The sequence below is a fragment of the Jiangella asiatica genome, from assembly GCF_004349065.1.
GTDB lineage: Bacteria > Actinomycetota > Actinomycetes > Jiangellales > Jiangellaceae > Jiangella > Jiangella asiatica.
Genome location: NZ_SMKZ01000030.1, coordinates 1 through 56678, shown reverse-complemented (window position 1 = coordinate 56678; position 56678 = coordinate 1). Strand labels below are relative to the sequence as shown.

General features: G+C 72.3%; 52 protein-coding genes, 1 tRNA gene and 1 pseudogene (1 of these 54 running past the window's edge). 34 read left to right on the top strand and 20 right to left on the bottom strand.

The features are described from left to right. The 5 genes from E1269_RS19775 to soxR form a co-directional block, all read right to left on the bottom strand. A protein-coding gene (locus E1269_RS19775; RefSeq protein WP_131897688.1) for a PqqD family protein crosses the window boundary here: on the bottom strand, nt 1-21 show its beginning. Its footprint begins 240 nt before the window's first position; the window shows 21 of its 261 coding nt (coding positions 1-21); the start codon lies at nt 19-21; the stop codon falls past the left edge of the window. 75 nt (nt 22-96) lie between these two features. Further along, complete coding sequence (cysN, locus tag E1269_RS19770) at nt 97-1347, bottom strand: sulfate adenylyltransferase subunit CysN (protein WP_131897686.1); 1251 nt, start codon at nt 1345-1347, stop codon at nt 97-99. 1 nt (nt 1348) lies between these two features. Next, the gene (cysD, locus tag E1269_RS19765) at nt 1349-2257 is read right to left on the bottom strand and encodes a sulfate adenylyltransferase subunit CysD (protein ID WP_131897684.1); all 909 of its coding nucleotides are present in this window, start codon (nt 2255-2257) and stop codon (nt 1349-1351) included. Continuing rightward, the gene (locus tag E1269_RS19760) at nt 2254-3024 is read right to left on the bottom strand and encodes a 3'(2'),5'-bisphosphate nucleotidase CysQ (RefSeq protein ID WP_131897682.1); all 771 of its coding nucleotides are present in this window, start codon (nt 3022-3024) and stop codon (nt 2254-2256) included. The genes cysD and E1269_RS19760 overlap by 4 nt, the downstream gene beginning before the upstream one ends. Nucleotides 3025-3300: 276 nt before the next feature. Beyond that, the gene (gene soxR, locus E1269_RS19755) at nt 3301-3693 is read right to left on the bottom strand and encodes a redox-sensitive transcriptional activator SoxR (RefSeq protein ID WP_131897680.1); all 393 of its coding nucleotides are present in this window, start codon (nt 3691-3693) and stop codon (nt 3301-3303) included. Nucleotides 3694-3746: 53 nt separating this feature from the next. Between soxR and E1269_RS19750 the strand changes: the two are divergent. Both E1269_RS19750 and E1269_RS34340 read left to right on the top strand, forming a co-directional pair. Then, nucleotides 3747-4592: pseudogene (locus E1269_RS19750) on the top strand (NmrA family NAD(P)-binding protein); the annotation flags it as partial. 42 nt (nt 4593-4634) lie between these two features. Continuing rightward, nucleotides 4635-5003, top strand: a complete 369-nt coding sequence (locus E1269_RS34340) for a nuclear transport factor 2 family protein (RefSeq protein WP_420810653.1) — start codon at nt 4635-4637, stop codon at nt 5001-5003. 23 nt (nt 5004-5026) lie between these two features. On the opposite strand, the gene rfbD is transcribed toward E1269_RS34340, so the two are convergent. The 7 genes from rfbD to E1269_RS19715 form a co-directional block, all read right to left on the bottom strand. Beyond that, nucleotides 5027-5911: a dTDP-4-dehydrorhamnose reductase gene (gene rfbD, locus E1269_RS19745; RefSeq protein WP_131897676.1), complete on the bottom strand. Its 885-nt coding sequence runs from the start codon at nt 5909-5911 to the stop codon at nt 5027-5029. 31 nt (nt 5912-5942) lie between these two features. Then, nucleotides 5943-7478 (bottom strand): exopolysaccharide biosynthesis polyprenyl glycosylphosphotransferase, encoded by a 1536-nt coding sequence (locus tag E1269_RS19740; protein WP_131897674.1) that lies wholly within the window; start codon nt 7476-7478, stop codon nt 5943-5945. 148 nt (nt 7479-7626) lie between these two features. After that, a complete protein-coding gene (pth, locus tag E1269_RS19735) occupies nt 7627-8211 on the bottom strand; it encodes an aminoacyl-tRNA hydrolase (protein WP_131897672.1) in 585 nt (194 codons plus the stop codon). 26 nt (nt 8212-8237) lie between these two features. Further along, complete coding sequence (locus E1269_RS19730; protein ID WP_131897670.1) at nt 8238-8891, bottom strand: 50S ribosomal protein L25/general stress protein Ctc; 654 nt, start codon at nt 8889-8891, stop codon at nt 8238-8240. 278 nt (nt 8892-9169) lie between these two features. Beyond that, nucleotides 9170-10150 carry a ribose-phosphate diphosphokinase gene (locus E1269_RS19725; RefSeq protein WP_131897668.1) on the bottom strand — a complete coding sequence of 327 codons (981 nt, stop codon included), beginning with the start codon at nt 10148-10150 and terminating at the stop codon, nt 9170-9172. Then, nucleotides 10147-11601 carry a bifunctional UDP-N-acetylglucosamine diphosphorylase/glucosamine-1-phosphate N-acetyltransferase GlmU gene (gene glmU, locus E1269_RS19720; protein ID WP_131897666.1) on the bottom strand — a complete coding sequence of 485 codons (1455 nt, stop codon included), beginning with the start codon at nt 11599-11601 and terminating at the stop codon, nt 10147-10149. The genes E1269_RS19725 and glmU overlap by 4 nt, the downstream gene beginning before the upstream one ends. An 83-nt stretch (nt 11602-11684) precedes the next feature. Further along, a tRNA-Gln gene (locus tag E1269_RS19715) sits at nt 11685-11755 on the bottom strand. 335 nt (nt 11756-12090) lie between these two features. Between E1269_RS19715 and E1269_RS19710 the strand changes: the two genes are divergently transcribed. Beyond that, on the top strand, nt 12091-13089 hold the full coding sequence (locus tag E1269_RS19710) for an acyl-CoA desaturase (RefSeq protein WP_131897664.1): 999 nt from the start codon (nt 12091-12093) through the stop codon (nt 13087-13089). A gap of 84 nt (nt 13090-13173) precedes the next feature. Next, a complete protein-coding gene (locus tag E1269_RS19705) occupies nt 13174-13770 on the top strand; it encodes a TetR family transcriptional regulator (RefSeq protein ID WP_420810652.1) in 597 nt (198 codons plus the stop codon). 183 nt (nt 13771-13953) lie between these two features. Here E1269_RS19705 and E1269_RS19700 read toward each other — a convergent pair whose 3' ends face one another. After that, complete coding sequence (locus tag E1269_RS19700) at nt 13954-14454, bottom strand: hypothetical protein (RefSeq protein ID WP_131897660.1); 501 nt, start codon at nt 14452-14454, stop codon at nt 13954-13956. Between the two features lie 109 nt (nt 14455-14563). Between E1269_RS19700 and E1269_RS19695 the strand changes: the two genes are divergently transcribed. The 5 genes from E1269_RS19695 (at nt 14564) to E1269_RS19675 (ending at nt 20468) form a co-directional block, all read left to right on the top strand. After that, a complete protein-coding gene (locus E1269_RS19695; protein WP_131897658.1) occupies nt 14564-15955 on the top strand; it encodes an MmgE/PrpD family protein in 1392 nt (463 codons plus the stop codon). Between the two features lie 13 nt (nt 15956-15968). Further along, nucleotides 15969-17159, top strand: a complete 1191-nt coding sequence (locus E1269_RS19690; RefSeq protein ID WP_131897656.1) for an MFS transporter — start codon at nt 15969-15971, stop codon at nt 17157-17159. Nucleotides 17160-17273: 114 nt separating this feature from the next. Further along, a complete protein-coding gene (locus E1269_RS19685) occupies nt 17274-18425 on the top strand; it encodes a type 2 periplasmic-binding domain-containing protein (RefSeq protein WP_131897654.1) in 1152 nt (383 codons plus the stop codon). A gap of 59 nt (nt 18426-18484) precedes the next feature. After that, nucleotides 18485-20059 (top strand): tripartite tricarboxylate transporter permease, encoded by a 1575-nt coding sequence (locus E1269_RS19680; RefSeq protein ID WP_131897652.1) that lies wholly within the window; start codon nt 18485-18487, stop codon nt 20057-20059. Continuing rightward, nucleotides 20037-20468, top strand: a complete 432-nt coding sequence (locus E1269_RS19675; RefSeq protein ID WP_131897650.1) for a cupin domain-containing protein — start codon at nt 20037-20039, stop codon at nt 20466-20468. The genes E1269_RS19680 and E1269_RS19675 overlap by 23 nt, the downstream gene beginning before the upstream one ends. 8 nt (nt 20469-20476) lie before the next feature. Here the strand turns inward: E1269_RS19675 and E1269_RS19670 are convergent, their stop codons facing one another. Next, a complete protein-coding gene (locus tag E1269_RS19670) occupies nt 20477-20806 on the bottom strand; it encodes a DUF4387 domain-containing protein (protein WP_203433908.1) in 330 nt (109 codons plus the stop codon). Between the two features lie 8 nt (nt 20807-20814). Continuing rightward, complete coding sequence (locus E1269_RS19665; RefSeq protein WP_162606520.1) at nt 20815-22194, bottom strand: acyclic terpene utilization AtuA family protein; 1380 nt, start codon at nt 22192-22194, stop codon at nt 20815-20817. Nucleotides 22195-22340: 146 nt separating this feature from the next. Between E1269_RS19665 and E1269_RS19660 the strand changes: the two genes are divergently transcribed. From E1269_RS19660 to E1269_RS19640, 5 genes are read left to right on the top strand one after another with little or no spacing between them, the layout of a single operon-like run. Then, a complete protein-coding gene (locus tag E1269_RS19660) occupies nt 22341-23366 on the top strand; it encodes a D-2-hydroxyacid dehydrogenase family protein (RefSeq protein ID WP_131897646.1) in 1026 nt (341 codons plus the stop codon). Between the two features lie 50 nt (nt 23367-23416). Beyond that, nucleotides 23417-23851: a universal stress protein gene (locus tag E1269_RS19655; RefSeq protein ID WP_131897644.1), complete on the top strand. Its 435-nt coding sequence runs from the start codon at nt 23417-23419 to the stop codon at nt 23849-23851. After that, nucleotides 23848-25215 carry an MmgE/PrpD family protein gene (locus tag E1269_RS19650; protein ID WP_131897642.1) on the top strand — a complete coding sequence of 456 codons (1368 nt, stop codon included), beginning with the start codon at nt 23848-23850 and terminating at the stop codon, nt 25213-25215. The genes E1269_RS19655 and E1269_RS19650 overlap by 4 nt, the downstream gene beginning before the upstream one ends. Beyond that, entirely contained in the window at nt 25212-26282 is a 1071-nt protein-coding gene (locus E1269_RS19645) for an isocitrate/isopropylmalate dehydrogenase family protein (protein ID WP_131897640.1), read from the top strand. Before E1269_RS19650 ends, E1269_RS19645 begins: the two co-directional genes overlap by 4 nt. A gap of 25 nt (nt 26283-26307) precedes the next feature. Next, nucleotides 26308-27693, top strand: a complete 1386-nt coding sequence (locus tag E1269_RS19640; RefSeq protein WP_131897638.1) for an MmgE/PrpD family protein — start codon at nt 26308-26310, stop codon at nt 27691-27693. Nucleotides 27694-27728: 35 nt separating this feature from the next. Here the strand turns inward: E1269_RS19640 and E1269_RS19635 are convergent, their stop codons facing one another. Beyond that, nucleotides 27729-28445 (bottom strand): GntR family transcriptional regulator, encoded by a 717-nt coding sequence (locus E1269_RS19635; RefSeq protein WP_131897636.1) that lies wholly within the window; start codon nt 28443-28445, stop codon nt 27729-27731. Nucleotides 28446-28592: 147 nt separating this feature from the next. Between E1269_RS19635 and E1269_RS19630 the strand changes: the two genes are divergently transcribed. The 4 genes from E1269_RS19630 to E1269_RS19615 are packed head-to-tail and all read left to right on the top strand — an operon-like array spanning nt 28593 to nt 34083. Beyond that, nucleotides 28593-29747, top strand: coding sequence for an acyl-CoA dehydrogenase family protein (locus E1269_RS19630; protein WP_131897634.1), 1155 nt, complete (start codon nt 28593-28595; stop codon nt 29745-29747). Nucleotides 29748-29751: 4 nt separating this feature from the next. Beyond that, nucleotides 29752-31902, top strand: a complete 2151-nt coding sequence (locus E1269_RS19625; protein WP_131897632.1) for an acetate--CoA ligase family protein — start codon at nt 29752-29754, stop codon at nt 31900-31902. Further along, on the top strand, nt 31899-33317 hold the full coding sequence (locus tag E1269_RS19620; RefSeq protein ID WP_131897630.1) for an MmgE/PrpD family protein: 1419 nt from the start codon (nt 31899-31901) through the stop codon (nt 33315-33317). Before E1269_RS19625 ends, E1269_RS19620 begins: the two co-directional genes overlap by 4 nt. A 13-nt stretch (nt 33318-33330) precedes the next feature. Continuing rightward, the gene (locus tag E1269_RS19615) at nt 33331-34083 is read left to right on the top strand and encodes an SDR family NAD(P)-dependent oxidoreductase (protein ID WP_131897628.1); all 753 of its coding nucleotides are present in this window, start codon (nt 33331-33333) and stop codon (nt 34081-34083) included. 11 nt (nt 34084-34094) lie between these two features. On the opposite strand, the gene E1269_RS19610 is transcribed toward E1269_RS19615, so the two are convergent. After that, nucleotides 34095-34964, bottom strand: coding sequence for an isocitrate lyase/PEP mutase family protein (locus E1269_RS19610; protein WP_162606519.1), 870 nt, complete (start codon nt 34962-34964; stop codon nt 34095-34097). A gap of 85 nt (nt 34965-35049) precedes the next feature. Here E1269_RS19610 and E1269_RS19605 point away from each other — a divergent pair, with 85 nt between their 5' ends. From E1269_RS19605 to E1269_RS19590, 4 genes are read left to right on the top strand one after another with little or no spacing between them, the layout of a single operon-like run. After that, entirely contained in the window at nt 35050-36663 is a 1614-nt protein-coding gene (locus E1269_RS19605; protein WP_131897624.1) for a thiamine pyrophosphate-binding protein, read from the top strand. Between the two features lies 1 nt (nt 36664). Next, nucleotides 36665-38035, top strand: coding sequence for an MmgE/PrpD family protein (locus E1269_RS19600; protein ID WP_131897622.1), 1371 nt, complete (start codon nt 36665-36667; stop codon nt 38033-38035). Further along, on the top strand, nt 38032-38952 hold the full coding sequence (locus E1269_RS19595) for an NAD(P)-dependent oxidoreductase (protein WP_131897620.1): 921 nt from the start codon (nt 38032-38034) through the stop codon (nt 38950-38952). Before E1269_RS19600 ends, E1269_RS19595 begins: the two co-directional genes overlap by 4 nt. Before the next feature lie 20 nt (nt 38953-38972). After that, nucleotides 38973-40121 (top strand): isocitrate/isopropylmalate dehydrogenase family protein, encoded by a 1149-nt coding sequence (locus tag E1269_RS19590; protein WP_131897618.1) that lies wholly within the window; start codon nt 38973-38975, stop codon nt 40119-40121. Here the strand turns inward: E1269_RS19590 and E1269_RS19585 are convergent. After that, the gene (locus tag E1269_RS19585) at nt 40039-41193 is read right to left on the bottom strand and encodes a molybdate transporter family protein (protein WP_131897616.1); all 1155 of its coding nucleotides are present in this window, start codon (nt 41191-41193) and stop codon (nt 40039-40041) included. The two genes, E1269_RS19590 and E1269_RS19585, sit on opposite strands and share 83 nt — an antisense overlap. A 116-nt stretch (nt 41194-41309) precedes the next feature. Between E1269_RS19585 and E1269_RS19580 the strand changes: the two genes are divergently transcribed. From E1269_RS19580 to tcuA (E1269_RS19535), 10 genes are read left to right on the top strand one after another with little or no spacing between them, the layout of a single operon-like run. Next, nucleotides 41310-42338 carry a YncE family protein gene (locus E1269_RS19580; protein WP_131897614.1) on the top strand — a complete coding sequence of 343 codons (1029 nt, stop codon included), beginning with the start codon at nt 41310-41312 and terminating at the stop codon, nt 42336-42338. Nucleotides 42339-42352: 14 nt separating this feature from the next. Then, nucleotides 42353-43846 carry an FAD-dependent tricarballylate dehydrogenase TcuA gene (gene tcuA, locus E1269_RS19575; RefSeq protein ID WP_162606518.1) on the top strand — a complete coding sequence of 498 codons (1494 nt, stop codon included), beginning with the start codon at nt 42353-42355 and terminating at the stop codon, nt 43844-43846. Further along, nucleotides 43843-45240, top strand: coding sequence for an MmgE/PrpD family protein (locus E1269_RS19570; RefSeq protein WP_162606517.1), 1398 nt, complete (start codon nt 43843-43845; stop codon nt 45238-45240). Before tcuA (E1269_RS19575) ends, E1269_RS19570 begins: the two co-directional genes overlap by 4 nt. Beyond that, complete coding sequence (locus E1269_RS19565) at nt 45237-46085, top strand: cyclase family protein (RefSeq protein WP_131897610.1); 849 nt, start codon at nt 45237-45239, stop codon at nt 46083-46085. The genes E1269_RS19570 and E1269_RS19565 overlap by 4 nt, the downstream gene beginning before the upstream one ends. Then, nucleotides 46082-47290, top strand: coding sequence for a CaiB/BaiF CoA transferase family protein (locus tag E1269_RS19560; protein ID WP_131897608.1), 1209 nt, complete (start codon nt 46082-46084; stop codon nt 47288-47290). Before E1269_RS19565 ends, E1269_RS19560 begins: the two co-directional genes overlap by 4 nt. Beyond that, nucleotides 47283-48164, top strand: coding sequence for an HpcH/HpaI aldolase/citrate lyase family protein (locus tag E1269_RS19555; protein WP_162606516.1), 882 nt, complete (start codon nt 47283-47285; stop codon nt 48162-48164). Before E1269_RS19560 ends, E1269_RS19555 begins: the two co-directional genes overlap by 8 nt. Further along, nucleotides 48161-49591: an MmgE/PrpD family protein gene (locus E1269_RS19550; RefSeq protein ID WP_203433906.1), complete on the top strand. Its 1431-nt coding sequence runs from the start codon at nt 48161-48163 to the stop codon at nt 49589-49591. Before E1269_RS19555 ends, E1269_RS19550 begins: the two co-directional genes overlap by 4 nt. Before the next feature lie 25 nt (nt 49592-49616). Beyond that, nucleotides 49617-50642, top strand: a complete 1026-nt coding sequence (locus E1269_RS19545) for an Ldh family oxidoreductase (RefSeq protein WP_131897604.1) — start codon at nt 49617-49619, stop codon at nt 50640-50642. A gap of 11 nt (nt 50643-50653) precedes the next feature. Beyond that, nucleotides 50654-51337 (top strand): RraA family protein, encoded by a 684-nt coding sequence (locus E1269_RS19540; protein ID WP_131897602.1) that lies wholly within the window; start codon nt 50654-50656, stop codon nt 51335-51337. A gap of 12 nt (nt 51338-51349) precedes the next feature. Then, complete coding sequence (gene tcuA / locus E1269_RS19535) at nt 51350-52816, top strand: FAD-dependent tricarballylate dehydrogenase TcuA (protein ID WP_131897600.1); 1467 nt, start codon at nt 51350-51352, stop codon at nt 52814-52816. Nucleotides 52817-52825: 9 nt separating this feature from the next. On the opposite strand, the gene E1269_RS19530 is transcribed toward tcuA (E1269_RS19535), so the two are convergent. Both E1269_RS19530 and E1269_RS19525 read right to left on the bottom strand, forming a co-directional pair. Beyond that, nucleotides 52826-53857 (bottom strand): fatty acid desaturase family protein, encoded by a 1032-nt coding sequence (locus E1269_RS19530; protein WP_131897598.1) that lies wholly within the window; start codon nt 53855-53857, stop codon nt 52826-52828. Between the two features lie 178 nt (nt 53858-54035). Further along, nucleotides 54036-54800, bottom strand: coding sequence for a trans-aconitate 2-methyltransferase (locus tag E1269_RS19525; protein WP_131897596.1), 765 nt, complete (start codon nt 54798-54800; stop codon nt 54036-54038). 100 nt (nt 54801-54900) lie between these two features. Between E1269_RS19525 and E1269_RS19520 the strand changes: the two genes are divergently transcribed. Both E1269_RS19520 and E1269_RS19515 read left to right on the top strand, forming a co-directional pair. After that, on the top strand, nt 54901-55401 hold the full coding sequence (locus E1269_RS19520; RefSeq protein WP_131897594.1) for a MarR family winged helix-turn-helix transcriptional regulator: 501 nt from the start codon (nt 54901-54903) through the stop codon (nt 55399-55401). 37 nt (nt 55402-55438) lie between these two features. After that, on the top strand, nt 55439-56671 hold the full coding sequence (locus tag E1269_RS19515) for a D-alanyl-D-alanine carboxypeptidase family protein (RefSeq protein ID WP_131897592.1): 1233 nt from the start codon (nt 55439-55441) through the stop codon (nt 56669-56671). Nucleotides 56672-56678 lie beyond the last annotated feature (7 nt).

Below are 56678 nucleotides of genomic sequence, written 5' to 3'. Positions count from 1 at the left end.
ACCGTCGCTACGCAGTTTCATCGGCCCCCCACAGAATCTGCTGCGGCGACTGTATCGCACAACCCGGACAGTCGCCCTTCGACGGCGCGCCGCCGCTCAGCTGGCCGAGGTGATCATCCCAGCGCCGACCGTACGGTTGGTCGACTCGTCGATGAGGATGAACCCGCCGGTCGACCGGTTGCGACGGTACTCGTCGGCCAGCAGCGGCACCGTGGTGCGCAGCCGTACCCGCCCGACGTCGTTGAGGCCGAGCTGGGTGGCGGTGTCGTCACGGTGCAGGGAGTTGACGTCGAGCCGGTACTGCAGCTCCTTGACCAACACGCGAGCGGACCGGGTGGTGTGCTTGATCGCCAGCTTCTGCCCCGGCACCAGCGGCGTCTCGGCCATCCAGCAGACCATGGCGTCGATGTTCTGCGCCACCGACGGCTGGTTGTGCGGCCGGCAGATCAGGTCGCCGCGGGAGATGTCGATCTCGTCCTCGAGCCGGATGGTCACCGACATCGGCGCGAACGCCTCCGCGACCGGCCCCTCGGCGGTGTCGATCGAGGTGATGCGGGTGGTGAAGCCGCTGGGCAGCACCATCACCTCGTCGCCGGGCTTGAGCACCCCGCCGGCCACCTGACCGGCGTAGGCGCGGTAGTCGGCGTGCTGCAGCGACTGCGGCCGGATCACGTACTGCACCGGGAACCGGACGTCGACGAGGTTGCGGTCGCTGGCGATGTGCACGTGCTCGAGGTGGTGCAGCAGCGACGGCCCTTCGTACCAGGGCATGTTCGGCGAACGGCTGACGATGTTGTCGCCGTGCAGCGCCGAGATGGGCACCACGGTGAGGTCGGGGACGTCGAGCTTGGTGGCGAACGCGGAGAACTCGTGCTCGATCTCGTCGAACACCTCCTGCGACCAGTCGACGAGGTCCATCTTGTTGACCGCGAGCACGAGGTGCGGCACCCGCAGCAGCGACACGATGAACGCGTGCCGGCGGCTCTGCTCCACCATGCCCTTGCGCGCGTCGACGAGCACGATCGCCAGGTCCGCGGTGGACGCGCCGGTGACCATGTTGCGGGTGTACTGGATGTGTCCCGGGGTGTCGGCGATGATGAACTTGCGCCGCGGGGTGGCGAAGTAGCGGTAGGCGACGTCGATGGTGATGCCCTGCTCGCGCTCCGCGCGCAGGCCGTCGGTGAGCAGCGCGAGGTTGGTGTACTCGTCGCCGCGCTGCTGGCTGGTGCGCTCCACGCTCTCCAGCTGGTCGGTGAAGATCGCCTTGGAGTCGTAGAGCAGTCGGCCGATCAGCGTGCTCTTGCCGTCGTCGACCGACCCGGCGGTGGCGAACCTGAGGAGATCCATCTCAGAAGTAGCCTTCCTTCTTCCGGTCCTCCATCGCCGCCTCGCTCACGCGGTCGTCGCCGCGGGTGGCGCCGCGCTCGGTGAGCCGGGTGGACGCGACCTCGTCGATGACCTTCTCGACGGTGTCGGCATCGGACTTCACCGCCGCGGTCAGGGACGCGTCGCCGACCGTGCGGTAGCGGACCCTGGCGACGAACGTCGTCTCACCCTCGCGCGGCCGGCAGAACTCGTTGGCGGCGAAGAGCATGCCGTCGCGCTCGAACACCTCGCGGTCGTGTGCGTAGTAGATGGACGGCACCTCGATGCCCTCACGCTGGATGTAGTGCCAGACGTCGAGCTCGGTCCAATTGGACAGCGGAAAGACCCGGATGCTCTCGCCCAGGTGGATGCGGCCGTTGTACAGGCTCCACAGCTCCGGACGCTGGTTCTTCGGGTCCCACTGGCCGAAGTCGTCGCGGAAGGAGAACACCCGCTCCTTGGCCCGGGCCTTCTCCTCGTCGCGCCGGGCGCCGCCGAACAACGCGGTGAAGCGGTGCTTCTCGACCGCCTCCAGGAGCACCGGCGTCTGGATGCGGTTGCGCGAGCCGTTCGGCTCCTCGGCGACCAGGCCGCGGTCGATGGCTTCGGGCACCGAGGCGACGACGAGGTTGACGCCCAGCTCGGCGACCCGCCGGTCGCGGAACTCCAGGACCTCCGGGAAGTTGTGGCCGGTGTCGACGTGCATGACGGGGAACGGCATCGGCGCCGGCCAGAACGCCTTCTCGGCCAGCCGCAGCATGACGATGGAGTCCTTGCCGCCGGAGAACAGCAGCACCGGGCGCTCCAGCTCCGCGGCCACCTCCCGGAAGATGTGCACGGCCTCGGCCTCGAGCAGGTCGAGCTGCGAGAGCTGGTAATCGTGGATCGTCATCGGGCGGACCTCACCGGTTGAGCAACGGCCGCCAGGAGCGCGTCGGCGAGCTCCGGGCGGGCCACGAGCAGGTCGGGCAGGTACGGGTCGGACTGGTTGTACAGCAGCGGGCTGCCGTCGACGCGGCTGGCGTGCAGGCCCGCGGCACGGGCGACGGCGACCGGCGCCGCGGAGTCCCACTCGTACTGACCGCCGGAGTGCAGGTAGGCGTCGACCTCACCGCGCACGACGGCGGCGGCCTTGAAGCCGGCCGAGCCGACGCCCACCAGCTCGGCGTCGAGTACCCGCGCGACGTGCTCGGCAACGGCCGGCGGGCGGCTGCGGCTGACGGCGATGCGGACGCGGCCGTCGCGACGGGCGGGGACTTCAGGTGCCGGCTCGCTCACCAGCGTGGTGTCGAGCCCGGGCAGCGCGACGGCGCCGGCCACCAGGTCGCCGCCGGCCCACAGCGCCACGTGGACCGCCCAGTCGTCGCGGCCTTCGGCGAACTCGCGGGTACCGTCGAGCGGGTCGACGATCCACAGCCGTGACGCGGCCAGCCGGGCGGCGTCGTCGGGTGCCTCTTCGCTGAGCACGGCGTCGTCCGGGCGTTCCCGCCTCAGCTCGCCGGCCAGAAATCGATGGGCTGCGCGATCCCCGGTGTCGCGCAGCTCACGAGTGCCCGTGCCCGGCTCGTGCACGCCGGAGTGGTCGCGACGCACCGCGAGCAGCAACGCGCCCGCCTCGGTGGCGAGGCGGGCGGCCAGTGCCGCGTCGGTCGATGCCACGGGTCTCCTCGAGCCAGATCGTCGAACGTCCCAGCGTAGGACCAACGGCACCGATCCTCCCGCCGACGACCATCATCCGAGACAATCCGTCCACTATTCGGTCACCCTTCGCCGACCGCTTCCCGAAATGATCACGTTCAGCACGAAAGCTCGTGTCGAACCATGCTTGCGATCCTGGTGATGCGCGGGAAACCCTGCTGAACGTGATCATTTCGATCTCGAGGCAGGGGGCGGGGGCGGGGGACGTGCGCCGTCGCGCCCGAGCGGCGTGCGGGATCAGGCGACCAGGCCGCAGTCGTCGAACGACAGGCAGCCGCAGCCGGCACACCGAGTGAACTGGTCGCGAGTACGGCGCATCGCGGCGATCCGGGCGTCGATCTCCTCGCCCCAGCATTGGGAAGCGCGGGCCCAGAACTGCGGCGTCGGCGCCTGCCCCTGCGGCAGGAAGGCCAGCACCTCGCCGATCTTCGCCAGCGGTATGCCGACGCTCTGGGACGCCCGGATGAAGGCCACGTGCCGCAGCACCGCCTGCTCGTAGCGACGTTGGTTTCCGGTGGTACGGCGGCTGCGGATCAATCCGAGCCGCTCGTAGAACCGGAGCGTGGACGCGGGAACGCCGCTGCGTTCGGACAGCTCGCCGATGGTCAGCTCCGCGGGGATTCCTGGCACAGACACCACCGTAGCTTGACCTGAACCATTGTTTAAGTCTGAGCCTTGTCCCCATGGACACCACCGAAGGCACCATCCTCGTCATCGGCGCGACCGGCAACGTCGGCCGCCACGTCGTCACCCGCCTGGCCGGCCAGGGCCGCCAGGTCCGGGCACTCACCAGGAACCCGGAAGCGGCGGACCTGCCGGCCGCCGTGGAGGTCGTCGCCGGCGACCTGACCCGGCCCGAGACGCTCGCCGCGGCTGCTGCCGGCGTCGACCGGGTCTTCCTGCTCTGGCCGTTCTTCACCGACGAGCACGCGCCTGCCGCCGTCGCCGCCCTCGCCACCGAGCCCCGCCACGTCGTCTACCTGTCCGCCATGAACGTGCGCGACGACCGGTCACCTGCGGAGAACGGCGTCTGGGGCCAGGTCGAGCACACGATCGACCAGGCGGGGCTGGCCCGCACGTTCCTGCGCGCCGGCGGTTTCGCGACCAACGCGCTGGAGTGGGCCGGCCAGGCGCACACCGGCGCGGTGCGCGGCCCGTACGGCGACGCGGGCCGCTCGCTGATCCACGAGCGCGACCTCGCCGATGTCGCCGTCGCCGCCTTGACCGAGCCCGGCCATGCCGATGCGACATATGTCCTCACCGGCCCGGAGACGGTCACCATGGCCGAGCAGGCCCGGCTCATCGGCGAGGCGATCGGCCGCCCGGTGCACTGGCGGGACCAGCCGGCCGACGAGGCGCTGGCCGAGCTCACCGCCGTGTTCGGCGATGCCGCGTACGCCGACGCCGCGATGGAGTACTGGGCCACGCTCACCGAGCACCCCGAGCCGGTGACGGACACCGTCGAGCGCCTCACCGGCCATCCGGCCCGCCCGTTCCGCGACTGGGCCGTCGACCACGCGGCCGACTTCCGCGCGCCGGCGACGCCGCCCACCGGCGCCGCCACGAGGAGGCTGGCCGAGGACTACCTCTCGACCATGATCGCCGGCGACTTCGACGCAGTGGGTCGGTTCATGGCGCCCGGCATGACCCGGATCGCGCCCCTGGAAACCGGCGGAGACCACGTCGCGCTGCGCGGACCGGCCGACATCATGGCCAACAGCCAGCGACTCAACGCCGACCTGGAGATCCACGACGTCGACGCCGACGGCCCGTTCGTCGCCGACGACCGGTTCGCCATCCGGTTCACGTTCGACATGACGCACATTCCGTCGGGGAAGCGCCACACCGCCGCGAAGATGTCGCTGTACACCGTCGTCGACGGTCTCATCGCCCGCGAGGAGGTGCACTACTTCGACCCGCCGCAGCCGACGGCGGACTGAGCCGGGTCGCTGGCCGGCGCCGTTCACTCGCTGGCGAGCACGCACGGCGCCGCGTCGGCGAGCGCGTCACGCCACGGCCGCAGCGGCGCCAGCCCGAACTCCGACCAGCGGCCCTGGGCCAGGACCGAGTTCGCCGGCCGCAACGCCACCCGCGGGACGTCGTCGCTGGTGATGGGGCGAACCCGGGCCGGGTCGAGACCGAGTTCGGCGAAGACCGCGCGGGCCAGGCCGAACCACGTCGTCGAGCCGGAGTTGGTGGCGTGCAGGATGCCGGACACCGCCGGCAGCCGGGCGGTCTCGACGATCCGGTCGGCCAGGTCCATGGTCCAGGTCGGCTGGCCGTGCTGGTCGTCGACGACGTCGACGTACTCCTGCTCGGCCGCCGCGGCGGCGATGGTGCGGGCGAAGCAGCGCCCGGACTCGCCGTACAACCAGCCGGTGCGCAGAACCACGCCGGTCTGCGGCAAGGTCTCCAGCACCGCCAGCTCGCCCTCGGCCATGGTGCGCCCGTAGGCCGTCGTCGGGCTCACCGGGGCGTCCTCGGGATACGGGTCGGAGCGCGTGCCGTCGAACACGTAGCTGGTCGACACGTGGACCAGGCGCAGCCCGGTCCGCTCGCAGGCCAGCGCCAGGTTTGCCACGCCGGCGACGTTGACCTCGCGAGCGCGGTCCTCGTCCACCTCGACCTCGTCGACGTCGGCCCGACCGGCGAGATTGACCACGACCGAGCCGGAGCCGTGCGCACCGATGCGAGCGATCGTCGACACCGCCGCGTCCACGGCACGCTGATCGGTGAGGTCGAGGACAGTGCGGTTGGTCGGGATCACCCGCTCCCGGATTGCGCGCAGCATGGTCACCAGGTCATGGCCGAGCAGCCCGTCAGCGCCAGTCACCAACCACGTCGTCACGCCGCCTCCAATGGCGGTCGTACTCCCTGGGTCAATAGGCGCCGGTGCTGCGCACCACCGCCCCCGCCGTCCGGCCCAGCAGTTGCAGATCCTCACTGTAGGACCAGTTGTCGACATAGCGAAGGTCCAGCCGGACGGTCTCGCCCCAGGACAGATTCGACCGGCCGCTCACCTGCCACAGCCCCGTCATACCGGGCACCGCTCTCAGCCGGCGGCGGGCGACCGTGTCGTAGGCCGCCACCTCCTCCGGCAGTGCCGGGCGCGGCCCGACCAGCGACATCTCGCCACGCACCACGTTGACCAACTGCGGCAGCTCGTCCAGGGAGTACCTACGCAGCACCCGACCCACCCGCGTGATGCGCGGGTCGTCCCGCATCTTGAACATCGGCCCGTCGCCGTCGCAGTCGCCCATCAGCTCAGCCCGGCGCAGGTCGGCGTCCAGGTGCATGGTGCGGAACTTCATCATCGTGAAGAACAGCCCGTCCTGACCGACCCGCACCTGGCGGTAGACCACCGGGCCCGGCCCGGACAGCCGCACCGCCGTGGCGATGCTCAGCATCAGCGGCGACAACACCAGGAGCAGCACCGCGGCCAGCAGCCGGTCGGTGAGCGCCTTCGCCAGCCGCCGTAGCCCGGCCGGCCGCGCATGCCGGACGTGCAGCAGCACACCCGACCCCATGCTGCCCAGGCCCATCCGGTGCAGCGCGACGTCGGACAGCCCGAGGTCGGTGACCAGATCGACGCCGAGATCGCCGAGCGTCCAGCTCAGTGCCCGCAGCCGGTCGCCGGTGAACTCCGAGCCCGGAGTCACGCACACCGCCCGGGCCCGCACCCGCAGGACGGACTCGCGGACCGACCTGATGAGTGCCTCGTCGCGGACCGCGTCGTCATGACCGGGCAGCCCCTTGTCGATCCGGCCGACGACGGGCACGGTGGCCGGCGGCGCGGTGCCGTCGTCCTCCACGCACGCCGCGACGACCGCCAGCGGGTGTTCCCCGTCACGGCCGTACCGATCCACCGCCCCGGCGATGCCGGACGCCGGGCCGACGACCAGCGTGCGCCGCGTCGCGCGGCCACGCTGCCGCAGCTCACGCAGGCGGCGCCGCACATAGACCCGGGTCGCCAGCGAGCCGGCGACCAGGATCGCCGACACGGCCAGGAACGGGCCACCGAGCAGCCGGACGTCGAGAACGGCGCAGACGATGGCCACCACCGCGATCAGCGCCGCTAGCGCCCGCAGCACGTCACCGTACGGGCCACCGCCGGCGAACAGGCGGTCCGCGCGTGCGGTCTTGACAGTCAACACGCACGGCCAACCCACCGCGATGGTGCTCACCGCGAGCGTCTGCGCCAGCGATGGCGCCTGAACCGGGCCGCCCGGCAACCAGATGGCGACGAACGCAATCAATGCGGTGAATGCGTCACCGGCCGCTGTGGCGCGTCGATAGCGAAAGGGTCGACTGAGCGTAGGCGCGAGATCACCACGACCGCGGTCTCCATCGAATTCCGATGGCCTTCTCCGCGATCGTGCGCGCGCCCCAGCCGACGACAAACCGACCGTAGCCATGGCCCCCCCAAGGCTCCGATACCCCCCACCGGCTCATCATGAAGCCGACGAACTGGGACGGACTATACGCGCAATAGACCGAATGGGGCCAGCCGAACGTTCAGGTCATTTCCGACAAGCCGCGGCTCGGTCTCGCGAGTCGTTCGATTCATGCGTTGTAATGATTCTGGGCGTACACCAGGCCGTCGACGACGACCGCCTCAGCGGCATCCGCCGCCCGATCCACCTCGAGTTCGAGATCGCGCTTCTCAGCAGCGGAGAACGGCTTGAGGACAAAGGCCGCCGGGTCCATCCGGCCGGGCGGGCGGCCGATACCGAAACGCAGCCGACAGTAGTCGCCGGTGCCGATGCGGGCACGCACCGAGCGCAGCCCGTTGTGACCGTTGTCACCACCGCCGCGCTTCAACCGCACCGTGCCGAATGGGAGGTCGAGCTCGTCATGGACGACGAGCAGCCGCTCCGGCGTGATCTTGTAGAAGTCGGTCAGCTGGCCGACCGGCCCACCGGACTCGTTCATGTAGGAGTGCGGCTTGGCCAGCACCGCCCGAGAACCGGGGATGCCGCCGATGCGTGTCTCGGCGACGTCGGCGCGCAGCCGGCGCTGCGACTTGAAGTTCGCGCCGGCACGCGCCGCCAGCAGGTCGACGACCAAGGCGCCGACGTTGTGGCGCGTGCCGGAATAGGTCGGGCCGGGGTTGCCCAAGCCGACCACCAGCCATGCGTCGTCGGACATCGGCAGGCTCCCCGGCCCGGTGAACTCTACGACTCGTCGCCGGCGGCTTCCTCGGTGGTCTCCTCGGCAGCGCCCTCGGCCGGAGCCTCCTCGGCCCCCTCGGCAGCGGCCTCCTCCACCTCACCCTCGAGCTGCTCGGCGGTCGGTGCCGCGGTGACGTTGACCACCAGCAGCTCCTCGTCGGCGGCCAGGGTCGAGCCGCTCGGCAGCGCGAGGTCCTTGGCGTGGATCTGGGTGCCCTCGGCCAGGCCCTCGACCGACACTTCGATGCCCTCGGGCAGGTGGGTGGCCTCGGCCTCGATGGCGATTGTGGGGTTGTCCAGGTTGACCAAGGTGCCCGGCGCGGCCTCACCGGTGACGTGCACGGCGACGTCGACGGTGACCTTCTCGCCGCGCTTGACCAGCAGCAGGTCGACGTGCTCGATGAAACCCTTCAGCGGGTCGCGCTGGACGTGCTTGGGCAGCGCCAGTTCGCTGCCGCGGCCCTCGATGTCGAGCGTGATGAGCACGTTGGCCGTTTTGAGGGCCAGCATGGTGTCGTGGCCCGGCAGGGCGAGGTGAACGGGGTCGGTCCCATGTCCGTAGAGGACCGCGGGAACCTTGGCGGCGCGACGAAGTCGGCGCGCGGCGCCCTTGCCGAACTCGGTACGCAGCTCGGCGGCGATCTTGACGTCGGACACGGTGAGAACTCCTCGGAAGGCGGTGGGCGGTCAGCGGCACGTCGGGCTCGGGCAAGGGCGCGCACCGACTGCGCACCGCGTCGATCACGGTGCCGCCGGATGGACAGCACCCTCGCCGAGGCAACCCTCGAAGTTTAGCCCCCGAGCAGCCCCGATGTGAAACCGGCCCTGAACCTCACGGCAACGGGACGGGCGGGTCCGGCGATGCCGGCCAGGGTTCGGTCGGGCATCGGCGAGGAACGAGCCGCGGGCGGGGCCGGCATCACCGGAACCGCCCTTCAGGCGTTGCCGTTGAAGAGGCTGGTGACCGAGCCCTCTTCGAAGACCTCGTGGATGGCACGCGCCACCAGCGGCGCGATCGAGAGCACCGTCAGCTTGTCGAAGCGGCGGTCCTCGGCGATCGGCAGCGTGTTGGTGACGATGACCTCCTTGATGCCGGCCGAGTTCTTCAGCCGGTCGACCGCCGGGCCGGAGAGCACGGCGTGGGTGGCGGCCACGAGGACGTTGTCGGCACCGGCATCCATCAGGGCCTCGGCCGCCTGGGTGATGGTGCCGGCGGTGTCGATCATGTCGTCGACCAGCAGGCAGGTGCGGCCCTCGACGTCACCGACGACCTCGTGCACCTTCACCTCGTTGGCGACATCGGGGTTGCGGCGCTTGTGGATGATGGCCAGCGGCGTGCCGAGCCGGTCTGCCCACACGTCGGCCACCCGCACCCGGCCGGCGTCGGGCGACACGACCGTCATGTTCGTGGGGTCGTAATGCTCCGCCACGTGGTTGGCCAGGATGGGCAGCGCCCACAGGTGGTCGACCGGGCCGTCGAAGAAGCCCTGGATCTGCGCGGTGTGCAGGTCGACGGCCATCAACCGGTCGGCGCCGGCGGTCTTGAACATGTCGGCGATCAGCCGGGCCGAGATCGGCTCGCGGCCGCGGTGCTTCTTGTCCTGCCGCGCGTAGCCGTAGAACGGCATCACCACGGTGATCTGCTTGGCCGACGCGCGCTTCAACGCGTCGACCATGATGAGCTGCTCCATGATCCACTCGTTGATGGGCGCGGTGTGGCTCTGGATGACGAACGCGTCACTGCCGCGCACGCTCTCCTCGAACCGGACGTAGATCTCGCCGTTGGCGAAGTTGAACGTCTTGCTCGGCACCAGGCTCACGCCGAGGCAGTCGGCGACCTCGGCGTTCAGTTCGGGATGTGCCCGTCCCCCGAACAGCATCAGCGTCTTCGTGCCCGTGGCCCGGATACCCGTCACGCGTGTTCCCCCTCAGCCTGCTCGGCTTGTCGTTCCTTCGCCTGTCGTGCCGCCTCGTCGGTCGCCGTACCCGACCGCTTGCGCTCCACCCAGCCGTCGATGTTGCGTTGCCGGGCCCGCGCGACCGCGAGCTCGCCCGGCTCCGTCCCCGTGACGACCGTGGATCCGGCGGCGACATAGCTGCCGTCGGCCAGCTCGACCGGCGCCACCAGCACCGAATCGCTGCCGACGAAGCTGTGCCGCCCGACGACGGTGTGGTGCTTGGCCACCCCGTCGTAGTTGGCGAAGATCGTGCCGGCACCGATGTTGGCGCCCTCGCCGATGGTGGCGTCGCCGACGTAGGTCAGGTGCGGCACCTTGGCACCGGGGCCCACCGTCGACTTCTTGATCTCGACGTACGCACCGGCCTTGGACTTGGCCTCCAGCACCGCACCTGGACGCAGATAGGTGAACGGCCCGACGGTGGCCTCGTCGCCGATGCGCGCGCCGGTGGCATGCGTGCGAACGACGCTGGCCCCCGCGCCGACGACGGTGTCGTTCAGCGTCGAGTCGGGGCCGACCTCGGCGCCCGTGCCCACCTCGGTGGCGCCGAGCAACTGGACCCCCGGGCGCAGGACGACGTCGCGGGCCAGCGTGACGGTGACGTCGATCCACGTGCTGGCAGGGTCGATCATGGTGACGCCCTCACGCATCCAGCGCTCTGTGATGCGCCGGTTCAGTTCCCGGTTCATGGCCGCCAGCTGGACGCGGTCGTTGACCCCCTCGGTCTGCCAGGCGTCGGCGGTGACGACGGCGCCGACCCGCAAGCCGTCGGCGCGGGCGAGCCCGAGCACGTCGGTCAGGTACAGCTCGCCCTGGGCGTTGTCGCTGGTGATACGCGACAGCCCGGCGCGCAGCACGTCGGCGTCGAAGGCGTAGATGCCGGAGTTGATCTCGTTGACGGCCCTGGTGGCGTCGTCGGCATCCTTGTGCTCGACGATGGCGCGCACGCCGCCGCCGTCGTCACGCACGATGCGCCCGTACCCCGTCGGGTCGGCCACCTGCGCCGTCAGCACCGTGACCGCGTTGCCGTCGACGACGTGGGTGCCGACCAGCTCGTTCAGCGTGTCGCCGGTGAGCAGCGGCACGTCGCCGTACGTGACCACGACGACGCCGTCGAGCTCGGGCATCCCCTCCAGCGCGACCATGACCGCGTGCCCGGTACCGAGCTGCTGCTCCTGCACCGCGGTGGTGACGCCCGGCGCCACCTGCTCCAGGTGGGCCGCGACCTGGTCGCGGCCGTGCCCGATGACCACGCTGAGATGGTCGGGCTTCAGCTCCTGGGCCGCGGCGACGGCGTGTCCCACGAGGGTGCGGCCGGCGACTTCGTGCAAGACCTTGGGGGTGGACGACTTCATCCGGGTGCCCTCGCCGGCGGCGAGGACAACGACGGCTGCCGGGCGCGTAGTCACGCGTTCGTGCTCCTCGGCTTCGGTGGCGGGACCGGGCACGACGATACCTCCCCAGCCAGCCCGACGAGAACTCCGCCGAAAAGCTCCCGGGAGAGGACTCGAACCCCTACTAACTGGACCAAAACCAGCTGTGCTGCCATTACACCACCCGGGACCGTAGGCGATCCTCATTCTCTCATGCGGCGCTCGACAACCACCGCCTCCCGCACCGGCCACCCTCCCGCGTCGACCCTCGAACCCGTCCAGTCGCCCCCGGGGGTGCAGGGCCGGACCGCTTGCCCCAATGATCATCAACGATCCGCGACATCACCAGGCGTTCTCGCGCCTCACCAGGCTTGCAAGCATGGTGGAGCACACACAATCCTCGTGATGTAGACCCGCATCGGTCCACCCCAGAGTGGGTACAGAAGGGGAGATCCGGACTATACGACCTACGGGATCGTAGGTTACGGTTCCGTAAGGAAGGCACCCCTAATCTACGGAGACTCCATGGCTTCCACGGACACGGCGAAAGGCCCACAGTCCACGCCCGCGCAGGCCGATCTCCCGCTCGGCACGTTGTCCGGCGACACCCAGACGATGGGCGAACGCATCACCATCGGCGTCTTCATCGCCGTGCCGTTCGTGGCGCTGGTCGCCGCGATCCCGGTCGCGTGGATGGGCGGCTACCTGGGCTGGCTGGACGTCGTGTTGGCCGTGGTCTTCTACGCGATCAGCGGGCACGGCGTCACCGTTGGGTTCCACCGGCACTTCACCCACCGGTCGTTCAAGGCCAACCGCGGCGTGAAGAACGCCCTGGCGATCGCGGGCAGCATGGCGGTCGAGGGCCCGGTCATCCGCTGGGTGGCCGACCACCGCCGGCACCACAAGTTCGCGGACAAGGAGGGCGACCCGCACTCGCCGTGGCGTTACGGCGAGTCCGTGCCCGCCCTCATCAAGGGCATGTTCTTCGCCCACATGGGCTGGTTGTTCGACGTGGAGCAGACCGACCAGCGAAAGTTCGCGCCGGACCTCATCAAGGACAACGACATCCGCCGCATCAGCAAGCTGTTCCCGCTGTGGGTGGCGCTGTCGCTGCTGCTGCCGCCCATCATCGGCGGGCTGGCGACGTGGTCCTGGCACGGCGCGCTGACCGCGTTCTTCTGGGCGACGCTCGTCCGGGTCGGCCTGCTGCACCACGTCACGTGGTCCATCAACTCGATCTGCCACGCCATCGGCGAGCGCCCGTTCGAGAGCCGCGACAAGTCCGGCAACGTGTGGTGGCTGGCCTTCCTGTCCATGGGTGAGTCCTGGCACAACCTCCACCACGCCGACCCCACCTGCGCCCGGCACGGCGTGCTCAAGGGTCAGATCGACTCCAGCGCGCGCATCATCTGGGCGCTGGAGAAGCTCGGCTGGGTGTGGGACGTCCGCTGGCCGAGCCCGGAGCGCATCGAGTCCAAGCGCGTCGACGACTACGGCGGCGAGTCCACGCTCATCGCCCCCTGACGCGTTGTCGGACGACGGGGCATGATGAGGCACGTGACCGACGATGTCGCGGCCCGGCCGCGTGCCACTCCCAGCCGGGTCCGCATGACCGGCAAGCAGCGCCGCGAACAGCTGCTCGACGTGGGGCGCGCGCTCTTCGCCGAGCGGGGGTTCGACGGCACGTCCATCGAGGAGATCTCAGCCCGCGCCGGCGTCTCGAAACCGGTGGTCTACGAGCACTTCGGCGGCAAGGAGGGCCTCTACGCCGTCGTCGTCGACCGCGAGATGGAAGGGCTGCTCGACCGCATCACCACGGCGTTGGGCTCGGCAACCCATCCCCGGGTGGTCCTGGAGCGGGCCGCGCTGGCGCTGCTCGACTACATCGAGATGTCCACCGACGGGTTCCGCATCCTGGTGCGCGACTCGCCGGTGGCGCACTCCACCGGCGGCTTCGCCAGCCTGATCTCCGACGCCGCCAGCCAGGTCGAGTACATCCTGGCCGCGGAGTTCAAGGCCCGCGGCTTCGCCACCAAGCACGCGCCCATGTACGCGCAGATGCTGGTCGGCATGGTCGCACTGACCGGCCAGTGGTGGCTGGAGGTGCGCTCGCCGAAGAAGGCCGACGTGGCGGCGCACCTGGTCAACCTGGCGTGGAACGGCCTGTCCGGGCTGGAGCACAAGCCGCGGCTCAGCGGCACCTGAGCCGGGCCGCCGTGCACCAGCGTCCGGCTTCGGGTCCGGTCGCGCGGTGCCGCCCGCGGCTGCGGCGTCGCCGTCGGTCGCGGACGGGAGCGGCGTCGGCGCCAAGCCGGCCAGTGACGCCGTCGGCGACGCATTCGGAGAGACCGGCGGTGGAACTCGTGCCGAAACGCGCGGTTCGGCCTTTCACGGGACGAGCGTGATGAGTGACTCCGGCCAGAACAGGTTCATCGAGTTCGCCAGCAGCATGAGCAGACCCATGGTCGCGAGCGGTCCGGCGACGAGAAGGATCCAGTGCGCCTTGCTCTCGACGAGGAGGAAGGCGAGGACGAACAGGCCCGCGCCCGCGACGACGCCCACGAGCCAGAAGCTGGCCATGAGCGCGACGAGCCAGAGGGCGTACCGGGCGGCGCGCAGGAAGGCTCGGCGCACACCGTGTTCGTCCTCAGCGGCCAGCGCCGCGCTGGCGGAGATGCTCACCTCCGAGCCCAGGACGTCGCGACCGCGGCGCCACTTCCACAGGTCCACGGCGAACGTCACGGCGGCAAGGATCAGCCCGAGGGCGGCCGCGACCCGCGGGTACATGCCGGAGATCGACGGGAAGTCGAAGGTCTCCGTGATCGCGTAGGCGAAAGCGACGATCCACAGCGCCGAGAAGCCGAGGCGCAGTGCGACGAGGGCAGGCACCGTCTCACCTCTTCCTATTGGCCGGTGAGTCTAGACTCGGATTTTGCGAACGGTCAACAATAAACAGAATGCAATCCTGACCTACTCCGCCGCGCGTCCGGGAGGCTCGATGAAGCCATCGTTGTTCGAGACCATGGCAGGTTGGACCCACGGGATCGGGCTCTCAGACGTCCCCGAACAGGCCGTCGACGTCGCCAAGCGAGCCGTCCTCGACTGCGTCGGCGTCACCGTCGCGGGCACCCGCAGCCCGATCGCGCCGGTCGTCGACCGGTACGTCGCCGATACCGGCGACGGTCCGGCGACGGTGATCGGCCACGAGCGGCGAACAGCGGTCGAGACGGCGGCGTTCGCCAATGGCTCCATCGGGCACGCGCTCGACTACGACGACTGCACTGGTTCGCTCGGGGGGCACCCCAGCGTCGTCGTGCTGCCGGCGGCGCTCGCCGTGGCCGAGGCCCGGACGGCGACCGGGGCGGAGCTGCTCACCGCGTACGTCGTCGGGTTCGAGGTCGCGGCCAAGCTCGGCCGGGCGACCAACTTCGTCCACTACGAGCGCGGCTGGCATCCCACCGCGACGCTCGGCGTCTTCGGTGCCACGGCGGCCGCGGCCAAGCTCCTCGGCCTCGATGCGGACGGTATCGCGACGGCCCTCGCCATCGCCGCCTCGACCGCGGCGGGGATGAAGGCGAACTTCGGCACCGCGACCAAGCCACTGCAGGTGGGGCGGGCGGCACAGAACGGCGTCTTCGCCGCGCGGCTGGCCGCCATGGGCGCGACGGCGAACGTGGACGCGTTCGAGCACGACCAGGGCTTCGGGCAGTTGTTCAACGGCCCCGGCGGGTACCACGCGGAGCGAGCGGTGTCCACGCTGGGAGTCTGGGACCTGATCGACCCCGGCCTGACCGTCAAGCAGTACCCGTGCTGTTCCAGCACCCACGGCGTGGCCGACGCCGCCATCAGCCTGCGCGACGAGGTACCGGCGCCGGCCGCGATCAGGCGCGTCGACATCTGGACGCACCCGAGGCGCCTGAAGCACACGAACCGGCCGGCGGTGAGCACCGGACTCGAAGCCAAGTTCAGCGTGCAGTACGTCGCCGCCAGAGCGTTGTCCACCGGGCAGGTCGGGCTCGGCGACTTCTCCGGCGATGCCATCCGCGACCCGGAGGTGGTGTCGCTGATGCGGAAGGTCCATGCCGAGCCCATGCCAGCGGACCGCTGGGGGTCCGACCACTTCCCCGCCGAGGTCACCGTGACCCTCGACGACGGGCGGACGCTGCGCACGCGCGTCGAGCGGCCCCGCGGCAACGGCCCGGAGCTGGCGCTGACCGACGCCGAGCTCGGGCGCAAGTTCGACGACTGCTGCCGCTCCGGCGGACTCTCGCCGGACACCACCGCGGCCGTCCGGACCGTGCTCGGCACGCTGGAGACGGTGGACGACCTCCAGGAGCTCCTCGCGCCGCTGCGCACGCCGGACGCGTCCGCCGCGGGCTGGCCACGGTGATCGCGGGCGTGCGGTGAGGGCACCGGCCGCGAGCCCGCACGCGAGCACGTGGAGCCTGGTACTGGTCGCGCTGTGCTTCGGGCTCGGCCAGAACGTCGTCAAACCGATCATCGCGCCGCAAGCGGTCGCACTGGGCGGCGACGCGGTGACCGCCGGCATCGTCGTCGCGGCGCAGGGCCTCGGCGGGCTGCTCACCGCGATACCGACCGGCAACCTGCTCGGCCGGCTGGGCGGACGCGTCATCGTCGGCGCCGGCGCCGCGGTGTTCACCCTCGGCGCGGCGTTGATGGTCGTAGCCGCGGATCCGGTCCCGCTGGCCGTCGGCCACTTCCTTCTCGGCGCCGGCGGCGTCGGGGCCTGGCTCGCGGCCCAGACGCTGGCGACGATCGCGACGTCCGATGCCGCCTCGCGGCGCAAGATCGCCCGCGTCTCGACGGCTGCCCTCGCCGGCATGCTCGGCGGGCCGCCCATCGGCGGGCTGCTCACCGACTACGTCGGCGTCACCGCCGCGTTCGCCGCGTCGCTGGTGGCGGGGGTCCTGCTGCTGCCGCTCGCCCTGTTCCTGCCGCGCGGTACCCGGGCGGACCTCGCCGCCACGCCCGCGAAGCGGTTGCCGGACGGCGGCCGCGCCGCGCGGCTGTTCGCGACCCACCTGTGGCGGCGGCACGGCGTGCTGGCGGCTCTGGTGACCTCGAGCACGGCCCAGGCGCTGCTCACGATCCGCCAGTCCTTCCTCCCGCTGCATCTGGAAGGAGGCGGCTGGTCCTCGACCCAGATCGGGACGGTGCTGTCGCTGGCCGGGGTGGGCGCGCTCGCCGCCAGGAGCGCCTTCGCCGTACTCGACCAGCGCTTCCGGGCGTCGACCCTCATGACGATGTGCACCGTGCCTGGCGCGGTCGCCCTGGGGACCTCGGCGAGCTCGTACACGGGGGTCGTCGTGGTGGTCTCGGTCCTCGTGTCCGGGTTCGCCCTGGGTCTCTCCCAGCCGCTGACCCTGCTGATGCTGGCCCGGGTGACGTCGGAGTCCGAACGCGGCATGGCCGTCGGGCAGCGGGTGGCCGGCAACCGGCTGACGCAGGCGGTCGTGCCGGCGATCTTCGGTCTGCTGGCCGGGTGGCTGGGCCTCCTGGCGGGATTCTGGGTGATCGTCGTCGCGTGCATCGCCGGCGACTTCGCCGCGCGGCTGCGGCGGACCGCGACGTAGGAGCAGCACCCAGCGGCGTCCATGCTTGGCCGCGCAAAGTGTTGACAGTTTACGCTTGTCCGGTTAACACTCAGCCGATCAGCCGTTCACGTCCCAGATACAGGGAGAATCTCCATGGGGCACCAGACAGGCGGATCCACGAAGAACAAGGTCAGGCAGATCTGGCTACCGCTGACGGCGGTGGCGCTCGCGGCCGCTGCCTGCGGAAACGACGCGCAAGGAGCCGACGGCGGCGACGGGGAGTGTTATTCGCCGGGTGATCGCATCGAGCTCATCGTCCCGTTCGGCGAGGGCGGCGGCACCGACACGACGGCGCGCTTGGCCGCCCCGTTCCTCGCCGACCTGATGGACCTCGACATCCAGGTCGTCAACATCCCGGGCGGCGGCAGCATCCTGGGCGCCAACCGCTACGTCAACCAGACGGAGCCAGACGGTCAGAGCTGGTTGATGACCAGCGCGTCGACCCAGGTTCCGGTCATCGTCAACCAGGAGGGCGTCGAGTTCGCCTTCGACGACCTCACGCCGATCGCCGGCTTCCCGCTGGGCGGCGTCATCTACGCCCGGTCGGACAACGACATCATCGGCGAGGCCGCCGACCTCACGGGCGAGCGCCAGAGCGAGCAGTACACCTACGCGGGCCAGCCGGCCGCCGGCGGCGAACTGCGCATCCTGCTCATCTTCGAGATGTTCGAGGCCGACGTGAACACCGTCCTCGGCTACGACGGACGGGGACCGGCCCGGGTGGCGTGGGAGCAGGGCGAGTCGGACCTGGGCTACGACACCGCGCCGGCCTACATCGCCAGCGTCGAGCCGCTGGTCGAGGACGGCGACGCGCAGGCCCTGATGAGCTTCGGCTCGGTCGAGGGCGGCGAGCTGGTCCGCGACCCGCAGTTCCCCGACCTGCCGAGCCCGCTGGAGGTCTACGAGGAGGTCTACGGCGAGCCGCCCAGCGGCGAGGTGGTCGACGCCTACGTCACGATGGCCGTGGCCACCATCTCCTTGAACAAGGCCCTGACCATGCACGCCGACGCGCCGCAGAACTGCAAGGACGAACTGGCGGCGGCGTGGCAGGAGCTCTCGCAGGACGAAGAGTTCCTCGCGGCGGCGGAGGCCGAGCTCGGCGGCTACGACATCCTGCTCGGCGAGGACGCCCAGACCGCCTGGGACGACATGGGCGAGGTGGAGTCATCGTCGATCGACTGGCTGCTGCAGTGGGTCGAGGACACCTACGACGTCAGGCTCGACGAGGAGGGAGCGGAAGGGTGAGCGACCCGGGGTGCCTGATCCGTGAGTGAGACCAACGTCCACCAGGAAGGGCGGTCGACGTGCTCGACGTAGCACACGAAGCACTGGTCAACCTGCTGCAGCCCGGCACCATGCTGTACCTCTGCCTGGGGGTGGCGATCGGTACGGTGCTCGGCATCCTCCCCGCGCTCGGGGGCCTCGCCGGGATGTCGATGCTCCTGCCGTTCATCTTCGGCATGGACCCGACCGAAGGGCTCGCCCTCCTGGTGGGCATGTTCGCCATCACGGCCACGTCGGACACCTTCCCGAGCGTTCTGCTCGGCGTGCCCGGTTCCTCGGCGTCACAGGCCACCGTGCTCGACGGCTACCCGCTCGCGCGGCAGGGCAGAGGCGCGGAGGCGCTGGCCGCCGGACTGTTCTCGTCGATGCTGGGCGGCATCTTCGGCGCCCTCGTGATGTTCTTCGCCATCTTCAGCGCCCGGCCGATCATCCTGGCGTTCGGCTCACCCGAGCTGTTCCTGCTCACTCTGCTCGGGTTGAGCATGGTCGCGCTGCTGTCGAAGGGCTCGATGCGGCTGGGCCTGATGGCCGGCGCCATCGGGCTGCTGCTGGGCTCCATCGGCGGGGCACCGACGCACCCGGTGTACCGCTTCTCGTTCGACCAGATCTACCTGTTCGACGGCATCCCGCTCGCCGTCCTGGCGATCGGCATGTTCGCGATCCCCGAGCTGATCGATCTGCTCGTGGAGAAGCGCTCGGTCGCCGGGATGAACAAGATCGAGGGCAGCGTCTTCCGCGGCATGCGCTCGACGGTGCGCAACCCCGGACTGGTGGCGCGTAGCTCGGCCATCGGCGCGTTCATCGGCATCCTGCCCGGCCTGGGCGGGAGCATCGGGCACTGGCTGGCCTACGGTGTCGCCGCGCAGACGTCGAAGAACCGGCGCAACTTCGGCAAGGGCGACGTGCGCGGCGTCATCGCCTCGGAGAGCGCCAACAACGCCACCGAGGGCGGCGCGCTCATTCCCACGCTCATGTTCGGCATCCCCGGCAGCGGCAGCATGGCGATCCTGCTCGGCGGCTTCACGCTGATGGGGCTGCAGGCCGGGCCCAGCATGGTGACGACCGACCTCTCGGTGTCGGTCTCGATCGCGTGGATGCTGGCCATCGCCAACATCCTCGCCTGTGGCGTCTGCCTGATCCTGGCCCGGCAGATCGCCCGCATCACCGTGCTGCCGGCCGAGTTGTTCACCCCGTTCCTGTTCGTGATGCTGTTCGTCGCCTCCTACCAGGCGTCGCGGCAGTGGGGCGACATCATCGCGCTGATCGCCTTCGGCCTGGTGGGCTGGGTCATGAAGCAGATCGGCGTGCCGCGGCCGCCGTTGCTGATCGGCTTCGTGCTCTCCGAGCCCGCGGAGCGGTACCTGTGGACGTCGATGGGCACGTACGGATACAGCTGGCTGTGGCATCCGATGGTCATCGCGATCGCGGCGGTGATCGTCCTCCTGCTGTGGTTCGGGCTGCGGGTCTCCCGCCGGGCGGAGGAGACCGAGGCCATCGTGGAGGCAGGCGTCGACGGCGTCGACGGCGGCCGGCCCGGCGCCGTGGTGAGTCCGCCGGACCGGGACGAGGACCGTGGCCGCGACACCCGCTCCTGACCGGTCCGGCGGCACGGTGCAAGGCGGCGTCGTGCGCGCCGCCGACGTCGCACCGGCCACGGACCTGGCGGGCCACCCGCGCACGGCCGCTCACCGGCTGCTGCGGCCGGGGACGCCGCGGTCGCGGTGGCTGCACGTCACCCTCGACGTCATCGAGTTCGGTGGCGGCATCGACCCGCATCGCCACGACGGCGTCGACGCCGACCATGCCTACTTCGTGATCTCCGGGACCGTGCGCGCCCGGATCGGCGTCGACTATGTCGACGCCGGCCCAGACGACCTGCTGGTCTTCCCCTGCGACGTCGTGCACGGCTTCACGGTGACCAGCCGCGACGGGGCCAAGGTGCTACGGCTCGGCGCCGCCGCAGACGGCCGGACCAGCGGCAACAGCGTGTTCGTCGACGAGTGACCCGCGGCTCAGGAGGCGGCCGGGAGCGGCGGCACGTCCAGCATGACCAGGGGTGCGTGGAACTGGCCGCCGTAGACGTCGCCGTCCAGCCGCGACCCACTCGGCACCGTGCGCGGCATCGAGACCTTGATCGCCAGCGCCGGCTCGTAGTGGAACACCCGCACGGCCTCGACCGGCACACCGTAGAGCGCCGCAACGCCGCCGGCGTCGAGCACGCCGCTGTCGCGGACCCGGACGTACTCCGCCCGTCCGGCGAACATCACGTCGATCGTCAGGGCGAACGGTCCGGCGTTCTTCGACCGCACCAGCGCGGCCAGCTCGTACAGCTTCACGCTCATCGCCTCCGTCAGCCGCCGACGCGTTCCAGCGCGATGTCGACGACCTCGAGCGGATCGTCGAGCGCCATCACGTGGTTCATCGAGAACTCGTAGACAGGACCGAGATCGGCGTGCGGCGGCGAGTGCGGGAACGCGACGTTGCTGACCAGCCCCGACCATCCCCTGACCGGGTGGTGCAGCACCGTGTGCCAGGCGATGGCGCAGGCACCGCGCGCGACCTCCTGGTCACCGGCCACGATGTCGATCAGTAGGCCAACCTCGTGCGGCGGGCCGGCGCGGCTCTCGGGCTCCAGGGCACCGAGGACGCCGTCGCATCCGTACACCCGCCAGGACAGCCGGTAGTCGGCTCCGTCCACCAGACCCATGCTCTGCTCGACCTTGCGGCGCACGGAGGCGAACGCGTCGTCGAGGAAGAGGTGGAGCTGGCCCAGCACGAGCGGATCGCGGATGCCGCCGATCGCCGTCGAGCGATACCCGACCAGCTCGGCCGCCTCCAGTCGCACGTCGTAGGGCTCCTTGGGCTGGAATCGGCTGCCGGACACCCGGACGCTGCGCTCGTCGCGCGCCTCGTACGTGCAGTCGCTGGTGTCGAGGACCCCGGCCGGCTCCACGAAGCGGAACGGGTCGGCGTTCTCGTAGAGCGTCTGGGCCGCGACGCTCTGCGGCGTGCAGCGCATCGCCGGATTCGGTGGGTAGACGACGAAGTCCGACTCGCCGATCTCGGCGACCACGCAGTCGGGATGGACCCGCCGTTCGACGCAGGCGGCCCCGCACTCGAGGACCTTGGCCGCATGCCACGTCGGACCACCGGTCAGGCCGCGCAGCCGCGGCAGCGCCGCGTAGATGGCCGGGTCGCTGGCCCGGCCGGCCACGACCACCTGGGCGCCGGACTCCAGCGCAGCCTCGAACGGCTCGCTGCCCATCTGCGCGACGATCCGGCTGGCTCTGTCGATCGTGCCGGCCTGGAGCGGGCCGGACTCGCCGAGCGGGTGGACGCGGCCGCGGTCGAGGTAGCGCCGCACCGTAGCGGCGTCGAGCTCGCTGTTCACCACGGCCATGGTGAAGCTCAGGCCGTCCGCGCGGGCGACCTCTCGCACCAGAGCCGCCGCCCAGTCGACGTGGGCGCGCGCACCGGCGTAGCCCGAGGTCCCCATCAGCAGCGGTATCCCCCGTTCGACGGCGGCTCGCAACATGGGCCGCAGGTCGCGCCGGTAGGCGGCCTTCGAGACCTTCGGGTTGCCCGAGCCCAGGAAGTACGGTCCCCCGTCCGTGCTCCCCGCGTCGCACCCGACGAAGTCGGCACCTGCGGTCACCGCGGCGCGCAACGACTCCTCCGAGTAGCCCGAGCCCAGCCCTCCGGTCGCGGCGACCGCGGTCACTGTCGTCATCGGAGGCCCTTCTCGCGTCGGCGCCGCGGGGACCGCGGCCGCTACCATCAATCAACGTGTTCTGCAGACTGTAAACGGTCTGCAGCCCACCGACAACGGCTCGGCAACGGGCTCGGACAACTGGTTCGGACTACGGGAGGCCCACGGTGCCCACGAGGCCGCAGGTGCTCGTGCTCGACGACTACGAAGGCGGCGTGTCCGGTTCGCCGCACCTCGCCGAGCTCGCGGACCGCGTCGAGCTGACGGCGCTGCGTGAGCCGGTGAGCCAGCGGCAGCTGGCGCGCGCCGTCGAGGGCGTCCCCGTTGTCATCGCCATCAGGGAACGCACCGGGTTCTCCGCGGAGACGCTCGCCCACTTGCGTGGGGTGGAACTGCTCCTGCAGACCGGCGGCCACGCGTATCACGTCGACGTCCCGGCGGCCACCCGCGAGGGCATCATGGTCGCGCTCGGCCGCGGCAGCACGACACCGGCCCCGGTGATCGCGGAGCTGGTCATCGGCCTGATGATCGCCTGGTACCGGCGGCTGGTCCCCACCGGCCAGGCGATGCGCGCCGGCGCCTGGCCGGCGACGCTCGGCCGGCTGCTGCACGGGCGGACCCTCGGCGTCCTCGGGCTCGGCCGGCACGGCGTCATGGTGGCCCGCCTGGCCCGCGCCATGGGGATGCGTGTCCTGGCCTGGAGCACGTCCATGACGCCGGAGCGGGCCGCGGCCGAGCAGGTGGAGGCGGCCGGCTTCGACGATCTGCTCGTCCGGTCCGATGTCGTCAGCATCCACCTGCGGCTGGCGCCGGAGACGACCGGCCTCGTCGGCGCCCGCGAGCTCGCCCTGATGGGACCGCACTCGGTGCTGGTGAACACCTCGCGCGGCGCGATCGTCGACGAGGCCGCCCTGGTCGACGCGCTGCGGTCCGGCACGATCGAAGGCGCCGCGCTCGACGTGTTCACCCAGGAGCCGTTGCCACCGGACCACCCGCTGCGCAGGCTCGACAACGTGCTGTGCACGCCACACATCGGCTACACCGTCGACGCCGCGTTCGACGACTTCGCCCTGACCAGCGCCGCCCAGCTCCGCGCGTACCTGGACCACCGCCTCGACCCCGCGCTCGTGCTCAACCCGGCGGTGGCGTGGGAGCGGCCCGGCCAGTGGGGTGGCCTTCTCGCAGACTGTTGACAGTCAGCAGTTTCTCCATAGACTGCCTGGAGCGACGGCCTGGAGGATTGATGCGGATTCTCGTCGGCTTCACCACCACCCCGGAAGGGCAGGCAGCCCTGCGGCACGCCGTGACCGAGGCACGCCAGCACGGCGGCACGTTGCTCGTCGCCCACCACGAGCAAGTGGCGCCGCCGGTCGGCGACGTCCCGGCGCGCGTCCGCTCGGTGGAGCAGCACCTCGGCGGGCTGCGCGAGGAGCTGCGCGCGTCCGGTGTCGAGGTCTGCGTGCGCACCCAGCTCGGGGTCGGTTCGGTGGCGGCGGAGCTGGTGCGGACCGCTGAGGACGAGAACGTCGACCTCATCGTCATCGGTCTTCGGCGCCGGTCCCCGGTCGGCAAGCTCGTCCTCGGGAGCACCGCACAGGAGGTGCTGCTCACCGCGCCCTGCCCGGTGCTGGCGGTCAAGCGCGACGACGCCGCGGCGGCGGGACGGGACGCGGGATGACCGATCTCACCGGCCGTGTCATCGCCCACCTGGCGGCACGGCGCGAGGTGATCGACGCCCCGGACGCCCGTGAGGCCACCGCAATGCACCTCCTGGACACCCTGGCCGCGGTCGTTTCCGGCCGGGTGATGCCCGTCGGCCGGACGGCGAGCCGCTGGCTGGCCGCCAGGCGCGCGGCGGGGCGCTGCTCGGCCGTCGGCGAGGAGGCCGGTGTCCACCCCGAGGAGGCATCGTTCGTCAACGCGATCTGCGCACACGCCGACGAGTCCGACGACTCGCACGAGCCGTCCCGCTCCCATCCGGGCGCGTCCATCGTGCCCACGGCCATCGCCGTCGGGGAGCATCTGGGCAGCGGCGGCCGGCAGGTCGTGGAGGCGATCGCGCTGGGCTACGAGGCCTGTGCGCTGATGAACTGGATGACGTGGTCCACGGCGGCGCAGCGGCGCCGAGCCCATGGCAGCACGCACGCCATGGGCGGGCTCTGGGGCAGTGCGGTCGCGGCCGCGGCGCTGCACGGGTTCGACCCGGAGCAGCAGCGGTCGCTGATCGCCTACACCGCCCAGCAGGCCGGCGGGCTGGGCACCTGGCTGCGCGACGAGCACCACGTCGAGAAGGCCTTCGTCTTCGCCGGCATGCCAGCATGGAACGCGGTGCGCGCCGCCGAGCTCGTCGCGGCCGGCTGGCCCGGCGTCCGGGACACCTTCGACGGGGAGATCACCTTCTTCACCGCGACCGGACGCGGCGTCGAGGAGTCCGCGCTGGAGCGGTCCGCGGCCTCCCCGCCGATCGTCGTGGAGACGAACATCAAGAAGTACTGTGTCGGCTCGCCCGCCCAGGCCGCCGTCCAGGCCGCGGAGGAACTGCGTGCCGGTGGCGTGGAGCCGGCCGAGGTGAGGGCGGTGCGCTGCCACCTGCCCGCGGACCTCGCCCGCATCGTGGACCAGCGGGACATGGCCGACATCAACGTCCAGTACCTCGTCGCCCGCACCCTGGTGGACGGCACCTGCACGTTCGCCGCCGCGCACGACCCGCTGGGTGCGCGCATCCCCGTGGTCGCCGGCCTGCTCGAGCGGACGACGCTCATCGCCGACGCGGACATGGAACCGATCCGCCAGGCCCGGCTCGAGATCGACCTCGCCGACGGGACCACCCGGGAGGCCACGGTCTTTCCCGTCCGCGGGACCAAGGACGACCCCATGACCCGGGCGGAGGTGGAGCACAAGGCCGACGACCTGATGGCGCTGGCATTGCCACCCGCGGCACGGCAGGAGCTGATCACTGCCTGCCGAACCGCCGACGACACCCTGCTGCCCCGCGTCGGGCGAGTGCTGCGTTCCCTCACCCACACCGGGCCGCGCCCGTGACCGGCCCGCTGCGCTGCGCGGTGCTCACCGGCGACGGCATCGGCCCGGAGATCGTCCCCGTCGCCGAGCGCGTCCTGCTGGCGGCGACCGCGCGGGCCGGTGGCGCCGTGGAAACGCAGCACCTCCCGGTCGGGTTCGCCGCACTCGCCGAGCACGGCACGACCTTCCCGGACGACACGGCCGCGGCGCTTCATGACACCGACGGCTGGATTCTCGGCCCCGTCGACACCGCCGCCTATCCACCGCCCGCCGAGGGCGGCCTCAACCCCAGCGGCGAGTGCCGCAAGCGATTCCGGTTGACCAGCAACATCCGTCCGGCCCGGGCGCTGCCGGGCGTCCCGTGCCGCTTCCCCGAGCTGGACTGCGTCGTCGTGCGCGAGAACACCGAGGGCTTCTACGCCGACAGGTCCATGGTCGACGGCACCGGCGAGCTGCCGCTGCGCGACGACCTGGCGCTGGCTGTCGGCGTCTTCTCCGCGGAGCGGATCGCGGCGGCCACCCGCGAGGCCGTCCGGCTGGCCCGGGAGCGACGCGGCCGGGTCGTCCTGGCGCACAAGGCCAACGTGCTGCCCAGGACGATGGGCCTGTACCTCGAGACCGCGCGCGCCGTCTGCGCGGAGGCGCCGGAGGTCACCTTCGACGACCTCCACCTGGACGCCCTGGCCGCCCGGCTGGTGCTCGCCCCAGAGGAGTTCGACGTCATCGTCGCCGAGAACCTCGGCGGCGACGTCCTGTCGGACCTGACGGCCGGCATGGTCGGCGGCCTGGGCCTCGCACCCAGCCTCAACGTCGGCGACGACGCCGCCATGGCGCAGGCCGTGCACGGCTCGGCACCGCAGATCGCGGGCCGCGGCATCGCGAACCCGTCCGCGCTGGTGCTGTCCGTGGCCATGCTGCTGCGGTGGTGGCAGGCGCGGAAGGCCGCGCCCTGGTGCGCCGCCGCGGCCGGCCTCGTCGAGGCGGCCGTGGCGCAGACCCTGGCCGGCGGGCTCCGGACACCAGACCTCGGCGGAACCGCGAGCACCGTGGCGTTCGGCCACGAGCTGGTCCGGCGGATCGAGACCTGACCGCCCGACGGGAGGAGCACAGACCGTGGACCGTGACACGACGACGGACCCGTGGCTGGAGGCCATCGCGGCCTTCGCCGCCGCACCCGCCGCAGCACCCGATGGGGCGCGGCGCGAGTCGATCCTGGTGCGCGTGGTCGACGCGATCGGCTGCGCCCTCGGCTCGCTGGGCAACGACGCGCCCGCCGTCGCCGCCGCCTACGCCGCCCGCCGGGCCGTCGACGGCCACCACACCGTGTGGGGCACGTCGACCCGGACCGACGCCGAGGGCGCGGCGCTCGCCAATGGTGTGGCGACCCGGTACCTGGACTACAACGACGCCTACTTCGGGATGGAGCCCATCCACCCCAGCGACGTGATCCCCACGCTGTTCGCCGCGGCGGTCGAGCGGGGAAGCGACGCCGGCGAGTTCCTGGACGCGGTCGCGGTGGCCTACGAGGTGGCGATGGAGGCCGCCGACCGGATCGCTCCCCGCCAGCGCGGGTTCGACCACGTGAACGTGACCATGCTCGGTGCCGCCGCCGGTGCCGCCGTCCTGTTCGGGCTGACCGAGCAGCAGGCGCGGCACGCCGTGTCCATCGCCGTCACCAGCCATGGAGCGTTCCGTCAGGCACGCCACGGTGAGCTGTCCATGTGGAAGGCCTTCGCCGCGGCCGACGCCTGCCGGCACGCACTGTACGCGGTCATCCTCTCCTCACTCGGTGCCCGCGGCCCGGCCGCCCCGTTCACCGGCCAGAACGCGTTCTTCGCCCGTGCCCTCGGACTCGCGCCGGACCAGGTACCGCCGCTGCCGCTGCCGGACCGCGGCGCGGCAGACCGGATCGGGGGAACCCAGATCAAGCGCTTCCCGTGCGGTTCGGTCGGGCAGAGCGCCGGCCAGGCCGCCGTCGACCTCGTCGAGTCGGGAACCAGGCTGGACGATGTCGCCGCCGTCGACCTGCGGCTCGACCCGAAGGCCGCCGCCTTGATGGTGAGCCCGGAGAAGATGGCGCCGGGCACCCGCGAGACCGCCGACCACTCGATCCCCTACGTGGTGGTGTCCACGCTGGCGCGCGGCGCGCTCGACGTCGGATCCTTCGGCGAGGCGGCGATCGGCGACGACGTCGTCCGCTCGTTCCTGCGCGACCACGTGTCAGTCGACGCCGACCCGGCCCTCGGCGGCGGACACGACATGGGGTTCCCGATCAGGCTGACGCTCACGATGAAGGACGGCACCTCACGGTCGCACGCCGTCGAGCACCCTCCCGGGTCGCCGAACCGGCCGATGACCCGTGCCGAGCTGCGGTCGAAGTTCGACGGCGCACTCGCGGACACGGTGATGGCCGGTCGGGCCGACACGATCTGGGACGCGGTGTGGTCGCTGGGCACCGCTACGTCGATCGCCGACCTCGACCGGCTGCTGCAACCGTGACCGGCCGCCTGGCGCCGCCGCGGCCGTCGACCGGCCTACGCGTGCGAGCGGATCTCGGCCAGCGAGGTCGACGTCATGCTGTCCATGTGCTCACGCATGAGCGACATCACGGTGTCCTCGTCGCCCTGCTCGATGGCGCCGAGCAGCGCCTTGTGCTCGTCGAGCCTGCTGTTGTAGCCCAGCGACGAGAAGTACCAGCGGGTCCGCTTCCCGAGGAACACCAGCAGCTCGACGAGGGCAGGGCTGCCCGACAGCTCGCCGACCGCGTAGTGGAACTGGCGGGAGTTCTCACGGTACTGGCGACGGCGCTCGGCCTGCTCCGGCGTCAGGTCGGTGACGCCCTTCGGCGGCAGCCCAACGGTGAGCTCCTCGCTCTTCGCGACGATGCGGCGCAGGCGCTCCAGGCCCGGAGCCGCCGCGTCGGGCGACGTACGGACCCGCCGGGCCGCCCGGCCCGCCGCCTCGACCTCGAGGAGCTTGCGTGCCCAGAAGTAGTCCTGGAGCTCGTCCGGCTGCGGCTCGCGCACGTAGGTGCCCTGCCGCGGTCGCACCTCCAGCCAGCCGTCGCGCTCCAGGTGTTGAAGGGCCTCCCGGATCGGTCCCCGGGAGACGCCGAGACGAGCGGCCAGGTCGCTCTCGACGAGCCGCTCGCCGGCCTTGAGCCTGCCGTCGAGGATCAGCTCCTCGAGGCTCTCGTACACCTGCTCACGCAGCGGGGCCGGCGGCCGCACAGGGCGATAGATGTCAGCCACGCGTCCCCCTCCTCTTGTCCTGCGCCGCGTGCTGCGATGCAGCGGATCGTAACACCCGGCGATCACTCGATCATGCAGTAGCCGACTGTCGGCGGTCAGCGCCTTGCTAGAAGACTGTCAACTGTTTACCATATTTCCGGAGGCGAGATGGACTTCGGGTTGAGCACCGACCAACAGGACCTGCACCAGGCCGCCCGAGCCTTCGCCCGCGCCCACCTCGGGCCCGGCGCCGCGGAACGCGCCCACGACAGCGGCTACCCGCGTGACGTCGCCAGGCACCTGGCCCGCCAGGGGTTCCTCGGGCTCACCATCCCCACCGCCCGCGGCGGGCAGGGCGCCAGCCTGCTGGACGCGGTCGTGGTCATCGAGGCGATCGGTTCGGTCTGTCCGCGCAGCGCCGACGTCGTCCAGGCCGGCAATTTCGGGGCCGTCCGCACCATCGCCGAGCTCGCCGACGACGACCTCCGCGCGCGCTACCTGCCCGGGCTGCTCAGCGGGGACACGCTGGTCGGGCTCGGGATGACCGAGCCCGAAGCGGGCTCCGCGGTGACGGACCTGCGGACCACGGTTCGCCGCGACGGTGACGCCCACGTGGTCCTCGACGGCTCGAAGGTGTTCACCACACACAGCGTCGAGGCCGACCTCTTCCTGATCTACGCCCGGTTCGGTCCGGGGACCGCGGGCATCGGATCGGTGCTGGTCGAGCGGGACACACCGGGGTTGTCCGTGGGCAAGCCGGCCACGTTCATGAGCGGCGAGCAGTGGGCGCCCCTCTACCTCGACCGCTGCCGGGTGCCCGCGGCCAACGTGCTCATCGCCGAGGGCGGCTTCGCCAGGCAGATGTCGACGTTCAACATCGAGCGGCTCGGCAACGCCGCCCGCTCCATCGCCCTGGGCCAGCTCGCCTTCGACGAGGCACGCGAGCACGCCACGCGCCGGCACCAGTTCGGCCGTCCGCTGTGCGACTTCCAGGGCATCCAGTGGATGTTCGCGGACATGGCGCTCGCACTGGAGTCCGCGCAGCTTGTCCTCCACCGGGCCGCAGCCCGTGCCGACCACGGCCTGCCCTCCGCCCACGACACCGCGCTGGCCAAGCTGGCCGCCAACCGGGCCGGCTTCGAGGTCGCCAACACCGCCATGCAGGTGATGGGCGCCACCGGGTACACACAGGAGTCACTGGTGGAGTACTGCGTCCGCCGCACTCGCGGCTGGATGATCGCCGGCGGGTCCACGGAGATCCTCAAGAACCGCATCGCCGAAGGGATCTTCGACCGGCGGTTCAGTCAGCGAAGCGGGCGCTGAGCCGATGAGGAGTGCCGAGCGCCCTGGCTCCGGCCATCGGTGGCATCGGGCCCTCCTCTCACCGCGCAGCGTCGCCCTGCTCGGTGCGTCCGACGACCCGTCGAAGACCACGGCCCGGCCGCTGCGGTTCCTGGCCGCGGCCGGCTGGCCCGGCGCGATCTACCCCGTCAACCCGGCCCGCGATACCGTGGACGGCCACCGCGCGTGGCCCTCGCTGCGGGCCCTGCCCGAGGTGCCCGACCACGCCCTGATCATGACCCGTCCCGACCTGGCCGTTGAGGCGGTGCGCGAGGCCGCCGCACTCGGTGTCCCGGTCGCGACGGTGATGGCCAGCGGGTTCGCCGAGGCCGGTGCCGCCGGCCGACGCCTGCAGGAGCAGCTGCTCGACGCCGTGCGGTCCTCGGAGCTCAGGCTGCTCGGTCCCAGTAGCCTGGGCGTGGCGAACCTGCGCGAGCGCCTGATCCTCACCGCCAACGCGGCCTTCACCGAGCCCGATCCGCCGGTCGGTGACGTCTTCGTGGCCTCACAGTCCGGCAGCGTCATCGGCGCCCTGCTGTCGCGGGGTGCGGAGATGGGCATCGGATTCGCGGGCCTGGTCTCCACCGGAGGCGAGGCCGATCTCAGCCTGGGCGAGGTCTGCATGGCGACGGTGGACGACCCGGCGGTGGCCAGCTACGCGCTGTTCCTCGAGTCCCTGCCCGACGTCGACGAGCTGCGGCGGTTCGCGGTGGCCGCGGCCGCCCGCGACCGGCCGATCGTCGCGTACAAGGTGGGCCGGTCCCGGGTGGTGAACGAGCTCACCCTGTCGCACACCGGCGTTCTGGCCGGCGACGACGCGACGGCGTCGGCCATCCTGGCCGATCTCGGCATCGTGCGCGTGGACACGTTCGAAGCGTTGCTGGAGGCGCAGGCCCTCGTCCGGCGGCTGCCGGCCGGCGGCCCACCCGCGCCGGACCGGCCCCGTGACCGGCCGCGCATCGGCGTCGTGACGACGACGGGCGGCGGTGCCGCGATGGTCGCCGACCAGCTCGCGGTGCGCGGGGCCGACGTGCAACCGCCGAGCGAGCGGACCCGGCGGCGTCTCCACGCCAGCGGCATCGAGGTCGACGGCGCACCGGTGATCGACCTGACCCTTGCCGGCGCCAGGTACGACGTTGTGAAGACCGCCCTCGACGTGCTCCTGAGCAGCGGCGACTTCGACCTGCTCATCGCGGTGGCCGGGTCCTCGGCCCGGTTCCAGCCGGAACTGGCGGTCCGCCCGGTCGTCGACAGCGCCGGCGCCGGAACGGCGCTGGCCGCCTTCGTCGTGCCGGCCGCTCCAGACGCGCTGCGAACGCTCCGGCAGTCGGGGGTGCCGGCGTTCAGGACGCCTGAGTCGTGCGCCGACGCCGTCACCGCTGCGCTGCGCCGGCGCGCGCCGCGTTCCGCGCCCCCGCGCGTCCAAGCCGGGAGTGAAGCCTCCCAGCTACATGCCACCAGGACGTTGACCGAGGACGGGTCGTACCAGCTGCTCGACCGGCTGGGCGTCCCGCACGTGCCCTGGGTGCTCGTCGACGTGGCCGCACCGCCGCCGGAGCTCCCGTTCGACGGTCCGGTAGCGGTCAAGGCGCGGGCGGCGAGCCTGCCGCACAAGTCCGACGCCGGCGGCGTGGTCCTCGACGTCGGCGACGCCGAGCGGCTGCGGCACGCGATCGACACCGTCGTGGCGAACGTGTCCGGGCACGCACCGGACGTCCACCTGCGCCACTGCCTCGTCCAGCCGATGGTCGCCGGTGTCGCCGAGGTGCTGCTCGGCTACCGCGTCGACGCCAGCGGCACGCCGGTCGTCGTTCTCGCCGACGGCGGGGTGGCCGCCGAGGTCCTGGGCCGGCGGAGCCTGCGAGTGGCGCCGGTGGACCTGCGCACGGCGCACGAGATGATCGACGAGATCGCCGCGTCCGACGTTCTCGGCGGGCACCGCGGCCGTCCCGCCGGTGACCGTGCGGCGCTCGCCGAGGCGGTGGTGGCGCTGTCCGGTGCCGGCGAGCTCCGCGGCCCGGCCGTGGTCGAGCTGGAGGCGAACCCCGTCGTCGTGCTGCCCGCGGGCCACGGCGTGGCCGCCGTCGACGCACTCGCCGTCCTGGCCGCGGAGGACAACGGGGAGGCACCGTCATGACGATCGGCCGGCCCGCCCACCAGCCGTCCACGACCTCGAACGACGGCACCGTCGCCGTGGCCCGGCACATCGCGGCCGCCGCCGAGCGGGAGCTGCCGGCGCCGACCGTGGCCGCGGCCAAACGCGCCGTCCTCGACGCGTTCGTCGCGATGATCAGTGGTTCCCGCCTGGAGGCCGGCCGGCTGGCGCGCCGCTATGTCGCCTCCTACGGGTCCCGCGGCGAGGCCAGTCTCGTCGGCGACGGCGGCTTGGTCCGTCCGGAGCTCGCCGCGCTCGCCAACGCGATGAGCGCGCACGCCGACGAGACCGACGACGTCCACGACCTGGCCCGGATGCACCCGGGCGCCAGCATCGTGCCGGCCGCGCTGGCCTTGGCCGAGACCGAGGCTCGCAGCGGTCGCGACCTGCTCCGGGCGGTCGTCCTCGGCTACGACGTGGGGTGCGCCGTCTCCGTCGCCGCGTGGGGCAGCCTGGAGGCGATGCAGAAGTCCTACCGGAGCCCGCACTCGCTGGCCCAGCCGTTCGGTGCCGCGGCCGCGGCGGCGAGCCTGGCCGGCCTGTCCCACGATCAGGTGGTCCACGTGCTGGCGTACGCGGCGGACCAGGCGTCGGGCTTCACCTCCTTCTACCGTGACGAGCGGCACCTGGAGAAGGCGTTCAGCTCGGCCGGGATGCAGGCACACAGCGGGGTGCGCGCGGTCGAGCTGGTGCGGCACGGTTTCACCGCCGTCGACGACGTCCTGGACGGGACGCCCAGCGTGTTCGACGTCTTCGGCGCCGGGGGCAGCGCCGCCGCGATGGTCGACGCGCTCGCCGGACAGCACTACGTGGAGCTCACCGACCTCAAGCGCTACCCGGTCGGGATGCCCATCCAGGCGGCCGCCGAGGCGACGGAGTACCTGCTCGCCGAGCGGCCGTTCGGCCCGGCCGACGTCGTCGCGCTCACCTGCCGGCTGCCGCCACACGGCGCGCGCATCGTGGACGGCCGCCACATGCCGGACATCCACCTGCAGTACGTGCTCGCCGTGATCGTCGCCGACGGCGGGCTCACCTTCGAGTCGGCGCACGATTATGCGCGGCGGCGCGGCGCGGATATCTCGGCGCTGATGGAGCGGATCGAGCTGCTGCCAGACCCCGGGCTCGACGGCGTGATCGACGGACACCTCTCCAGCCGGCGCGCGGTCGTCGAGGTGCGGTTGCGCGACGGCACCCGGCTCGAGCGGCGGGTGACGGCGGCCCGCGGCTCCCGACTGCGGCCCCTGGACTGGGACGAGGTGTGCGCGAAGGCGCGGCGAGTCCTGGGCGGCGGCATCGGGCCGGATGCCGTCGACGCCCTGTGCGCGGCAGTCGCCGGCCTCGAGCAGGTCGCGGACGTGCGGCAGCTTCGTCCGGTGCTGACCCCGGCACCACGGTGAGAGGAGTCCGACGATGAGGACGGTGCTGGTCACCGGAGCGGGACGCAACATCGGCCTGGCCGTGGCCCGGCAGCTGGCAGCGGCCGGGCACCGGGTGGCGCTGAACGCCCGGTCGGCGCAGGCCGTCGAGGCGGCGACCGAGGCGATCGTCGCCGACGGCGGCAGCGCGGTCGCCGTGCCCGGTGACGTCGCCGACGGGGCGGCGGTGCGCGCCGCCGTCGACCGGGCCGGGTCCGCGTTCGGCGAGGTCGACGTGCTCGTGCACTGCGCTGGCATCCGGGTGCATCGCGACTTCCTCGACCTGTCCGACGACGAGTGGAGCACGCCGCTGCGGGTCGGCCTGGACGGCGCGTTCCACTGCGCCCAGGCCGTGCTCCCGGCCATGGTGCGCGCCGGCTGGGGGCGCCTGGTGTTCGTCGCCGGTGTGTCCGGCCAGACCGGCGCCGCACACCGGGCCAGCGTCGTCACCGCGAAGGCCGGCCTCATCGGGCTCACCCGGGCGCTGGCGCTGGAGTTCGCCGCGACCGGAGTGACGGTCAACGCGATCTCCCCGGGCATGATCGACACCGAACGGGGTCCGTGGACCAGCCAGGGCGACCAGGCGACGACGGCCGCGCACTACGCCGGTCGCGTCGGGCGCATCCCGCTGGGACGCATGGGCCGCCTGGACGAAGTCACCGCGGCGGTCGAGTACCTGGTGTCCGAGCAGGCGGGGTTCGTCACCGGCCAGACGCTCAACGTCAACGGCGGCATGTACCTGGCCTGAGCGCTGCCCTCTCAGCTCTTCTCTATCGTCCGGCGTTCGAGCGCGTAGTGGGCGTCCAGGCCCATCACGTCCTCGATCTCCTGCCGGATCCGCACCATCTCCGCGGGCTCGTCGCTGGTGCGGCCGGTGCGCCGCCAGTGCCGCAGCGCCTCCTGGACCGCGCGGTACTGCGTCAGCGTGGCCAGGTGCGGGTTGCGGACCACCGAGTACCCCATCTCGGCCAGCTCCGCGGTGCTCGGGCGCGGCCGGCCCAGCCGGTTGCCTTCGCTGACGCCGTAGACGGTGGGCGCCGGCACGTCGCGTGGAACCCGGCGTGCCTCGTCGAGATCGTTCGGCCAGGCGTAGATCAGGTCCGCGCCCGCCTCGACGTAGCGGTGCGCCCGCCGGATGGCCTCGTCGTAGCCGTCGGTGGCCATCGCGTCGGTGCGGGCGACGATCACGAAGTCCGCGTCACGACGGGCCTCGACCGCGGCCTCGATCCGCTCCACCATCTCCTGGACCGGGACGATGTGCTCGATGCCCCGGTGGTAGTGCACGCGCTTGGGATACACCTGGTCCTCCAGGTGAATCCCGGCGATGCCGGCGCTCTCGAACTCGCGGACCGTGCGCTGGGCGTGGACCGGCGAGCCGAACCCGGCGCCGGCGTCCACCACCACCGGCACCCGGGCCGCCAGCACGATGCGTCGTGCGTGCTCCACGCATTCGGTCAGGGTGAGCAGCGGCTCGGCGGTCATCAGGTTCGCACCGAGCGCGTAGCCGCCCACGCCGACCATCGGGAAGCCGGCCTCCCTGGCGATCACGGCGGTCAGCGGGTTGTAGACGATCGGGCACGGGACCGTGCCAGCAGCGATCAGCTCGCGCAGCTGCCGGGTGTGGTTCATGGAGCCCTCCAGGTGTGCCGGCCGCGGCGGTATCTCCGGACGATTGTTAACTGTACACTGCTGACATTCGACGAACGGAGGCACTGTGGCCCTGAGCACGTCGCAGGTGATGGCGGAGTACATCAAGCGGGCCGGGGTCCCTTTCGTGTTCGGTTATCCAGGGACGTCGAACATCGAGTTCATGGAGGGTGCGCGGGTTCGGGGCATCGACACCGTGCTGGCCCGCCGCGAGGCGACGGCGGCCTTCATGGCCGAGGGCCTGGCCATGGCCACCGGACTGCCCGGGGTGTGCATCTCCACGCTCGGACCCGGCTCGTCGGCCCTGGTCAACGGGGTCGCCGCGGCGAACCTCGACCGGGTGCCGATGATCGCCATCAGCGGCCAGATCGGGTCGGCCCGGGAGCCGTACTTCACCCACCAGGTGCTCGACCACAACCAGCTGTTCGCGCCGATCACCAAGTGGGCCGGCCGGGTGGAGGCGGCGTCGGTCGGCACCGTCATGCGCAAGGCGCTGCGGCTGGCGACGGCCGAGCGACCCGGTGCCGTCCACCTCACCACCCATGCCGACACCGCGGGTCGCGAGGCCGACGACGACGTCGTACTCCCTCCGCTGCACGCCGGCGTGGCCGCGCCCGAGGTCCGGGCGAGTGAACCCGGGCTCGACCCGATCGCGGTCCTGCGCGACGCGCGCCGGCCGGTCGTGCTGGCCGGGGTGGCCGCCCTGCGCGCCGGCGCCGGTACCGCGCTCGTCCAGCTCGCCGGGGGAGCCGGGATCCCGCTGGTCGTCTCGCCGATGGCCAAGGGCGTCGTGCCCGAGGACGGCGAGTGGTTCGCCGGCGTCCTGGACATGGCGTGCAACCAGGTGGTCTGGGACCTGCTCGGCCAGGCCGACGTGATCCTCGCCGTCGGGTTCGACCCGGTCGAGCTGATCAAGCCGTGGCAGGTGCCGGCCCGAGTGATCCACGTGGACGCCGTGCCCAACACCGACCAGGTGTACCGGGCCGACATCGAGATCGTGGGCGCGATCGGGCCAGCCGTCCAGTGGTTCGCCGAGGAGTGCGCCGGCGTCGGGTACTGGCGGCACGACGAGGTCGCGGCCCACCGCGACCGCCTACGCGACGCCTACTACACCGGCCGGGTCGCGGGCCGGCTCAACCCGACCGACGTCGTTGACGTGGTGCGCGCCAGCGTGCCTCGCGAGACGATCGTCACCACCGACGTCGGATCGCACAAGCTGCTGGTCGGCCAGGGCTGGACCACGTACGAGCCGCGCACCAGCCTGATGAGCAACGGCCTGTCCTCGATGGGCTTCGCACTGCCCGGCGCGATCGGCGCGAAGCTGGCCGCGCCCGAGCGTCCCGTGGTGTGCACCGTCGGCGACGGCGGGTTCGCCATGGTGCAGGGCGAGCTGCGGCTCGCGGCGGCCCTGCGGCTCGGCATGGTGGTGGTCGTCTTCGTCGACGGCAGCCTCAACCGGATCGAGCTGAAACAGCTGCGACTGGGCTATCCCAGCACCGCCACGCGCATCGAGCGGACCGACCTGGTCCGGCTGGCCGAGTCGATGGACTGCTACGGCGTCCGGGCCACCAGCCGGGCCGAGCTGGAGAACGCGCTGGCCGCCAGCCCGATCGCCGGTCTCGACCGGCCGCTGCTCATCGAGGCGGCCGTCGACCCGGCCCAGTACGAGTCCCAGTTCTGAGATGACCGGCCTCCAGACGACCGCCCCACCGCTGCTGCGAGCCGCCCAGTGGGCGATCCACCAACGAGTGACCGGACTGGACGCGGAGACCGCACACGACCTCACCCGGGCCACGGTCGACTGGTTCGCCGCGACCGTGGCCGGCCACGACGCCGAGCCGGTGCGGATCCTGCGGACGGCGCTGAGCGAGGACTGGTCGGCGGGGCGATCCGCGCTCGTGCCGTCCGGCGAGCGCGTTCCGGTCCGGACGGCCGCCCTGCTCAACGCGTCCGCCGCCCATGCCGCGGAGCTCGACGACATCTACCGTGAGGGCCTGTTCCATCCGGGCGCCTCGACCGTGGCCGCCGCGCTCGCCGTCGGACAGGCACGCGCGCGCAGCGGGACCGACATGCTCACCGCGATCGGCACCGGCATCGAGATCGCCACCCGGGTCGCCGCTGCCCTGCAGCCGGCGCACTACCGGCACTGGCACACCACGGGGACGGTCGGGCCGATCGGCGCGGCCGCGGCGGCCGCCTTGCTGTCCGGCGGCGACGCCGACGCACTCGCTCACGCCATGGCCACGGCGACGACTCTGGGCAGCGGGCTGCAGCGGGCGATGCACCAGGGCTCGATGAACAAGCCCCTACACGCCGGGCACGCCGCCGAGGCCGGCGTCCTCGCCGGGCAGGCGGCCGTGCGGGGCCTGCGCGGCGCGCTCGACGTGCTCGACGGGCTCGGCGCCGCGACCGCGGACGGGCCGGACTGGTCGGGCACGTTCGACGACCTCGACACGGTGCGCAACGCCGCGGCGCTCTCGGTGAAGGCACATGCCTGCTGCGGCCACATCTTCGCGCCGATCGACGCCGCCGTGGCGCTGCGCGACGAGCACGGCATCGACCCGGCGTCGGTCGAGCACGTCGAAGTCGCCACGTACGGGGCCGCGCTCCGGGTGGCCGGCAACCCCCGGCCACGGACCCGCCACGAGGCACAGTTCAGCATCGCCTTCTGCGTCGCCACCGCGCTAACGTACGGCGAGGTCCCGCTGGCGGCCTTCACACCGCAGCGGCTCGGGTCGGTTCCGCTGCGCGACCTGGCCGCCCGCGTGGAGCTGGCCGTCGACCCGGGCTCGGAGGCGGACTTCCCGGGCCGCCGCGGTGCCCGGGTGCGGGTGCGGCTGCGCGACGGCCGCGTCGTCGAGCACCGTGCGCCGACCCGCCGCGGCGACCCGGACGCCCCGCTGAGCGACGACGACCTGCGGGAGAAGTTCGACACCTACGTCGAGCCGGTCCTCGGCGCGGCCCGGGCGAGCGAGCTGGCCCGGCGGTTGTGGTCGCTCGCCGAGACCGACGACGTCACCGGCCTGGTGGACCTGCGGGAGGTGCGGTCATGAACAGTGCGGTGGTCGGCCTGATCGGCGCCGGGGAGGCCGGGCGGGCCTTCGGCGGCGGCCTGGTCGCCGAGGCAGGCGTCGGGGTCCTGGCCTACGACGCCGCGTTCGACGCGGACGTCGACGCGGCGGCGGGCGGCCGCGCCCGCGATGCGGCACGAGCCGCCGGCCTGGAGCCGGTCACCGGCCCGGCCGAGATCGCTCGCGGGACCGACGTGGTGTTCTCGTTCGTAACCGCCGCCTCCGCCGAGGCGGTGGCGCGCTCGCTGGCACCGCACCTGACCTCCCGCCACGTCGTCGCCGACGCCAACTCCGCCTCGCCCGCCCTGATGGAGCGCATCGCCGGCATCGTGGAAGCCACCGGCGCGGCATTCGCCGACGTCGCGGTGATGGCCGCGGTTCCGCCGCACCGGCACCGGGTGCCGCTGCTGGCCAGCGGGGCCGGCGCGGACCCGCTGATGTCGTGGGGCGCCGGCCTCGGCCTGGACATCGCCCGCATCGACGGCCCCGCGGGCGCGGCGAGCAGCGTCAAGATGCTGCGCAGCCTGCTCGTCAAGGGCGTGGAGGCGCTGGTCCTGCAGACCGGGCTGGCCGCGGCCAAGTACGGCGTCCTGGACCGGGTCCTCGACTCCATGGGTGACCTGCCCTTCCACGACTGGCGGGTGCTGGCGGACTACCTGATCGGCCGCACCGCCGTGCACGGCGAGCGGCGCGGACACGAGCTGCTGGAGGTCGCGGCCACACTGCGCGCCCTCGACGTCGACGCCGGCCTCGCCGAGGCGGGGGCGCGCGCCCTGCTCGCCGCCGGACGCGAGGAGCGGCTGCGCGCCGCCGCGACTACCGATCCGGCGCCGGACCGGCACACGATGCTCGCCGCGCTGACCGCACCACGAAGCCCTCACGACCTGACGAAGGAGTGACAGATGTCGGTGATGTTCGAATGACCGGTCCGGCGACCCGGCTGGGCCTCCTGCACGGCGACGGCATCGGCCCGGAGATCGTGCCGGCCACGGTCCTCGTCGTGGAGGCCGCGGTGGCCGCCGCCGGCTGCGCCCCGATCGAGTGGATCGAGCTGCCGACCGGGTGGCGAGGACTCGAGGAGGCGGACTCCACGCTGCCCGAACACACCCACCGGACCCTGGCCGAGCTGCCCGGCTGGATCACCGGGCCGCACGACAGCTCGGCCTACCCGCAGCCGTGGCGCGGCCGGCTGAGCCCGCACGGCGCGCTGCGGCAGCGCTTCGAGCTGTACGCCAACCTCCGCCCCGTCCGGGTGCTGCCCGGGGTGAAGCCGGTGGTCGAGGGCATCGACGTGGCGTTCGCCCGGGAGAACACCGAGGGGTTCTACTCCGACCGGGCGGTGGTCGCCGGCACCGGCGAGGTGATGCCCACGGCCGACGTGGCGCTGAACATCGGTGTCTTCACCCGGCGGCGGGCGACGCAGATCGCCCACGCCGCGTGCCGGCTGGCCAGGCAGCGCCGCGGGCGGGTCACCGTCGTGCACAAGGCGCACGTCCTCGCCCTGACGATGGGCCTGTACCTCGACGTCGCCCGCGAGGTCGCTGCCACCTACCCGGACGTGGTGCTCGACGAGGTGCACGTGGACGCCGCCACCGTCCATCTCGTGCGTGACCCGGGACGGTTCGACGTGCTGCTCACCGAGAACATGCACGGCGACATCCTGTCCGACCTGGCCGGCGAACTCGCCGGAGCGCTCGGGATGTCGCCGTCGCTCAACGCCGGGGACGACAAGGCGATGGCACAGGCCGCGCACGGCTCGGCACCCGACATCGCCGGCCGCGGCGTCGCGAACCCCATCGGCCTGATGCTCTCCGCGGAACTGCTGCTGCGCTGGCTCGACGACAACGGCCACGGCGAGGGCCTGGCCGCGGCGGCCGACCTCCTGCGTGGCGGCGTCGAGGAGCGGCTCGCCGCCGGCCGGGGCACCCCCGACCTGCGTGGACCGGACACGACCGCAGGGTTCGCCGAGGCCGTCGCGGCGCGGATCACCTCATGGTCGGACTCCGGCGCAGCGCCGGGACCGCCCACCACGTCACCATCGCCAGCACCACGAGCACCCCGAGGTTGACCACCAGACTGCCGCCGCCGACGGCCAACGCGATCACCCAGTCGCGCCGCCGGCGCAGGCTGGCCAGCAGCCGGACGTGCCACAGCGCCGCCGTCACCAGCAGTGCCACCAGCACCGGGATCGGGAAGGCGCCCGCCCGCCGGGCGAAGTCGGCGCCGAGCACCACGCCGACGACCAGCAGGCCGGCACCGGCGATCGCCGGAGTGGATCCGATCCGTCCGCCGAACCGGTGGTGCGCGGACACCCCGCCGGAGCCGTGACACATCGGCATCCCGGCCGCCAGCCCGGACAGGAGGTTGCCGGCGCCGACGGTCAGCGCGAGCCGGCCGGTGCGGACCCGGCCGGCGCGCGGCCCGAAGTAGTGCCGCGCCGCGTCCGCGGTGGCGATGCAGGAGCTGGTCACGGTGAGCGGCGCCTGCGGGACGACCAGGAGCACCGCGGCCAACCCGAACGACTCCAGCGTGAGCTCGGGCAGATCCACCGCGGCCGGGCCCCACGTGGTCCCGTCCGGGGTGGACACGGCGACCACGACGACGGCCGCGGCCATCGCCAGCGCCAGGCCGGCGCGCGGCCAGCGGACGAACACCGCCACCAGCACGGCGGCGCCCACCGCCGTCACCAGCGGCGACGGCGGTGCGGTGAAGGCCGCGGCGGGATGGGCGACCAGCCCGTACGCGACCTTGGCCAGCGCCAGGCCGACGGCGAGCTGGACGCCGCGCACCACCGCCAGCGGCACGAGCGGCGCCAGCCGGTCCAGCAGCCCGGTCAGGCCGAGCAGCACGAACAGCGCGCCGATGGTCAGCGCACCCGCCGCGATGACGGGAGCCGGCAGCTCGGACGCGATCGCCAGCGCCGTCATCGCCTTCATCGGCTGGACGGGAACCGGCACCCGGTAGACGAACGCCACGAGGAGGTACAGCAGGCCGGCGCAGACCAGCACGGCGGTCGCGGACAGGCCGTTCACCACGACGAGCATCACGGCGATGGGGAGGAAGATGCCCAGGTCAGCGGTTGCCGCGACGGCGGACTGCCACCATGCGGGCCGGTCGGCTCCCGCGAGGGCCTCCGCCATCGCGACCTCCGTTCTCCGCGTCAGACGAGAACAGTAGACCAGGCTATTGTTGACAGTCTACCGATCACCTCGTACGGTCTCGGTACCACACGATCTACGGACCGAGGGGAGCTTTGATGACGTCGCCACCGGCCCAGGGACGCGAGCTCCTCTACGTCGCCAACATGCACGGAGGCGACCTGACCGTCATCGACCTGACCGACTTCACCGTCGTCGACACCGTCGCCATGGAACGCGTCCAGGTCGACGGCCAGCCCATGGCGATGCAGGTCGACTCGCTGTGGCCGGCGCCGGACGGCGCGACGATGTACGCCAGCCGGTACCCCGCGCCCCTCGGCAAGGAGCGCGGCGACACCCGCCTGCCCGGCGACCTGGCGGCGTTCCGCACCGGCACCCACGAGCTGCTCTGGACGCTGCCCCTCAGCGGCCAGCCGAACCACATCAGCGCCTCGCCCGACGGGGGCCGCGTCTACGTGCCGATTCGCGATCGCAGCTACGTCGAGGTGGTCGACGTGGGCAAGCAGGCCTCCATCGCACGGGTGCCGTGCGGCTGGGGTCCGCACGGCACCGAGATCTCCTCCGACGGCTCGCGGCTCTACGTCGGCACCATTTGGGGCCACACGCTGTCGGTCATCGACACCGAGCGCCTGGAGTGCGTGCAGCGCGTCCACCTGGGCGAGTCGGTCCGGCCGTTCGTCGTCACGCGCGACCGGCGCACGGCCTACGTCCAGCTCTCCCGCCTGCACGGGTTCAGCGTCGTCGACCTGGCGCGGGGCGCGACGTCTGCGACGGTCCACCTGCCTCGGCTGCCCGCCGGCGTCGAGGTGCCGCACAAGGTCGGCTACACCGTCAACCACGGCATGCGGATGCTCTCGGACGAAAGCACGCTCTACGCGGCCGCCAGCATCGCCGACTACATCGCCGTCTACTCGCTGCCGGAGCTTCGGCTGAGGTCCCAGATCGCCACCGGCAGGGAGCCGGCCTTCGTCAAGGTCAGCCTCGACGAGCGGTTCCTGTGCGTCCCGAACCGGAAGGACGGCACGGTCTCGATCTTCAGCATCGAGGACGAGACGGAGGCGGCACGGGTGAGCGCGGGCGACTACCCGAACCGGATGGCCTCGATCCTGGCCCGCGAGCCCGTATGAACGAGAGGGGACGCATGACGAACGACGACCGCGTGATCGTGGTGGGTGCGGGCAACGCCGCCATGGTCGCCGCGCTGGCCGTGCACGACACGGGCGCGCCGGTGACCATGCTGGAGGCGGCCCCGCGGGCGGAGCGAGGCGGCAACAGCAGGTTCGCCGGTGCCACGTTCCGCTTCGTCCACGAGGGCATGGCGGCGCTCGAACCGCTGCTCGACGCGTCGTCCCACGAGTTGGTCCCGGTGTCGAGGGTGGAGGCCTACAGCCGGGCCGACTACCTCCGCGACCTCATGGACACCTCCAGTGGCCGGATGGTGCCCGAGCTCGCCGACGTGCTCCTCGACGAGAGCTACCCGACGATGACGTGGATGCGCGACAAGGGCGTGAAGTGGGAGCTGGCCACGCGCAAGTTCGTCGACAAGGACCAGCTGAGCGAGGCCCAGCCGTACACGCTGCCGCCGGGCGGGGCGGTCCGCGCCGTTCACGAGGGCATCGGCCTGACCGACGACCTGTTCGCGGCCGTCGAGGCGGCCGGCATCGACATCTGGTACGACTCCCCCGCGCACGAGCTGGTCACCGAGGGGTCCACCGTGCTCGGGGTCCGCGTCCGGCGCAGCGACGAGTTCGTGACGCTGCACGGCACGGTGATCCTGGCCTGCGGCGGGTTCGAGGCCAACCCGGAGATGCGGCTGCGCTACCTCGGACCCGGCTGGGACCTGGTCAAGGTGCGCGGCTCGCGCTTCAACAAGGGCACCATGCTCGACCAGGCGCTGCGTGCCGGCGCCCAGGCGATCGGGCACTGGGGCGGCTGCCACGCCACCCCCGTCGCCGCCGACGCACCAGCGGAGGGCGACCTCGCCATCACCGACCAGACCGGCCGGCACTCCTACCCGTACGGCCTGCTGGTCAACGCCCTCGGCCAGCGCTTCGTCGACGAGGGCGAGCAGTACTACATGAAGACCTACGCCAAGACCGGTGCCGCGATCCGGGCGCAGCCGCGGGCCTGGGCCGCGCAAGTGTTCGACCAGAAGACGCTGCGCTACCTCCAACCCCGCTACCGGACCCAGGAGCCGGTGACCGGCGACACGATCGACGAGCTCGCCGCCGCGCTCGGCGTCGCCCCAGCGGCACTGCGCGCAACCGTCGAGGCGTACAACGAGGCTGCTCCCGACGACGCCGCCGCCTTCGACCCCACGATCGAGGACGGCCTGGCCACCTCGGGCGTCGTGCCGCCGAAGAGCAACTGGGCGCTGCGCCTGGACTCGCCGCCGTTCGTCGCCTACCCGGTGACCGCCGGCATCACGTTCACCTACGGCGGGCTGCGCGTCGACCCCGAGGCCAGGGTCCTGGACAACGAGGGCCGCCCGATGCCCGGACTCCTCGCCACCGGCGAGATCACCGGCGGGTTCTTCTACGACAACTACCCGGCCGGCGCCGGCCTGATGCGCGGTGCGGTCTTCGGCCGCCGGGCAGCGGCATCGGCCGTGGCGGCACTGGGAGGCCGGTCGTGACCCTCACCGGCCAGCTCGTCGAGCACGTGCGGGCACTCGACTACGACCGCATACCGCAGGCGGCCCGCGAGGTGGCCCGGCACGTGTTCCTCGACGGCGTCGGCGTCACCCTGGCCGGCGCCACCGAGCCCCTGGGGGTCGGGCGGCTCGTGACCGACTACGTCCGCGAGCTGGCCGGGGCTCCCCAGGCCACGGTGATCGGCGGCGGCTTCCGCACGTCGATCACCGACGCCGCCTTCGCCAACGGCACCCTGGCGCACGCGCTGGACTACGACAACACGTGGTACCCGATGAACCACCCGACCTCGCCGACGCTGCCGGCCATCCTGGCCATCGCCGAGCACTACGGGCACTCCGGGCGGGACTGCCTGACCGCCCTGGTTGCGGCGTTCGAAGTGCAGTCGCGGCTGCGGATGGCCAGCACCGGCCTGCACACCGGGCGCGGCTACCACAAGCCGGGGACGACCGGCCTGATGGGCGCGGTTGCCGCCGGGGTCAAGCTGTTCGGGCTCGACGCGACGCAGGCCGCGATGGCGTTCGGGATCGCGGGCTCGCGGGTGGGCAGCCTGAGCCTGAACACCGGGACGATGACCAAGTCCAGCCACTCCGGCCACGCCGCGCGGATGGGCCTGGAGTCCGCGCTGCTGGCCGGCCGCGGCTGGACCGCGACACAGGACGTCTTCGGCCCGCAGGGCTACTTCGACACGCTGCTGCGCGACGAGCAGGAGCCGCACCTCCTGGTCGAGGGCTTCGCCGACCCGCTGCGGATGGTCGACCCCGGCGTCGGGTTCAAGAAGCACCCGTCCAACTACTTCACCCACCGCCCGATCGACGCCGCCCTGGCCATCCGCGGGCGCCCGGAGTTCGACGCGAGCGCGGTCGAGTCCGTCGTGGTCACCTTCCCCGAACTGCACTACGTCGACCGGCCGCGGCCGGAGACCGGCCTGGACGGCAAGTTCTCCGTCCAGTACACGACCGCCGTCGCACTGCTCGACGGGCGCGTCACCATCGACTCGTTCACCAACGAGCGCCGCTTCGCCGCCGACGTCGAGGCGTTTCTCCCCAAGGTGACGATCCGGTTCGACCCGAGCATCCCCACGGAGTTCCTCGACCTGCACGTCGTGGTGACGGTCGAGCAGGCCGGGGGCGTCGAGCTGACGGAACGGGTCGACCAGCTGACGGGCATGCCCGGGGTCCCGCTGACCAGCGCACAGCTGATGGAGAAGTTCACCGCCTGCGCGGGCCGCGTGCTGGCGGCCGACGCCGTCGGCGAGCTGGCCGGCCTGCTGGAACGGATCGACGAGCTTCCCGGCGTCAGCGGGGTGATGGACCTCGCCCGGGGCGACGGCGCGGCGCAGGGTGCCGCACCCGCCGGACGGAAGGCGGGCCGATGACCGCACACGGCGCCACTGGTTGGTGGGACGTGCTGGGCCGGCTGACAGTGATCGATCTCGCGCACGAGCTGCATCGCGGCATGCCCGTCTCGCCCAACCATCCCGCTTTCGACCTGGCGCTGCAGCGACGTCACGGCGACATCGTGCGGGCCGACGGCGGCTCGTCGGCGAACGAGCTCATCGTCACCGGTGGCCACGTCGGCACCCACGTCGACGCCCCGGCCCACATCTCGCAGGACGGCCTGCTGCACGACGGCACGCCCGCAGCCGACGTCCAGACCAACCGCGGCTTCACCCGGCTGGGCATCGACGAGTTCGCGCCGATGGTCGGGCGCGGCGTCCTCCTCGACGTCGCGGCCACCCACGGCCTCGACGTCCTGCCGCCCGGCTACGAGGTCACCGCCGCGGACCTCGAGGCCGCGGAGGCGGCAGCCGGTGTCGAGGTACGGCCGGGCGACGCCGCCCTGATCCGCACCGGGTGGTCCGCGCTGTGGCCGGAACGGGAGTTCGTCGGCGCCGAGGACGGCGCTCCCGGGCCGGGACCGGACGCCGCGCGCTGGCTGGCCGAGCGGCGGGTGCGCGTTGCCGGCGGCGAGACGATCGCCTTCGAGACGGTCCGGCCCGGCACCGGGCACTCCGTGCTGCCCGTGCACCGAGTGCTGCTGGTCGAGCACGGCATCAACATCGTCGAGGTCATGGACCTGCGCCCGATCGCCGCCGCCGGCGTGCACGAGTTCGGGTTCGTGCTGGCGCCGCTGAAGATCCGCGGTGCGACCGGCTCGCCGGTGCGGCCCCTGGCGCTCGTGCCGGGCCGCGCCGCGCCCGAAGGTGACGTGGACCGATGACGGCGGAGGTCACCGGCCCGCTGGCCGGGCTGCGCGTGCTCGACGTCTCGACCATCCTGGCCGGCCCACTGGCGTGCCAGATCCTCGGTGACTACGGCGCCGAAGTGATCAAGATCGAGCACCCGCGGTTCGGCGACGGGCTGCGTCACCACGGGCACGCCAAGGACGGCGTGCCGCTGTGGTGGAAGGTGATCTCCCGCAACAAGCGCACCGTCGGGCTGTACCTCGGCGACCCCGACGGCGCGGAGATCTTCCGCGCCCTGGCCGCCACCGCCGACGTCGTCGTCGAGAACTTCCGTCCCGGGAAGCTGGAGAGCTGGGGGCTGGGCTACGACCGGCTCAGCGCCGCCAACCCCGGGCTGGTCCTCGCGCGGGTCACCGGCTTCGGGCAGCGCGGGCCGTACCGCGACCGCCCCGGCTTCGGCACCCTCGCCGAGTCCATGAGCGGGTTCGCGGAGATCACCGGCCAACCAGACGGGCCGCCCACGCTGCCCCCGTTCGGGCTGGCCGACGGGATCGCCGGCATGGCGGTCGCCGCGGCCGTCACGATGGCCCTGTACCACCGCGACGCACACGGTGGCCGTGGCCAAGTGATCGACCAGAGCATCCTCGACCCGATCGTCACCGTGCTGGGCCCGCAGCCCACCTGGTACGACCAGCTCGGCATCGTGCAGCGGCGCACCGGGAACCGGTCGGGCAACAACGCTCCTCGCAACACCTACCGGACCAAGGACGGCCGCTGGGTCGCCATCTCGACCAGCGCGACCGTCATCGCCGAGCGGGTCATGCGCCTGGTGGGCCACCCCGAGGTCATCGACGAACCGTGGTTCCGCAGCGGGCGGACACGGGCCGAGCACGCCGACCTCCTCGACGGCTACGTCGGCGACTGGCTGGCCGAGCGGACCAGGGACGAGGCCGTCGACGCGTTCGAGCGCGCCGAGGCCGCCATCGCGCCGGTCTACGACGTCGCCGAGCTCATGGCCGACCCGCACGTCCAGGCCGTGGACATGGTCACCTCGGTGCCCGACGACGACCTGGGCACGGTCCGCATGCAGAACGTCCTGTTCGGCCTGTCCGAGACCCCGGGCTCGATCCGCTGGACCGGCCGCCGGCTCGGCGCGGACACCGACGACGTGCTCGGCGGAGAGCTCGGCGTCCCGGCCGACCGCCTCGCCGCGCTCCGGGAGCGTGGTGTCGTTGCCTGAGCCCGCCCACCGCAGCTACCTGTTCGCACCGGGGTCGAACACGCGCATTCTCGGCAAGGTCCTCGACGCCGGCGCCGACGCCGTCGTCCTCGACCTCGAGGACGCGGTGGCCGCCACCGACAAGGCGTCCGCCCGATCCGCCGTCGCCGACCTGGTCCGCGACCGCGCCCGCGGTGCGCCGTGCGCCGTCCACGTGCGGATCGACCGCGACGCCGCGGGCCACTCGACCACCGACGTCGACGCCGTCGTCCACCCCGGCCTGGCTGCCCTGCGGCTGCCGAAGTGCACCGGCCCGGACGCCGTGCGGGCGGTCGACCACCAGGTCACTGCGCTGGAGCGCGAACGAGGCATCCCGGCCGGCACGATCCGGCTCTACCCCACGATCGAGTCCGCGGCAGGCGTCCTCGCCGCGGGCGCGATCTCGCGGTCCAGCCCTCGGGTGGCCGCACTCGTGTTCGGTTCGGTCGACTTCGCCGCCGACCTGGGGCTGCCCGACCTCGCCGACGACGACGCCACCCTGCTGGCCCGCTCCACGCTTGCGCTGCAGAGCCGGGCGGCCGGGATCGGGCGCCCGGTGGACGGCGCGTTCACCGACCTCGCCGACGAGCAGGGCCTGCGGCGGGCGGCCACGCGAGCGCGCCGGCTGGGGTTCGCCGGCAAGTCGGCGGTCCACCCCACACAGCTGCCGGTGCTGCACGAGATCTTCACGCCGTCGCCGGCCGAGATCGCCCGGGCGCGGGCGATCGTCGCGGGCCTGGACGACGACACCGCGACGGCCGTCGTCGGGGGCGCCTTCGTCGACGCGGCCGTCGTCGCGCAGGCGCGACGGATCCTCGCCACGGCCAGAGAGCCTTCGGAAGGGGCGAATCGGTGACCGAACATCCGGACCTCACTCCGGTACAGCGGCTGGCCGCCTTCGCGGTCCGGTGCCGGCGCGACGGCGTGCCCGACGACGTCGCGCGCAGCGTCCGCACCCGGGTCGCGGACACGCTCGGCGTCAGCGTCGCCGCACAGCGCCTGGCGACCAGCCGTGCCGCCGTCGAACACGTCCTCGACCAGGGCGGGACGGCGCAGGCCAGCGTCATCGGCCGCGCCCAGCGGGTACCGGCCGCGCAAGCCGCGTTCGCCAACGGCGTCCTCGCCCACTCCCTCGACTATGACGACACCCACCTGCCGTCGGTGCTGCATCCCAGCGCCGTCGTCGTCCCGGCCGCGCTGGCGGTGGCGCAGGCGCACGGATCGAGCGGCGCCGAGCTCACCGCCGCCGTCGCGGCCGGGCTGGAGATCTGCGTCCGCCTCGGGATGGCCGGGTACGACCGCGAGACCCGCAACTCGGTGTTCTTCGAGTACGGCCAGCACGCGACGTCCATCTGCGGGACGGTGGGCGCCGCGGCCGCGGCGGCCGTCCTGCTCGGCGGCGACGACGACACCGTGGCGCACGCGATGGCCGTCTCCGCGAGCTTCGCCTCGGGGGTCATCGAGGGCAACCGCACCGGCGGCACGGTGAAGCGCACACACTGCGGCTGGGCGGCACACGGCGGCGTGACCGCCGCACAGCTCGCGGCGCGTGGCTTCACCGGCCCGCCGACCATCCTGGAGGGGCGGTTCGGGTTCTTCCAGGCGTTCCTGAAGGGCCGGTTCGACCCCGCTCCACTCGTGGACGGGCTTGGCCAGCAGTGGGAGGTCCCGGGCATCTTCATCAAGCCCTACCCGGCCAACCACTTCACCCACGCGGGCATCGACGCGGCCATCACGCTGCGCGAGGGCGGGCTGCGCCCGGACGACGTGGAGTCCGCCGTCCTGGGCACCGCCGCGCACAGCGCACGCACCATCGGTCAGCCGATCGAGCTCAAGCGCCGCCCGGTCACGGGCTACCAGGGCCAGTTCAGCGGGCCCTACACCGTCGCCGCGGCGCTGTTCGGCGGCGGCGGCCTGGGGCTGGGGCTCGACGACTTCACCGACGAGCTGGTCGCCGACCCCGCACGGCGTGCCCTGATGGAACGCATCGACGTGGTCGCCGACCCCGAGTGCGACGCGATCTTCCCCGACCAGTTCCCGGCCGTGCTGCGGGTACGCACCCGCGGCGGCCGGGAGCTCGAGGAGCGGGTGCTGACGACGCGCGGCGGGCCGGCCCGCCCGCTCAGCGACGACGAAATCCGAAGCAAGCTGCGCGACAACGTCACCGGCCTCGTGGACCCGGCCGCCGCCGCCACCCTCGCCGACGTCGTGACCCGTCCCGACGGGCTGGACTCGTTGGCCACGGTGATGGAGGCCACGGTCAGCACGGTGCCGATCCCCTGACCGCCTCACACCCACTGGAGGTCACGTGCCCGTCATCGAACCGGGCGAGCTCGACGAGTGCCTGCGCGAGATCTACCTGGCGGTCGGTGTGCCTCCTGAGGAGGCCCGAATCGTCGCCGCCCACCAACTCGAGGCTTCCCTCACCGGCCACGACTCGCACGGAGCGGTGCGGACACCGACCTACGTCCGGCTGATCGAGCAGGGCCGCATCGTGCCGGGGGCGACTCCCGAGGTGCTGCGGGAGCATCCGGCGTCACTGCTGGTCGACGGGCACTGGGGCCTCGGCTTCGTGGTCACCGAACGCGCCATGGAGCAGGCGCTGGAGAAGGCCCGGACGGTGGGCGTGGCCGCGCTCTCCGTCCGCCGGCAGGGCCATGTCGGCCGCCTCGGCCATTACACCGGCCGGGCCGCGGAGGCGGGCATGGCCGCCATGATGATGGCCGACTCCGGCCGCGGACCGAAGGGCGTCGTCCCATTCGGAGGCTCCGACGCTCGGCTCGGCACCAACCCCATCTCCATCGCGCTGCCCGCCGACGTCCCTGGGAACGTCGTCGTCGACATGGCCACCAGCGCGGTGGCCGGCGGGAAGGTCAGGTTCGCGCACGGCGCGGGGCGGCAGGTGCCGGCCGGCTGGCTGGTCGACCGCAACGGCGAACCGACCACCGATCCGGGCGCCTACCTCGACGGCGGCGCGCTGATGCCGCTGGGCGGCGACCAAGGGCACAAAGGCTACGGGCTGTCGTTCGCCGTCGAGTCGTTGGCCGCGGTGCTCTCCGGGATCGGTTACGGCGCCGACCCGGCCGGTTTCCCCAACGACGGCATCCTGATGGTGTTGGTCAACATCGCGATGTTCCGCTCGCTGCCGGAGTTCCGGCAGGAGATGGCCGAGTTCGCCGGCTACGTCAAGGCGTCGCCACCCGCACCGGGCTTCGACGAGGTGCTGTACCCAGGCGAGATCGAGCAGCGACGCCGGCGGGAACGGCTGGCCGCCGGCATCGAGGTCCCGGAGAAGATCTGGCAGCAGCTGCAGGCCATGCGCCGGCGCGGGTGAGGAGGCCGACCATGCCCTCGTGCCGGCTGTACCCCACCGCCGACCCGGCGCTGCGCCCCGCCCTGGTGGAGCGCGGCCGGGCGCTGCCGACATCCGTCCTCTCCGACCAGTTGGAACGCTTCGGCGCCGTGCGAGGCTTGTTGCCGCTCCTCGGACGGGCGCCGGATACTCGGCTGGCCGGGCCGGCGCTCACCGTCCGCACCCGGCCCGGGGACAACCTGGCCGTCCACCTGGCGATCGACCTGGCCGAGCCCGGCGACGTGCTGGTGGTCGACGCGGGAGCCTTCGTCGATCGGGCGGTCATGGGCGAGATCGTGTACCGCCACGCCGTGGCCCGCGGTATCGCCGGTGTCGTCGTCGACGGCGCCGTACGCGACGGCGCGGACATCGCCCGCGGTCCGGTCCCGGTCTTCTGTCGCGGCGTCACCCACCTCGGTCCGTCCCGGCACGGTCCCGGCGAGGTCCGCGGTCCGGTCGCCGTCGGCGGCGCCGTGGTGCAGGCCGGCGACCTCGTCGTGGGTGACGCCGACGGCCTCGTGGTCGTGCCACGTGAGCGCGCCGACGAGGTGGTCGGCGCCGGCGAGGCGGCGTTCGCCGGCGAAGCGGACCAGCTGGCGGCCGCCGACCGGGGCGCGCTCGACCGCTCCTGGCTCGGCGCCGTCGAGGTGGTCGAGGTCGATCGAGCACGCGGCTGAGAAGGGGGCGCAGTGAACGGGGAACGCGTCGACGTGGTGGTCGTCGGCTCAGGAAACGCCGGGATGACGGCAGCACACGCCGCGGCCGAGCGGGGCCGGTCCGTCGTCGTCCTGGAGCGGGCGCCCTGGGGTGAGCACGGCGGCAACAGCTACTACACCGCCGGCGCGACCCGGGTCGCCCACGGTGGCCTCGACGACCTGCTCCCGCTCATCGACGCCGACGACCGGCTCCCGCTCACTGTCGTCCCGGCCTACCCGGCCGAGGAGTACCTCGCCGACCTCGAGCGGCTGACCGACGGTCGCGGCGACCCCGAGCTGGCCGAGGTGCTGGTGGCCGAGAGCCTGGACACGGTGCGCTGGCAGCACCGGCTGGGCCTGCGGTTCCGGCTGATGTACGAGCGCCAGGCCTACCCGCTGCCCGACGGCGGCTACCGGTTCTGGGGCGGCCTGCACATCGGCAACACCGGCGGCGGCGTCGGCATGATCGCCGACCACCTGCGCACGGCCGGCGGGCTCGGCGTCCGGGTGCGCTGTGGTCACCACGTCACCGGCCTGCTCGGCGATGCTCGTGGGGTGACCGGTGTCTCGGTCCTGGTCGACGGCGAGCCGACGCGGATCGAGGCCGAGTCGGTGATCGTGGCCGCCGGCAGCTTCGAGGCCGACCCCGAGCTGCGGGCCAGGCACCTGGGCGCGGGCTGGCGGCACGCCGTCGTGCGCGGTACCCCGCACAACCGCGGCGACCTGATCGAGCAGGCCGTCGCCCTCGGTGCGCTACGGGGCGGGGACTGGGCCAGTGCGCACGCCGTCCAGTGGGACGCCGGCGCACAGCACAACTCCGGGAACCGCGAGCTGACCAACCGGTTCACCCGGCAGAGCTACCCACTCGGCATCATCGTCGACGCCGCCGGCGAGCGGTTCGCCGACGAGGGCGAGGACTTCCGCAACTACACCTACGCCAAGCTCGGCCGCGAGATCCTCACCCGGCCCGGTGGCGTCGCCTTCCAGCTGTTCGACGCCACGACCCGGCCGATGCTGCGCACGGAGGAGTACGAGATGCCCGGTGTCTCGCACATCGAGGCCGACACCCTGCCAGAGCTCGCCCGTCGGGCGGGCATCGACGCGGACCGCCTGGTCGCGACGGTGACCGCGTTCAACGACTCCATCGACGAGGAGGTGCCCTTCGATCCCACCGTCCTGGACGGCCGGCGCGCGTCGACGACGCCGCCGAAGAGCAACTGGGCCGTGGCCCTGCGTACGCCGCCGTTCCACGCCTACCCGGTCGCGTGCGGCATCACCTTCGCCTTCGGCGGCCTCGCCGCGACGACCCGAGGACAAGTGCGCCGCGAGGGCGGCGGCATCGTCCCCGGCCTCTTCGCCGTCGGCGAGGCCCTGGGCGGCCTGTTCAGCGGCAACTATCCCGGCGGCACCGGCCTGGCCGCCGGCAGCGTCTTCGGCCGGCGCGCCGGCTCCATCGCGTGACCGCGCCGCTCAGCGCTCCCGCAGCGGCTCGCCCACGTCGTGCATGTGCCGAAGCGCCAGCCGGTACGACTCGATCAGCCCGGTCTCGTGGTACGCGACGCCGAGCTCGGCGCAGTACCGCTCCACGATCGGCTTGGCCTTGCGCAAGTTGGGCGTTGGCATGCTCGGGAACAGGTGGTGCTCGATCTGGTAGTTGAGCCCGCCGAGGGCGACGTCCATCAGCGGCCCGCCCTTGACGTTGCGTGAGGTCAGCACCTGCTTGCGCAGGTAGTCCAGCTCGTCCTCGCGGGTCAGGGTCGGCATCCCCTTGTGGTTGGGCGCGAAGGTGCAGCCCAGGTAGACGCCGAAGACGGCCTGGTTGACCAGCAGGAACACGATCGCCTTGCCCGGCGGCAACACCACGAACAGCGCGCTGAGGAACGCCGCGAAGTGCACCAGCAGGAGGGCCAGCTCCAGGTGGCGCCGCTTCGTCTTCGGGTCGAGCGTGGCCCGGACGCTGGCCACGTGCAGGTTGAAGCCCTCGAAGGTCAGCAGCGGGAAGAACAGGAACGCCTGCCGGGCCGCGACGAACCGCGTCAGCCCCGAGGCCTTGCCGGCCTGCCGCCTCGACCACACCAGGAGCTCGGGCGAGACGTCCGGGTCGAGCTCCTCGTGGTTCGGGTTGGCGTGATGCCTGGTGTGCTTGTCCTGCCACCAGCCATAGGCCATGCCGATCGCGAGGTTGCCGGCGATGCGCCCGGCGATCTCGCTCGGCCGTCGTTTGCGGAACACCTGCCGGTGCGCGAGGTCGTGCGCCACCAGCGCCACCTGGGCGAAGACCACGGCGAGCCCGACGGCGACCACGACCTGCCACCACGAGTCACCGACGGCGGCGAAGGCGCCCCACCCGGCCGCGTAGGCCGCGACAACCAACCCGATCCGCACGACGTAGTAGCCGGGCCGCCGCTCCAGCAGCCCAGTTTCGGCGATCCGCCGGGACAGGCCGGCGAAGTCGCTGCCGGAGCGGGGTGGGGTGCCCGCGGTTCCAGTGTTGATCGACATACCGTCGAGTCTGGTTTTCCGGCGCGGCGGGCGATATCCCGCCATCACCCCGATCGTTGAGGGGGACAGCCCCACCCTGTCGGCCGGAGACAGCCGCTCACCTGCGCTGGAGCAGCTCGACGCGGTTGCCGAGGGGGTCGTGGACGTACGCGCGGCGAAAGCCCGTGCAGCGCGGCGATCAACGGCCGGGCTTGCGGGCGACAGCGAAGACTCGCCGGTAGGGCAGCACGGTGCCGTGCCGGCCGGGCGAATAGGCGGTGCGCAGCAGCTCGCGGTAGTCAGCGAGGAACAGTTCGCGCCCGCCGGCGGCGTCGAGCGCGGCGAAGATCGGGCGCAGCGCCGTTCCGCTCATCCACTCCAGCACCGCGTCCTCGCCCTGGAGCAGCTGGTGGTACGTCGTCTCCCACACCTGGGCCTCCAGGCCGAGGTCCAGCAGCGCGTCCAGGTACGCCGCCGGCTCGTGCACGCCCGGCCGGTGCAGGTGGTGCAGCAGGTCGCGCCACCGGTCGGTCCCGGTCAGCTCCCGCAGCAGCACGTGCGCCGGCTCGCCGAAGTTGCCGGGCACCTGGAACGCCAGCCAGCCGCCGTCGGCCACGTGCCCGGCCAGCCGCGGCAGCAGCTCCAGGTGGCCGGGGACCCACTGCAGCGTGGCGTTGCTGAGCAGGACGTCGACCGGACGGGCAGGCTCCCAGTCGCGCAGGTCAGCCTGGACGAACTCGACCCGGTCGGCCGCCTGCGTGGCCGCGATCATCTCCGCCGACGAGTCGACGCCGACGACGTGCGCGTCCGGCCAGCGCAGGGCCAGGCCGACGGTGAGGTTGCCAGGCCCGCAGCCCAGGTCGGCGACCTCACGTACGTCGGTCGCGTCGACCTGGGCGACGAGGTCGCGGAACGGCCGGGCACGCTGATCGGCGAAGGCGAGATAGCGATCCGGATCCCACATCCGCGAGCACCTCCATAAATCTTGACGTCAAGATAACATCATCCCAGCAGACTTGTTATCTCGGCGTCAAGAAGCTTGGGCCAGGCCGTAGAGTCGTCCCATGGCGCAGGACGAGGTCGATCGGCTGACCGAGGCATGGCGGCACGAGCGGCCCGACCTCGACGTCAGCCCCATGGAGGTGCTCTCACGCGTCAGCAGGCTGGCCCGGCATCTCGACCGCGCCCGGCGTACGGCCTTCGCCGAGCACGGCCTGGAATCCTGGGAGTTCGACGTCCTCGCCGCGCTGCGCCGGGCCGGCGAGCCGTACGAGCTCTCCCCCGGAACTCTGCTCGGCCAGACGCTGGTCACCAGCGGCACCATGACCGCCCGGGTCGACAAGCTCACCGCCCGCGGACTGGTGAGCCGCCGCCGCGACGAGGACGACCGGCGCGCCGTCCGGGTCCGCCTCACCGAGCTCGGCAAACAGTCTGTCGACGCGGCACTGGAGGGCCTGCTCGCCGGCGAGCGCGAGCTGCTGGCAGGGCTGGCCACCGCCGAGCGGGCCCAGCTCGCTGACCTGCTGCGCACCCTCGTCCTCCCCTTCGACGACGCACCGACATGACCGATTCTCACCGGTACTGGCTAGTCTGACCTCGACCATGGGCGGCAGCGCGCGATCTCGACGCGGCCACCGGGCCTGGCTGGTGCCGGTGGCCGGCCTCGTCGTGCTCGGGTGGGGTGTGTCCGCACCCACCGCAGCGGCGTCCGGCACGTCGCCGGCACCCGAGCCGACACCCGCGTCGTCGCCGTCGCCGACGGTGCTGGGGCCGCCGGAGGGCGCGCCGGTCGACGAGGTCGTAGGCGGGACGGAGCTGGGCGCCACCGGAGTGCCGCTGGTCGCGACGTCCGCGCCGCCGCTGCCGACAGTGGACGCGCAGGCGTGGCTGGTCGCCGACGTCGAGTCCGGCGACGTGCTCGCGGCGTTCAGCCCGCACGAGCGCCGGCCGCCGGCCAGCACCATCAAGCTGCTCACCGCGCTCGCCGTCGGCGACTCCCTGGAGCCCGACGAGACCTACGTCGCCACCGAGGCCGACGCCGCCGTCGAGGGCAGCCGGGTCGGGCTGGTCAGCGCGCAGACATACACCGTCGAAAATCTGTTGCACGGGCTGATGCTGGCCTCCGGCAACGACGCCGCGCACGCCATCGCCGAGGCTGCCGGCGGCCAGGACTATACCGTCGACCTGATGAACGACGAGGCCACCCGGCTCGGCGCGTTCGACACCACGGCCGTCACACCGCACGGACTCGACAGCCCCGGCCAGCTGTCGTCGGCCTACGACCTCGCCCTCATCGGACGCCAGGCACTGGCCGACGAGACCCTCTCCCGGCTGGCCGCCACCACCGACTACGACTTCCCCGGCACCGAAGGCGCCACGTTCCAGATCCAGAACCAGAACCAGCTGCTCGGCTCCTACGACGGCGCGATCGGGCTGAAGACCGGCTTCACCACGCAGGCCGGGCACACCTTCGTCGGCGCCGTCGAACGCGACGGACGCACGCTGATCGCCACCATCCTGGGCGCTGAGGTACGGGCCGAGGACGCCGCCGCGTCCCTGTTCGACTGGGCGCTCACCGCGCCGGACCCCGAACCCGTCGGGCATCTCGTCGCCCCGGACGAGGTCGCCACCCTGATCGAGACCGGCGAAGGCGACGTCCTGGGCCGCAACCCCCTCGACGACTACGAGGACGTCCTGAGCAGCCCGGGCGGCAGTTCCGAAGGCGTACCAACGGTGGTGTGGCTCAGCCTCGGCGCGGCCGTGGTCGCCGGCGGCATCGGCTTCGCCCTGCGCCGCCGCCCCAAGAAACCCGGCCGCTACTCCACCCGCCGCTGACCAACCC

Excerpts from the sequence above, each read along its gene's own strand:
- cysN (WP_131897686.1), bottom strand. The coding sequence starts at position 1,347 with ATGGATCTCCTCAGGTTCGCCACCGCCGGGTCGGTCGACGACGGCAAG.
- cysD (WP_131897684.1), bottom strand. The coding sequence starts at position 2,257 with ATGACGATCCACGATTACCAGCTCTCGCAGCTCGACCTGCTCGAGGCC.
- E1269_RS19740 (WP_131897674.1), bottom strand. The coding sequence starts at position 7,478 with ATGGCTACGGTCGGTTTGTCGTCGGCTGGGGCGCGCGCACGATCGCGG.
- pth (WP_131897672.1), bottom strand. The coding sequence starts at position 8,211 with ATGTCCGACGACGCATGGCTGGTGGTCGGCTTGGGCAACCCCGGCCCG.
- E1269_RS19710 (WP_131897664.1), top strand. The coding sequence starts at position 12,091 with ATGGCTTCCACGGACACGGCGAAAGGCCCACAGTCCACGCCCGCGCAG.
- E1269_RS19705 (WP_420810652.1), top strand. The coding sequence starts at position 13,174 with ATGACCGGCAAGCAGCGCCGCGAACAGCTGCTCGACGTGGGGCGCGCG.
- E1269_RS19695 (WP_131897658.1), top strand. The coding sequence starts at position 14,564 with ATGAAGCCATCGTTGTTCGAGACCATGGCAGGTTGGACCCACGGGATC.
- E1269_RS19685 (WP_131897654.1), top strand. The coding sequence starts at position 17,274 with ATGGGGCACCAGACAGGCGGATCCACGAAGAACAAGGTCAGGCAGATC.
- E1269_RS19670 (WP_203433908.1), bottom strand. The coding sequence starts at position 20,806 with ATGAGCGTGAAGCTGTACGAGCTGGCCGCGCTGGTGCGGTCGAAGAAC.
- E1269_RS19665 (WP_162606520.1), bottom strand. The coding sequence starts at position 22,194 with ATGACGACAGTGACCGCGGTCGCCGCGACCGGAGGGCTGGGCTCGGGC.
- E1269_RS19655 (WP_131897644.1), top strand. The coding sequence starts at position 23,417 with ATGCGGATTCTCGTCGGCTTCACCACCACCCCGGAAGGGCAGGCAGCC.
- E1269_RS19650 (WP_131897642.1), top strand. The coding sequence starts at position 23,848 with ATGACCGATCTCACCGGCCGTGTCATCGCCCACCTGGCGGCACGGCGC.
- E1269_RS19630 (WP_131897634.1), top strand. The coding sequence starts at position 28,593 with ATGGACTTCGGGTTGAGCACCGACCAACAGGACCTGCACCAGGCCGCC.
- E1269_RS19625 (WP_131897632.1), top strand. The coding sequence starts at position 29,752 with ATGAGGAGTGCCGAGCGCCCTGGCTCCGGCCATCGGTGGCATCGGGCC.
- E1269_RS19620 (WP_131897630.1), top strand. The coding sequence starts at position 31,899 with ATGACGATCGGCCGGCCCGCCCACCAGCCGTCCACGACCTCGAACGAC.
- E1269_RS19615 (WP_131897628.1), top strand. The coding sequence starts at position 33,331 with ATGAGGACGGTGCTGGTCACCGGAGCGGGACGCAACATCGGCCTGGCC.
- E1269_RS19610 (WP_162606519.1), bottom strand. The coding sequence starts at position 34,964 with ATGAACCACACCCGGCAGCTGCGCGAGCTGATCGCTGCTGGCACGGTC.
- E1269_RS19600 (WP_131897622.1), top strand. The coding sequence starts at position 36,665 with ATGACCGGCCTCCAGACGACCGCCCCACCGCTGCTGCGAGCCGCCCAG.
- E1269_RS19595 (WP_131897620.1), top strand. The coding sequence starts at position 38,032 with ATGAACAGTGCGGTGGTCGGCCTGATCGGCGCCGGGGAGGCCGGGCGG.
- E1269_RS19590 (WP_131897618.1), top strand. The coding sequence starts at position 38,973 with ATGACCGGTCCGGCGACCCGGCTGGGCCTCCTGCACGGCGACGGCATC.
- E1269_RS19585 (WP_131897616.1), bottom strand. The coding sequence starts at position 41,193 with ATGGCGGAGGCCCTCGCGGGAGCCGACCGGCCCGCATGGTGGCAGTCC.
- E1269_RS19580 (WP_131897614.1), top strand. The coding sequence starts at position 41,310 with ATGACGTCGCCACCGGCCCAGGGACGCGAGCTCCTCTACGTCGCCAAC.
- tcuA (WP_162606518.1), top strand. The coding sequence starts at position 42,353 with ATGACGAACGACGACCGCGTGATCGTGGTGGGTGCGGGCAACGCCGCC.
- E1269_RS19565 (WP_131897610.1), top strand. The coding sequence starts at position 45,237 with ATGACCGCACACGGCGCCACTGGTTGGTGGGACGTGCTGGGCCGGCTG.
- E1269_RS19560 (WP_131897608.1), top strand. The coding sequence starts at position 46,082 with ATGACGGCGGAGGTCACCGGCCCGCTGGCCGGGCTGCGCGTGCTCGAC.
- E1269_RS19540 (WP_131897602.1), top strand. The coding sequence starts at position 50,654 with ATGCCCTCGTGCCGGCTGTACCCCACCGCCGACCCGGCGCTGCGCCCC.
- E1269_RS19530 (WP_131897598.1), bottom strand. The coding sequence starts at position 53,857 with ATGTCGATCAACACTGGAACCGCGGGCACCCCACCCCGCTCCGGCAGC.
- E1269_RS19525 (WP_131897596.1), bottom strand. The coding sequence starts at position 54,800 with ATGTGGGATCCGGATCGCTATCTCGCCTTCGCCGATCAGCGTGCCCGG.
- E1269_RS19520 (WP_131897594.1), top strand. The coding sequence starts at position 54,901 with ATGGCGCAGGACGAGGTCGATCGGCTGACCGAGGCATGGCGGCACGAG.
- E1269_RS19515 (WP_131897592.1), top strand. The coding sequence starts at position 55,439 with ATGGGCGGCAGCGCGCGATCTCGACGCGGCCACCGGGCCTGGCTGGTG.